Here is a 57671-nt window from a genome sequence, read left to right as displayed (position 1 = left end):
ACCTCAACCGTAAGATGACGCTACAACAAGATGAGTCTATTCCTTGGACTAAGACGCGTATTTTAACGATTGCCATATTTATTCTGACGGCAGGTAGCTGGATGCTGTCCAAAAAAATCGGTGCCGCATTTGACATTGGTAGTATGGATTCTATCATTGCACTATTAGCAGCAGCAGCTGTTGTAAGTTTTGGCTTAGTATCTTGGAAGCAAGTATCGGATAATACGGATTGGGGTGTGCTCATGCTATTTGGTGGCGGTATTGCGCTATCAAATATCCTAAAAGTATCAGGCGCATCATTAGTTTTGGGCGAAACCGTTGCTAGCGGCTTAGCCAATGCACCATTATTAGTAGTGATGATTGCGATCTCTGCATTCATTATATTTTTGACAGAGTTTGCATCCAACACGGCATCAGCTGCGCTCTTAGTCCCTGTATTTTTGGCAATTGCAGAGTATATGGGCCTGCCGCACGAAGTCTTAGTACTCATTATCGGTATTGGTGCTTCTTGTGCCTTTATGCTACCAGTAGCCACACCACCAAACGCCATTGTATTTGGTACTGGTTTGATCAAGCAAACAGAAATGATGCGTATTGGTGTCATTTTGAATATTATTGCTACCTTTCTCATTGGCTTCTGGGCATATTTCTTCTTACTATAAACCGTGTTTCTTACATTTTATCATGGAAAATGAAACCCATAAAAAAACCGATATCTATAAGATGTCGGTTTTTTTGTTTATAACAGATTTAAAAGTGCCGTTATTCTGGTTCAGACAGCCAGATCCAACCATTTTCTAACCATTCCATCATCTCATCTGGGTCAATATTGACCACATCTGTGGCACTGATGCTGTCACCATCGGCCAATCGTATCAGCAAGGCAGCACTGGCATCATCGAGGCCATCTACACGTTGCCCATTAACATAGAGGGTTACATTGCCATTATGGTGATTGTACAGTATGCGGCTGCTATAGTCCGCTTGCAATACCGCGCCTTGAGCCAGCGTCTCAAGTAACTCGTCAGTATCGACAGTTTCTTCAGGTACCAGCGCATCATATTGTCGCTTACTGACCACTTCGCTGACCGCTTGACGCATGATATCAGCACCGCGCTCTGATTGTAATAATGTCAGCAGTTGGGCGCTAATGGCATTAATACTATCGGCTTGTAGTGCTCCTGAAGCTTGCTGTGCTTGCGGCAATAGCATCGGCACAAAAAGACTGCTGTCGTTAGTGGCCACATCAGCGAGACTGTCGATCACTTGCATCAGATTAGGGCGGCGACAGCCAAAAGAAAAGGTTAAGCAGTCATCCTGAGCCACACCAAAATGAGAAAGTTTAGGCGGTACATAGAGCACGTCGCCAGCCTCTAAGACCTCATCAAAAATAATATCACCCATGTCATCAAAGATACGAATCGGCTCGCCTGCGACAAACTCGGTCTGCTCATCACAAAATTTGCCCAGCTGCCAGCGGCGCTGACCACAGCCTTGTGCCAAAAACACATCATAATCATCATAATGCTTGCCTACTGAGCCACCTTTGGGCGCGTAAGAAACCATGATGTCATCACGTTGCCACTGAGGTACAAAGTCAAATGCCTGCCACAGTTGACCCAGCTCAGGCGACCACTGCTCAAGGTTTTGTACCAGTACCGTCCATTTCTCAGGTAATTCAGCAAAGTCGGACTCGGTCAGGGGGCTTTTTTTGAGTTGCCACTGTGTTGGTGCGGCATCATCATCGCTTGTAGTATGACCAACAGCCTCTGGTTGCTCGGTGATTAGACGCGCTGAGGCATCTTCGTCTAACGCTAAGCCTAAGATATCTTCAGGATCAAACATACCGATCAACTGAGGTAGTCCTTGCTTGATCAATAATGGTTTTTTTTGCCAATACTCTGATAAAAATTGTTCAGGAGAAATGTGATCAGGTAAACAAAGTGGTAAAGTGCTCATGGAAGGACTCATAGTGTTGGATTGGTTTAAAATAATGCCTAGTGCTACTTTAGAAAAAGCATATAATCGTTTATGATTGCCAATCATATTGCGATGTTATTGGCGTATGCCATCTGTAGGATATTTATGAAAAAACTTAGTGTTATTATGCTGCTGGCCAGTACTTTTTTCTTGCAAGCGTGTGTGCATAAGATCGTCACAGTACCCGCTAAAATCGCCTATAAGACCACCAAGGGGGTAGTGAAAGGTACGGTCGCGGTGGGTAAAGCCATCATACCTGGCGATAGTGATGACGACAAAAAGGACGACTAACTGCCGATTGGCAATGAAGTGGCAGTTTTTTAAAGCGGCGCTTCTATTTCCTGAGACGGCGAAAGATACCATTTAATCTTGCGGTATCCACTTTATAAAGACTTAGCGACACATTAGCTTGTTGCTGGTAACTGGACGCGGCGTTTGTTATATAAAGACAATAAGGCCGCAATCAGCCCACCGATAAGTGCCAATGCCATATCTTTGTGCGCATCCCATATGTCGCCTTGCTGGCCATTGTAGGCTTCGGCGGCATCTGGTGATAACGTGGAGGCAATGGCCCATTCTAATAGTTCATAAAGCATGCTTGATGACATATTGATCATCAGCGCAATGACGATCATACGCTTTATCGATCGAATACCAAAAAGCGTTCTTGAGATTTCAATCATCATGGCAAATAACAATAGGCCGTAACTAAAGTGTACGAGCCTATCGTACATATTACGCTGCCAGCCAAACAAATCATTTAACCGTATACCAAATAATGACTGTATCCAGTCATCATAAGGCACATAGGAGTATAGATACCGTGCACCTACGATATGAATGATCAAAAACAGCGACGCGAGCATATAGGCGCGCGTACTAACACGCCAATAGCGGTAAGCCGCGAACATCAATGCCAAAAACAGAAGTGTGCCAAGCTGATGCAGCAAATAGCTTGACCATGCGAGCGGCTCAATACTGGCCAGCACCATTGCTGTAAATACAGCAATGGTGCTGGCAATCACGCCTTTAGACGTATTTAACATATGGCTAACGTATCAGTCAGCTGTATTACAGCTTGGCGATCCAGTCCTTGATAGTGCGCGCTTGCTCAGCGGCATTGCCTATATAAGTGGCTGGCGTCATGTCGCGCAAACGCTCTTTGTCGCTGTCGCTGACGGTGCTTAGCTCATCACTATCTACAAAAGTGAGCATCGCATCACGGGTCATGGCATTACCACGAGTTAAGGCTTTGAGCTTCTCATATGGGTTTTCAACGCGGTAGCGGCGCATGACCGTTTGGATAGGCTCGGCGAGTACTTCTTGCGCCATATCTAAGTCATCATTTAGGCGCTGTGGATTTACTTCAAGTTTGCCCACACCTTTTAGGCAGGCATCAAAAGCGATCATGCTTTGCGCCAGTCCCACACCGATATTACGTAGTACAGTCGAGTCTGACAGATCACGCTGCATACGTGAAATCGGTAGCTTTTCACCCAAATGCGCCAGCATGGCATTGGCTACGCCGAGGTTGCCTTCTGAGTTTTCAAAATCAATCGGGTTGACTTTGTGAGGCATGGTTGAAGAACCCACTTCACCTTCTTTGAGACGCTGCTTGAAATAGCCTAAGCTGATGTACTGCCAAATGTCACGGTTAAAGTCGATCAAAATGGTATTAAAACGTTTTACGGCATCAAACAGCTCTGCAATATAATCGTGCGGCTCAATCTGCGTGGTGTACGGGTTAAAGGTCAGCTCAAGGCGGTTGTTGATAAAGGCTTCAGCATGCGCTTGCCAATCAACTGCAGGATACGCAGACAGATGGGCATTGTAGTTACCCACGGCGCCATTGATTTTACCAAGCAGTTCAACTTGTTCGATTTGCTTGATTTGGCGAGCGAGGCGGTAAGCCACATTGGCCATCTCTTTACCCAAAGTGGTTGGGCTGGCGGTTTGGCCATGCGTGCGTGATAGCATTGGTTGGTCGGCGTGCGTGATGGCCAAGTCAACGATACTGTCTGTAACTTGCTGCATTTTGTCCAAAACCACGGTGCGGCTGTCTTTGAGCATCAACGCATATGATAGGTTGTTGATGTCTTCACTGGTGCAGGCAAAGTGAATGAATTCTAATGAATCGTTGAGCGCTGCTTGTCCACGGAATTTGTTTTTGATGAAGTATTCAACCGCTTTGACATCATGGTTGGTCGTGGCTTCGATATCTTTAATGGCTTGGGCATCGGCTTCGCTAAAATCATCAACGATGCTGTCTAAAAAGGCATTGGTGTCGCTGTCAAATGCTGCCAGTTCACCGATCGCATCATTATCAGCCAAGGCTTGTAACCAGCGGACTTCAACGGTCACGCGAGCTTTGATCAAACCAAATTCAGATAAGTATGGGCGCAAGCTGTCGGCTTTGCTGGCATAACGGCCATCGATTGGAGAGAGTGCGGTCAAAGCAGAAAAAGAGAGGGTCATAACTGTCCTTTACGTGAGTGAAATAAATAGGGTGAAAGAAAAAATTAGTGTTTATTTAAACGGAGGCTATGATATCAAATATGGCGGATACTATGATTGCCGCTAAGATCAATGAGCCAATAATATAAAGAATAAAGGCTGTCCATAATGTTTTGTGCTTTCGAGCTGAGTAATTGTCGCTGCCCTTTTTTGGTAAATTAAACAGCAACAATACAAGCAATAGAAGGATACAGACCCACACTAAGAGGATAATCGTTAGCATAGGCTTTTATTCCACACATTAAATCTCGCGCGGTGCATTGATTGCTGCAATCACACCGCCACCCAAACACACCTCATCAATATAAAATACCGCTGATTGACCAGGGGTTACTGCGCGCTGCGGCTCGTCAAAGACAACGCGGATTTCGCTGCCGTCTTCATTGGTTGCAAAGACGTGGCAAGCCTGATCTGGCTGGCGATAGCGCGTTTTTGCCATACAGCGCATGCCGTCACTACTAAAAATCGCAACAGGCGCGACTCTATCAACCCAGTCAAGCTTATAGGCGCGTAGCTCAGTGCTCATCATCATTGGGTGGTTATGGCCTTGGCCAACGATCAACTGATTGCTGTCCAAGTCTTTTGCCAATACAAACCAAGGTGCCTCTACACGGTCTTTGACGCCGCCAATACCGATACCGCCGCGCTGTCCCAGCGTATAATACATCAGGCCATCATGCTTACCGATAATGTGATGATCATCAGTGATGATGTCGCCTTGTTGTGCTGGCAGGTATTGCTGCAAAAAGTCTTTAAAACGGCGCTCACCAATAAAGCAAATACCCGTCGAATCTTTTTTCTTGGCCGTGGCCAAATCGTGCTCTTCTGCAATCTGACGGACAACAGGTTTTTCAAGCTCGCCAACAGGGAAGAGGGTTTTGGCGATTTTGTCGCCGCCTACCGCGTGCAAAAAGTAGCTTTGATCTTTATTATTATCAAGGCCGCGCAATAGCTGCGCCACTTCAGTGCCTTCACTATTTTGATAGTTGATACTGCGGCGCGTATAGTGACCTGTGGCGATATAATCTGCACCAAGGGTCAAGGCATAGTCCAAAAAGGCTTTAAACTTGATCTCTTTGTTGCACAAGATATCAGGATTTGGGGTACGGCCTGCTTGGTATTCGGCCAAAAAATGCTCGAACACACGATCCCAATATTCCATCGCAAAGTTTGCGGTATGCAGCTTGATGCCGATTTTGTCACAGACCGCTTGAGCATCGGCCAAATCATCCATGGCGGTGCAATACTCAGTCCCGTCATCTTCTTCCCAGTTCTTCATAAATAGCCCTTCGACGATAAAGCCGGCGCGCTGTAACAAAACGGCAGAAACAGATGAATCGACCCCACCTGACATACCCACGATCACGCGGGTGCTACTGGGGTTGTCGATATCGGCGAGAGTAAGGGCGCGCTGGGCGCTAAAATCATGAGAAACTTGCGTGGCTGATATGGCTGACATAAACTGGCTCAACAACTTATGATAAAATAAGCACCGTATTATAACAGTTTATTGAAAGCGTTGGCGAGCATTGGTAAGCATTGGCAAATGCTGCATGGCAGTGGTGATGACAAATGGTTCATATCATCTTATATAGCCGCTGCACGCTCGTTTTTCTGATCGCTGTCTATCGCAATTATTTTTTAGTCCTGTCTACTGACATTTGGAACGATTATGATAAAAATTGGTCAAGGTATTGATGTTCACGCGTTTCACAATAATGGCGCACAGCAGCAGTATGTGGTGCTGGCGGGGGTTCATATCGAGCACAGTCACAGCTTGCTTGCGCACTCAGATGGTGATGTGGTGTTACACGCGCTAGCTGATGCGCTCCTTGGCGCGTTAGCACTCGGTGATATTGGTCAGCATTTTCCCGATACGGATGCCAATAACGCAGGGCTGGATTCGCGAGTATTGCTGCGCTATGTGTATGGCAAAGTACAAGCTGCAGGCTATATGCTAGGCAACGCGGACATCACCGTAATGTGCGAGCGACCAAAGCTTGCGCCGTACAATCAGGCCATGCGTGACAATATCGCAAGCGATCTACAAACGGACATCAGCAATATCAGCGTGAAAGCGACCACCAGTGAAAAGTTGGGCTTTACGGGTCGCCAAGAAGGCATCATGGCCAATGCCGTGGTATTATTGGTACCCAATCCCGTATAATCACCGCCATATGCTTATCAGTAGGGCAATGTAAAAACGAGGCTTGTAATCAAGCATTCATTGCCCCATGTATCAGCAACGTATTTATCCATTTTTAATGATATTTTTGCTTATCAATCAACTCTGATACTTTTTCTTTATCAGGGTTATTCACTAGGAGTTTTTATGACCGATCAAGCCCCCGAAAACAACGTTGAACAATTGATCCGTGATCAAATCAAAGACAATAAAGTTATCTTATATATGAAAGGCACACCGCAGTTCCCGCAGTGCGGTTTTTCTGCCAAAGCTATTGAAGTGATGACTCAAATTGGCCGTCCATTTGCTTTTGTCAACATTTTAGAGAACCCAGAAATCCGCGCGACCTTACCAAAAGTGGGTAACTGGCCAACTTTTCCGCAGCTGTGGATTGATGGTGAGTTGATGGGTGGTTCTGACATCATTTTGCAAATGTATCAATCAGGTGAGCTTAAGCCATTAGTTGAAGCCAACAGCCCAGCTGCTTAATGCCAAATGACTGACCGATATGTGCTTGCTAACGGCCTACGATAGTAGACCGTTAGACATGCAGTGAAACCAAGCCCAAATCAGCCAAGCGTTGATTTGGGCTTTTTGCTGTCTTGTGATAGGCGGCTTGATATCACGCGGTTCAACAAAGTCTGACCGCACCCGCATTGTGTTTGTACGATTTGCCCCCATATTAGGCTTATAACCAACCCCTGTTGCGACGCGCTGCATCGTAACGCATGGTCAAAAAATAAGAGAGATTTATGAATCAACAAGATAATGCCCAAACGGCTACTGATGCTATCGACCAGCGCCGCGAGCGCCTAAAACAAGCGTCACTACCAATAATTGAGATGGCGAACAATGAATCACATAGCGCGCTAAAGTGTATTCATCAAGTCAATGTGATGGGCGGTGCCACAGGAGGCACTTATAAGGCAATAGAACAGCGCATTATGACCGATCAAGATGCCACAGGCGCGTATCATTTGGCGCTGATGGCGCAAAATACACCAGATTTGCCCATTGATGTACGTCAGTTGATAGAGCTGGTGGTGGATAAGGGTGAGAACCAGCAGCGTTTGGCGTTGCTCAAAAATCTACCTTTGCCACCAGTTGAGATGATTGAAGCAAGAATTATCGCTAGCAATGATGAGCAGGCCATCACGCAGATGCAGGCGTATTTGCAGGCCAATCCTGAAGGTTATGGCAGCCAGCACATGCTGAGCAGCGGTCAGTTTGATCAAGTGGTACCGCTTAGTCCAAATCAGTCTGTCGACGACGATTGAGCGTCAATAACAACCATTGACGTTAAAGATTTTTAAAGTCATCAAAAATTGCTATAATTATCGGTTATTCATCCAATTTCAACAGCTTAGCTGATTCCCTGAGCTGTTATCCGTTTTTTTTAATAAGATTGATACGCAGATTGAGCAGGTGGTGGTCATCATGAGTGATACCGCCGCTTGTCGTTCATGCCATACAATCGAGCGAGGCAGATATGCAATACCCAAAACATTATGACGTGATAGTGATCGGCGGCGGTCATGCCGGTACAGAGGCAGCGCTGGCAGCGGCACGCATGGGCGCGCAGACTCTGTTACTCACTCACAATATCGAAACCCTTGGACAGATGAGCTGTAACCCTGCGATTGGGGGGATTGGCAAGTCGCATTTGGTGCGTGAGATTGACGCATTGGGCGGTGCGATGGCACTGGCAACGGACAAGGCTGGGATTCAGTTTCGGGTGTTAAACAGTCGTAAAGGCGCGGCGGTTCGGGCGACTCGTGCACAGGCTGACCGTATTTTGTACAAAGCAGCGATTCGCCACACGCTAGAGAATCAGCCAAATCTGGATTTATTCCAGCAAGCTGCTGATGATATCTTGGTCGAAAATGGCCGTGCAGTAGCCGTGGTCAGCTCGACAGGGATCGTCTTTAAGACTGAAACCGTGGTACTGACCTCAGGCACGTTCTTGGGCGGCGTCATCCATATCGGTATGGAAAATTCTAATGGTGGTCGCGCGGGCGATCAGCCAGCGATCAAACTTGCCGACCGTTTGCGTGAGCTTAAGTTGCCTGTGGGTCGCCTCAAAACAGGGACACCTGCCCGTATCGATGCACGCAGCGTTGACTTTAATGTCATGGCGGTACAGCCCGGTGACACGCCGCTACCAGTGATGAGTTATATGGGTGATGTGTCGATGCACCCTGAGCAGGTCAACTGCTATATTACCCACACCAACGCCCGTACCCATGACATCATCCGTGAGAACCTTGACCGCTCACCGATGTTTTCTGGCAAAATCGAAGGCGTCGGGCCGCGTTATTGTCCCTCTATCGAAGATAAAATTCATCGTTTTGCCGACAAAGACAGTCATCAGATCTTTATTGAGCCTGAAGGTTTGACCACGCATGAGCTGTACCCCAATGGCATCTCAACCAGCTTGCCGTTTGATGTGCAGCTGGACTTTATCCATAGTATGAAAGGCTTAGAAAACGCACACATCACGCGCCCCGGTTATGCCATTGAATACGATTATTTTGATCCGCAAAGCCTCAAACCAACCCTTGAGACCAAGTCGATTGATCGTTTGTATTTTGCAGGGCAAATCAATGGTACGACAGGCTATGAAGAAGCGGGCGTACAAGGATTATTGGCGGGTACCAATGCGGCATTGGTGACCACCAACAACAGTGAGTTTGACACGTGGACGCCGCGCCGTGATCAAGCGTATTTGGGCGTATTGGTTGATGATCTCATTACCCATGGTACCAAAGAGCCGTACCGGATGTTTACCAGCCGTGCAGAATACCGTTTGCTGCTGCGTGAAGACAATGCTGATCAGCGTTTGACCGAAACGGGTCGCAAACTCGGTCTCGTTGATGATGCACGCTGGCAAGCGTATCAAGAAAAAATGGAAGGCATTGGCCGCGAGTCCGCGCGTCTAAAAGACTTGTGGGCGACGCCAACCAATGAGCTGGGCAAAAAAGTGGCCGCGCAAACGGGTGAGGTGTTGTCTAAAGAGGCGACCGCTTATGATTTGCTTAAACGTCCGCAAATTCATTTTGCTGACATTGCAGCCGTTACTGACTCTCAAGTGCCGCCTGCAGTTGGTGAGCAGATCGAGATTTCGGTCAAATATGCTGGTTATATCGATCGCCAGCAAGAAGACATTGATCAGATGAAGCGTTTGGAAAACACCGCACTGCCTGTTGATTTTGACTATAGCGTGGTGTCAGGATTGTCCAATGAGATCGTCCAAAAGCTGATGCAAGTGCGTCCAACCACGCTTGCGCAAGCAGGTCGTATTAGCGGCGTGACCCCTGCGGCCGTACAGCTCCTTGCCATGACCGTTAAAAAACAGAAAAAAGCCAAATCTGCGCTTGAATCCTAAGTGGATAAAAGACTTATTTGCGGTATTTGAGATTGACTTGGTTGAGCAAAATACGATTACGCACTGATTTTGCTCATTGATATGAGAAGCATACTCTAGTTTGTAGCCATCTGGTATGAGCAGTTACCAGATGGCTTTATTTTTGATTTTACAATCATAAGTTGTGAGATGACGGCCATTTCTGCTAGGGTGATGCTTATGTTCGCAAGATAATAAATGGCGAATAGGCAAAGTCCCACCTGATACTTTCTTATGGTTTATCTCCAATAAGCCGCATCCATACTATGATAGGGCGTTGCCATGATGATGTGCAGCGCCTCTACTTTTTTATTTGAGCGCGCCCATGACTGAAGCCATTATTTTTGCATTCACCATCGTGTTTCCCAACCTGTTTTTAATGGGTCTGGGTTTTTTTATGAAAAAACGCGGGGAGACGAGCCAAGAGTTTATCGATCTGGCGTCGAATTTTGTCTTTAATTACTGCCTGCCGTGTTTGCTGTTTTTTAGCGTGGTGGATAGTGAGGTCGATTATGCCAAACAAATCATCCTGATCACGGCAGGCGTGGTGGTGACGCTGCTGTTGTTCGCAGGCTCGGAGCTGTATGCCAAGCGCTTTATTAGCGCGCCTGCTGATCAGGGCGTGTTTGTCCAAGGTGTGTTTCGCAGCAACATGGCGATTATCGGACTGGCGACCGTGGCCAATGCGTATGGCCCTAGCGGACTAAGTATCGGCGCAGTATATATGGGCGTGGTGACGATTTTGTTCAATATTTTGGCGGTGATTACCTTAAGCCGTGTGTCCAAAAGCACTGAGGATACGTGGATCAGCCGCAGCACCATGGTCATCAAAAAAATCTTTACCAACCCGCTGATTCTCTCCCTATTGGCGGCATTTATTTACAAAGCACTGCCATTACCGCCGCTGAGTGGCGTGATTCATACTACAGGGGATTTGCTAGCGGCTGTGGCGCTACCATTGGCACTGATTTGTGCTGGCGCGAGTATCAATGTCAAATCCATGCTGCATTTATCAGGGCTGTCGATGCAGTCAAGTATTGGCCGTATCGTGGTCGCACCGCTGTTAGCGATTGCGGTCGGGTTGGCGTTTGGCCTAACAGGCGTGCATCTTGGCGTGCTGTTTTTGATGGTAGCGTCTCCTGCTGCGGCAGCCAGCTACGTGATGGCAAAAGCGATGGGCGGCAATGAAGTACTGGCAGCCAACATCTTGGCCTTTACCACGGTGGTGTCGATGTTTGGTATGGCAATCGGTGCGGCGATACTGCGAGCGATGGGCTTGATGTGAATAGGCTGACAAATTTTGATAAAAATGGTGGTTATAAAAATGATGATTAAGGTTGTGTTCTAAATCACGCCGCGTCATCATATGGTGAAACCATTATAAAAATGGTACAGCAAGATTAAACGTTATTTTTCGTAGCCTCTGGAGACGCAGTCGCAGCAAGCAAGAAAAATAACGTTTAATCGAGCGTGTGTGCTACGCGGTATCTATTTTATTTAGGTTCTACTATAGATACATCATCACGCAGCAGACAGAGATGACACGCACGGCTATATGGATAAAAAAACAATAAGGATAAGATATGCAGTGGTTAAATCAGCAGACCGTTAACACGCATTTGACGATGCCAGCCGCAATAGATGTCATTGAGCAGCTACTCAAGCGCCAAGCGGTGCATCCAGACTGGGTGAAATCGCCAGATCGCTTGGTGATACCGACTTTTAGCGCCGATGATCAGCACGCTTCTGGATCGCATTTGTCCATGCCTGCCACCTTGTATGATGGCGCGCGCGAATACGCGGTGGTCAAATTGGTAACCATCTGCCCTGACAACCCAAGTCGCAATTTGCCGACCACCACGGCCATCATTACCGTCTCTGATAATGATACGGGGGCGGTCTTAGCCATTATGGATGGCATCTGTATCACCCAAGTTCGCACTGCCGCCTTGTCTGGTATTGCCACCAAATATCTAGCCAAAAAAGACTGTCAAAGCGTTGCGGTAGTCGGCTGCGGCGGAATGGCATATGAGCAGTTAAACGCGGTGCTTACGGTACGTCCTGAAATCAATACAGTCTACCTATGGAACCGCAGCGCACAGGGCGCTGAACAGTTTAAGGCGCGATTTGCACAAGCGTATCCGCAGTGGGACATCACGATGACGGTCTGTCAGCAAATCGAGGAAGCCATTAGCGGCGCGGATATTATCAATGTGGCGACTCGCGCCCAGCAAGGTCTGTTTGGTAATGCGTCTATAAAACCTGACGTACATATCAATGCTGTCGGTGCTTATCAGCCATCGATGAAAGAGATCAGCAATGAAGTGATTGCCAATAGTCTAGTGGTGGTCGATGATGCGGCAGGCAGTCGCCATGAAGCAGGTGATTTGATTCAAGCGGATGCGGCGACGGATTGCGCTTGGACATGGGCGGATCTGGCAGGAGATTTGCAAGCGCTGGTTACAGGCAACCTGACCAAACCTGAGCCTACGGGCATGACCTTATTTAAATCTGTTGGCGCGGCGCGTTTTGATGCGGCGGTGGCGCTTGATGTGGCACAACTGGCATTAAACAATGATGTTGGTGTCAATGTCATATAATCGAGCATCGAGGCTATCATATATTTAAAATTTGCCAAGTCAAAAAAGCCCACGTTTCGATAAAACGTGGGCTTTTTAATGGGACTATAACGTGGTGGGGTTTTTATAACCCGCTATCTTCGTCACGTTGTGCTTTTTTGCGTTTGCCGCTTTTGTAGGTAAAGTAGCCACCGATAATCATCACGACGACAACCGCTAAAATATAAAAGAAAATGGTCGAACCAATAAACGGGGAAGCTTCCATGATTATTATCCTATCGTTGTTTTTTTATTATTATGCAAGCCGCCTATACTATTGTAAAGTAAACAAATTTAACTGAGGCACCAGTGCCAGTGAGCGCAGACGGGCAGTTTGGTCGTAGACATTGGCGGTGACGATGAGCTCATCTGGCTCAAATCTGGCGATAAAATCGGCCAGCTTTGGCTGTACTGTATCGACCGAACCGATAAAGGAAATGGCTAGCGCATTATCCACCATTTTCTTTTCAGCTTCGCTCCAAACACTGTTCATATTTGCCACAGGTTTTGGCATCTGGCCGCGCTCATTGCGTCGCAAGCGCACAAAACTTTGCTGCGCTGAGGTGAAGTGGTGGTGCGCGGTGTCGTCATCGTCTGCCAATAGCAAGTTGGCAGCAAGCATCACATAAGGCTTGTCCAGATAAGCGGAAGGTTTGAACTGCTCGCGGTAAGTCTCAATTGCTTGGCTGAGCATTTGCGGTGCAAAATGCGAGGCAAAGGCGTACGGTAGACCCAAATGCGCGGCAAGCGTCGCGCCAAATAATGATGAGCCCAATATCCAAATCGGCACATTCGACTGAGCACCGGGGAAGGACTGCACAGCGCTGTCTGCGGTGTCATTACCTAAAAAATACAGCAGCTCTTGCACATCTTGCGGAAAGCGTTCGGCATCTTGCATCTGGCGACGTAGCGCCTGAAACGTGGCACCATCAGTACCCGGCGCGCGGCCAAGGCCTAGGTCAATGCGGTCGCCATAAAGCGCTTGGAGCGTACCAAACTGCTCAGCGACCACCAAGGGTGCATGATTCGGTAGCATGATGCCGCCTGAGCCGATACGAATACGATTGGTCTGGCTGCCAATATGAGACAGCAACACGGAAGTAGCGGCGCTGGCAATGCCCGGCATATTGTGATGTTCCGCCATCCAGTAGCGGTTTAAACCAACTTTTTCGGCTTGCTGTGCGATTTCGACCGTTTGGGCGATACCATCAGCGGTGGTTTTGCCTTCAGGTACAGGCGCGAGGTCTAAAAAAGAAAGGGGAATGCGGTTAGTCATAAATTATCCAGTAAAGTGATTCGTTATTTACTGTTTATATGCTTCTAGCGTCCGCTGGTTTCAAGGTATGGTAAATGCCATTAATAAATGATAACAAAGGGTACAAAGATTGTGTTTAAAACGGCTTAACAGTCAGTTGGTCAGGGATATTTTAATATAAGCTAGGCCCCACGAACCAATGGCAGATACGTCTCCAAGCTTATTTGCGGGTAATTGTTGCCATAAAAAAAGCAGGCAACCGAAGTTACCTGCCTATTCATAATGGCTTATATCAAGTGGTGTTTACTGGGCTTGGTCTTTTAGCTTGTAAGCCAATACGTAGTCACCAATGGTGGTGCCAACCGAACCGTGACCACCTGCAACCAAGACGACCATCTGCTCACCTTTAGAGTTGAGATACGTCATTGGTGTGGCTTGACCACCTGCTGGAATACGCACATTCCACAGTACATCACCATTTTCTAAATCATAAGCGCGGAAGTTGTTTTCCGTCGCCGCTGACAAGAAGGCAACGTCGCCTTTGGTGATGATTGGACCACCAATACCCGGTACACCCAGCTCAAACTTCACTGGAATCGGTGACAGGTCTTGAACTGTACCGTTTTTACGCTGGTAGGCAATCTCACCTGTGGCCAGATCTGCACCAGCAACAGTACCCCAAGGTGGCTGCTGGCAAGGTACGCCAAGCGGTGATAAGAATGGGCCAAGCTCGACGGCATAGTCTGCGCCTTCGTTGGCATTCACACCTTGCTCACCTTTGTTGGTCTCAGCATCGCCCAAGGATTCTTTTGGAATGAGTTTTGAGGTAAAGGCAAGGTAGGTTGGCATACCAAACATCACGCCATGCTCAGGATCAACCGCGAGGCTGCCCCAGTTAAAGGTACCAAAATTACCCGGATAGATGATACTGCCGTTGGTTGATGGCGGCGTGTAGCGCCCGTCATAGTTGAGCTGGTTGAACTCAATACGGCACATCATCTGATCGATAAGGCTGGCGCCCCACATGTCTTTTTCAGTCAACATATCAGGCTCAAAGCTCAAGCCAGAATACGGCTGAGTGGGCGCGGCATGTTCACCAGCGATGAGGTAGCCTTGCGGTGCTTCACGCTCTTTGATGGGTACAATTGGCTCGCCAGTCGCACGGTTTAGGACATACACGTCACCTTGTTTGGTCGGGACAACCAGCGCAGGCTGTTTGCCATCGGCGGTGTCTAGATCAAGCAGTGACGGCTGCGCAGGCGTGTCCATGTCCCAAAGGTCATGATGCACAAACTGCTGTACCCAGCGTGCTTCCCCTGTTTTTAGATCCAAAGCCACCACAGAAGTGGCATATTTTTCTTCAGCAGCGTTACGATAGTTGCCAAGCTGATCGGGCGTACGGTTACCCATGGGGAAGTAGGCCAAACCAAGTTCTTCGTCGGCAGTAGCAATCGACCATGAGTTTGGTGAGCTGGTTTTGTACGTTTGGGTTGGATCATTGACGTCAAAAGGCGCAGTATTATAAGGATCACCTGAATCCCAGTTCCACATCAGCTCGCCTGTGTTGACATCATAAGCACGGATCACGCCAGAAGGTGAGTTGATGTCATAGTTATCGTTAACCGCACCTGCAACAATAATCACGCCGCCTGCCACAACTGGTGGCGACGTCGAGTAGTAATATCCCGCTTGCTGGAATGGCATATTGTGCATGAGGTCCAATGCGCCATCGTCACCAAAGCCTTCACAGCGTTGACCTGTTTTGGGGTCAATGGCGTATAGCTTGGCATCAGAGGTTGGGATAAAGATTTTGGCATCACATTGCTTGGCGGCATTCTCGAAGGTATTGCCTGCAATTTTTTGTACCATGGTATTGCTGGCGGTCGCTTGTGTGCTTGCCGCAGTCACAGCGGTTGTGTCGGCGCTGCTGGCATTGTTGTCTGCGTCATTGACGGCTGCTTGATCGGCAGTATCGACAACATTAGGCGTCGCGCCATTGGTGCCTGCTTGACCAGCATAGTAAGACACGCCGCGACACGTTTGATGCTGGCGCTGCAAGTTTTCGGCAACTTTGGGATCAAATTTCCATAAGGTCTCGCCAGTGTCCGCGTCCAATGCCAGCACCCAGTTATGCGGGGTACACATATATAGAGCATTGCCAATTTTTAACGGCGTGGCTTGATAGGTGGTTTCACCAACGTCATTGGGCCCTTTCATGTCGCCCGTTTCGATTTGCCAAGCAAGCTCAAGGTCTTTGACGTTGTCGGTGTTGATTTGGGTCAGTGGCGAGTAACGCTGGCCATAATCGGTACGGCCATAAGCACTCCATTCGCCATCAGGCGTTTGCGTGCCGTTAGATAACGGATCGCCAAGATTGGCGCCATCAGCATCGCTGTTGTCTGAACCTGATAAATCTAAAGTACCCAGTTTGTCCGTGGCATTGTTTGCCATACTGCCAAACGAGAGCAGCGCACCGACAGCAACGCTGGCAAGTAGACCCCAATAATACATGGGGGTTTTCTTGGTAGTGGTCGCTGCGGTTTGTGGGTTGCTGCTGTTGCCGTGCATCTTTTTAGATACCCACGGCAAGAGCATCAACAGGCCAAAAATAAGCGGGAAGCCAACGCGTGTCGCCAAAGCCCACCAATAAAAGCCAGATTCCCATAGTGACCAAGCAATGGTCACAAGGACAAAGACGGCATAGAGGCCATAAGCGCCCCAGTGCTTTTTAAACAATAAAAATGCAGTCGCCAGCATCGCGATGCCGGCGATAAGATAGTAAGGACTACCACCTAATGAGAGCAAATAAGCGCCACCGACAATAAGCGGCAACGCAAAGAGAGCCATAAGTACGGCTACAAACTTTTCCATGAGCGGTATCACCTTTTTGGCATGCACAAAACAAAAACAGGCCAACCAATAAGCCCATAGGGGGCTTATCGGGTCAGCTGTGCATACATAAACAATAAACAGAGCAAGGTTTTAATAAGACCTTGTATCTCATTTTATCACTTATGAACAAGTTGGGTAAAGGTGACTTGTGTCCGCAGCCTGACTGGTGCGACCGTTTATGGTCATAACCTGTTGATATGGCTTGTCATTAAGAGGTAAATTGCTCTCGGCACAAATCCATAAAGGCGCGGCCATATTGGCGAATCTCGGCGTCATCACGTACTGCCATCCAACTGGTAAAGCGGCCAAAATGATCGACAGGAATGGCGGTTAGGTTTTGATAATGGCTCGGTTCAAAAGCCATCTCAGCAATGATACCAATACCCAAGCCCAAGCCTACATAAGTGCTGATCACATCCGCATCCAGCGCGGCCAGCACGATATCAGGCTCTAGCCCTGCGGCGTTAAACGCTTTGTCAATCGCACCGCGTCCCGTAAAGCCGCCATGATAGGTGACGATGGGGTAACTGGCGAGAGTCGGCAAATCAATGTTTTCTTGTCCTGCCAGCTCATGATCGCTTGGTACGATGACGCGGTGGGTCCAGTCGTAATAACGGTAGCAGCGCAGATAGTTGTTTTGCAGGAGCGATTCGGTTGCGATACCGATATCGGCCTGCCCGCGAATCACCATTTGGGCGATGGTTTCAGGGTCTGCCTGCTGCAAAATCAGGTTGACCTTAGGAAAACGTGCTTTGAACTCTTTGACCACCTGCGGCAGCACATAACGCGCTTGCGTGTGCGTGGTAGCGATGGTCAAGGTACCTGTGTTGGGATTGTTAAAATCAAGGCTGAGGTTTTCAATCGTACGAATTTCGGCAAAGATAGATTCAATATGCGGCATCAGTGCCGTACCCATTGTGGTCAAACCTGTCAGGCGTTTGCCTTGGCGGACAAAGACTTCTGTTTTTAATTGGTTTTCAAGGGCGGCGATATGTTTAGATAAACTTGATTGGCTGGTATGGAGTACGGTTGCTGCTTGACTCAAGTTATAGCCGTTGACCACGGTGTGCCAAACGGTCTCTAATTGTTTGAGCTGAATTTGTAGATGTCGTTGGTTCACCACCACATCAATTGCCATAATGTCATCCTATTATATGAAGGTGTGTTTTGTCGCTTACAAAAGATAAGCGGCAATACGCTGCAAGGGTACAGTGTAAAACAGTGATATTATTCTGCTATATAATAAATAGTCATCAATTTATATTATTTATGAATATAGCAATGAAAACAAGTCATCTGTGGTTTTCGGTGATGGGTCAGCGTAGCATGCCCGAGTTATCAAGTATCGTGATGATAAATGATATAGAGATATATAATCGAGTACGACAAAAAAAGCCAGCATCCGATGATACTGGCTTTTTTAAGGACAATTACCGCGTGAGGTTTACGCGTGCAGTCAGGGTGACTATGAATGCGCCATATCGAAGCGATCGGCGTTCATGACTTTAGTCCACGCCGCCACAAAGTCTTGGACAAACTTCTCGGCATTGTCATCTTGAGCATACAATTCGGCATAAGCGCGCAAGATAGAGTTAGAACCAAAGACCAAGTCGACACGCGTCGCTTGCCATCTGACCTCACCTGTACGGCGGTCACGGATATCAAAAAGCTGAGCGTCTTTTTTATCCTCCACATCTTTATCCGTATCGGTGCTGACGGGATGCCATGTGTTGTCCATGTCAGTTAGGTTGACAAAGAAGTCATTGCTAAGCGCACCGGCACGCTCTGTCAGCACGCCATAAGCGGTATGGTCGTGGTTGGTATCAAGGACACGCATACCACCGAGCAGTACCACCATTTCAGGGGCGCTTAGTCCCATCAACTGAGTGCGATCAAGCAGCATTTCTTCAGGAGAGACGGCATAGTCTGCTTTTACCCAGTTGCGGTAGCCATCATGTAGAGGCTCAAGGTCGGCAAAGGCATCCGCATCGGTCATCTCGGCACTGGCGTCGCCGCGCCCGCTGGTAAAGGGCACACTGATGGTCACGCCTGCATCGGCGGCCGCTTGCTCAATGGCGGTATTGCCTGCGAGTACGATCAGATCTGCCAAGCTGACAGTTTTATCAAAATCAGCTTGGATACGGGTCAAGCCAGATAGCACACGCTGTAGCTGCTCAGGCTCATTGCCTGCCCAGTCCTTTTGCGGCGCAAGGCGAATGCGAGCACCGTTGGCCCCGCCGCGATAGTCAGAGGCGCGGAACGTGCGGGCGCTGTCCCATGCGGTAATGACCAGCTCGCGCGCGCTCAAATCACTCGCCTTGATTTGTGCTTTTAGGGCATCAATGTCTGCATCGGTCAATAGACTGTCGTTTGCTGGAATAGGGTCTTGCCAGATAAAATCTTCACTTGGTACGTCCGCACCGACATAGCGAGTTTTTGGCCCCAAGTCACGATGCGTCAGTTTAAACCATGCCTTGGCAAACACGTCATCAAAGTAATCAGGATCATTGTGGAACTTCTCAGCGATTTTGCGATACTCAGGGTCTTTGATCATCGCCATATCTGCATCTGTCATGATGGGGTTGCGGCGTACGCTGGCATCGTGTGCATCTAGGGGGCGATCTTCTTCTTTAATATTGGTGGGCTCCCACTGCCATGCGCCTGCTGGACTTTTGGTCAATGCCCAGTCGTGACCGAGTAGCAGTTTAAAGTAATCATGATCCCACTGCGTTGGGTTGGTGGTCCATGCGCCTTCGATACCACTTGAGACGGTATCACCGCCATGACCTGTACCCTTCGGATTGCGCCAGCCAAGGCCTTGTTCGGCAACAGAGGCGGCTTCTGGCTCATCCTCGAGTAAGGTCGCATCGCCATTACCGTGGCATTTGCCCACAGTATGACCACCTGCGGTAAGGGCCACAGTTTCTTCATCATTCATAGACATGCGGCCAAAAGTAGTGCGAATATCTTGCGCCGTTTTGAGCGGGTCAGGGTTGCCATCAACGCCTTCTGGGTTGACGTAGATCAAGCCCATCTGTACCGACGCCAGCGGGTTTTCAAGCGATTCACGCTCGTTGTCATCCTCGTAGCGGTTTTCGGTGGCGGCCAGCCATTCACGCTCAGCACCCCAATAGATGTCTTTTTCTGGGTGCCAGATATCCGCGCGACCGCCTGCAAAGCCCAAGGTTTTAAAGCCCATTGATTCATAAGCCATGTTGCCTGCCAAAATCATCAAATCGGCCCAAGACAATTTGTTGCCATATTTCTTTTTGATCGGCCACAGTAGACGACGTGCTTTATCCAAGTTAACGTTATCAGGCCAGCTGTTGAGCGGGGCAAAGCGCTGGTTGCCAGTATTGGAACCACCGCGGCCATCGGCGCGGCGATAGGTACCTGCTGAGTGCCACGCCATACGAATCATCAGACCGCCATAATGCCCCCAGTCGGCAGGCCACCATGATTGTGATTCGGTCATCAAGTTTTTTAAATCCATTTTGACTGCTTCCAAATCAAGCTGTGCAAAGGCAGTAGCATAGTCAAAGTCGGCACCCATGGGGTCGGTCTTGTGGTCGTGCTGATGCAAGATATCGAGGTTTAAGCTGTTTGGCCACCAGTCAGTTGCCGCCGCTGCGTTGGTGGTGTGTGCCTGATGCATCACAGGACAGCCACCCATACTGGGTCGCTGAGGTACGGGTGAGTCCTCAACGTTTTGGTTGTGAATATCAGGCCCAAGCCCGTCACCTTTATCGTAAGTGGTGTTGCTGTTTTTGGTGGTATCGTGATCGACGGGACAGCCGCTATTGGTATTGGCTGGGTTATTTGGGATGGTATCGGACATCATGTCTCTCCTAGTCGGTTATTGGTAGCTATGGTGATAGCATATATTGTTTTTGTTTATTTAAATAACTTGTTTATAAAAACGATATGTTTTAAATAACTTATCATAAAGCATATATTTGTTTATAAAATATAGCACTTTACGACAGGGTTACGTTTCGCTTTTTTAGCAAATAATTAGGGATATGGTCTTTGTTCATAGCGGCTTAGCCAAGAGAGACGCGGCGCAATAGGCTTTGGTCATAGATGGGTGGCTCAAACATAAAAATTATTTTTAGGCCGTTCATAGTGTCGTAAGTTTTGGCTACTTGTCTTTACAGTTCATTATGTTTTGGGTAGTACGTTTTGGGAATAGAGTAGCGCAGGACAAAAATATTGCGGGAATAACTGGTCAATAGAGGGGTTCTCAAGTACCATAATTCAATTTTGCAGCACATTTGGTGTTGATTGTGCGGTGCTTAGCGGCTTGGCTGGCGTGCGACTAGACTTTATTAAGCTAAACGTTCGCTGACCAAAAAGCAGGGTGCTGCTGCCTGTTTTGTACGAAAAATTAGCGAGTTGTTATGTCTGCTGTCAAATCTGTACCGCCCAAGCAACCTGTTGCCAAAAAGTCATGGGGTGAGGCCGCAAAAGCCTATCTCGATCGTCGTGCGCTCATTATGCTATTTTTGGGTTTTGCGGCTGGTATTCCTATTTTGCTTATTTTCTCCAGTTTGTCGTTATGGCTGCGTGAAGCGGGGTTTGAGCGCAGTGTGGTGACGACCTTCAGCTGGGCGGCACTTGGCTATTCTTTTAAGTTTATTTGGGCACCCTTAGTCGATGCGGTGCCACTACCGATATTGACGCGATTGCTGGGTCGCCGTCGTAGTTGGATTTTGATCGCGCAGCTGTTGATCATTTTAGCAATTTATATGATGGCCAGTGTCAATCCGACCGACGAGGTCAGCTTACAATACATGGCGATGGCGGCAGTACTACTGGGGTTTTCATCCGCGACACAAGATATTGTGGTCGATGCTTATCGTATTGAGCTTGCCCCTGCGAGCTTTCAATCAGTGCTGTCGGCGATGTATACGGCAGGCTACCGCTTGGGGATGATCTTTGCGGGTGCAGGTGCGCTATATTTGGCAGATTATTTTGGTTCTACTGAAGCGCTATATAGTTACGAAGCATGGCGCAACACCTATTGGATCATGGCTGCCGTGATGGGCATCGGCGTACTGACGACGCTAGTGATTCGTGAGCCTGTTAGTAACCAGATACGTCTGGATCGCCCCGCCTCAGATTATGCTCGCTTGGTGCTGGTATTTGTGCTCGCGGTAGTGGCGTTTGTGATGGCTTTTATATATGTGGGTGCATTGTTGCCAGAGACCGACAGCATCTTGCTTGCCTTTTTGATCGAAGTCGTTCATCTGCTCGTCAGCTTATTGTTGGCGTGTATGGTGGGTTATTCATCCGTACAAGTGGGCGTGGTCAAACGAGAAATGGCCTATACCACGTGGGTTGAGCCTGTGGTGGATTTTTTTAAGCGTTATGGCAAAAAGGCGCTACTACTACTTGCTTTGATTGGTCTATACCGTATTTCTGATATCGTGGCAGGCGTCATGTCAAATGTCTTTTATCAGGACATGGGTTTTAGTAAGACAGATATTGCTAACGCCGTGAAGCTGTTCGGCGTCATTATGGTTATCGCGGGTGGCTTCTTAGGCGGTATTTTGGCGCAAAAGATGCGTATGATGCAGGCAATGATGGTCGGTGCCATACTGGCCTGTGTGACGAATTTATTATTTGTGCTACTCACTTATCATCCGGGTAGCTTGCCGCATATGTATATGGCCGTGATTTTTGATAATCTGGCAGCAGGTCTGGCCAGTGCGGTATTTATCGCGTTCTTATCTGCCTTGACCTCGATTCGGTTTACCGCGGTACAGTATGCTATTTTTTCATCACTGATGACGCTATTGCCCAAAGTCATGGGCGGCTACTCTGGTACAGTCGTTGACAATATGGGCTATCCGTTTTTCTTTATCTTTACCTTTGCGATCGGTATACCGATCTTGATCTTAATCTATCTGGTCGATAAACATATTGTCATCGGTGATAATGATGATATTTATGGCGATGATAAGTTGGCCAAGGCCAATCCCAATTTGACCGATACCAATGAGCCGCCGCGCGCTTCAGATTGATATCACTTTAGGTAAACGCCCTAGCATTATGATCAAAACATAACCTTAGGCGCTGGCAACCCCAGCGCTTAATTGATGATCTTATAAACAACTTCTTACTATGGTAATACGATGCTATGACCACACCCACCATTCATCACATCAAACAACAACGCACGCAGCTGGCTACCATCACCGTAGGGGATACCAACACATCTGTATTACCGCTATTTTGGATTACTGATTGGTTGCTTGAGGTGTTGGACAAGCCCGCGCTGTTTTTGATCACGGATGATGATTATCAACTGACCGATGCCGAATATGCACGATTTATGGCAGGCGTGACAAAGATGCAAGCAGGTACACCGCTGGCATATCTGACTGGACGGCAAGAATTTTGGTCGCTTAGCTTTAAGGTCAATGAGCATACTTTGATACCCAGACCTGATACTGAGGTTCTGATCGAGCAAGTATTGGCATGGATTAACGCGCAGCCAGTAGCCAAGAGTGAGGCTCAAGTAAAACGCTTGCTGGATCTGGGCACAGGATCAGGCTGTATTGCGATCAGCCTGGCGCACGAATTGGCAAGATCGGCGACTAATAAGCCAGCAAATGATTGGCAAGTGGTTGCGGTTGATATGTCTACTCAGGCGTTAGAGGTAGCACGGCATAATGGTATTGCCAATCACATTCACAATATCGAGTGGCAGCACAGCAGCTGGTACGAGGCTTTAGCAGAAGATGATACTGCAACGTTTGAGGTGATCGTGTCAAACCCACCGTATATTGACGAAGCGGATGCGCATTTGATGCAATTAAAAGCAGAGCCGATCAGTGCGCTTAGTGCACCCAATCATGGTTTGGCTGATATTGAGCATATCGTGCAACAAGCCCCGCAGTATCTTAAACGCGGCGGCTTATTGGCGATAGAGCATGGTTTTGATCAAGGCGAGCAGGTACGTCAGCTGTTTGAGGCGCGCGGCTTTCAGTCAGTGCGAGTGCTACAGGATTTTGGTGGTCGTGATCGCGTGACGTTGGGTGAATATGCGTGATAACGTGTTAACAGACAGCCGTTAATAAGCACAAAATTCAGCACTAATGAGTGATGGGTGCGGAAGATAAATAATAGACAAGCGTAAGCTGTGGTGAGAAACATGACACAACTGATAGATGATGAGCTGCTGCGCTATGCGCGCCAAATTTTGCTTGATGGCTGGGATATGGATGCACAGCTGCGTCTAAAGTCGGCGCGGGTAGTGATTGTTGGGTCAGGCGGTTTGGGCTGCCCTGCATCTGAAACACTGGCACGCGCGGGGGTTGGACAGATACATCTGATAGATGATGATCTGATTGAGGGTAGTAACTTGCAGCGCCAGACGCTGTTTGTCCCTGATGATATTGGCAAGCCCAAAGCCCTGTGTGCGGCAGATCGGTTGACGCAGATTAACCCACTGATAAATGCACAAGGGACGGTTGCACGGTTGACGCAGGATAACGCCAGTCAGTTGCTGGAGCTGGCAGCCGCCAAACCTGATCTGCTGCTGGATTGTACCGACAATTTTGCCACCCGCGATATCATCAACCGTATCAGTGTGCGCCATCAGATACCGCTATTGTCCGCTTCAGCGATCGGTATGCAGGGGCAATTGGCCCTGTTTGAACCGCAGTTGCAAACGGGCTGTTATCACTGCGTGTTTGGCGCGCCCAGTGATAGAGGTAGTGACAGTGCAGAGGACGATGCACGCACCTGTGCCAATTCAGGCGTGCTGGCGAGCACCACTGCCGTGATGGGCAGTTTGCAGGCCAATGCCGCTTTGCAGTATCTCGGTTTAACCAAAAATCCACTGACAGGTAAGCTACTATTGTGGGACGGTAGCCGTATGCTGCAGCGTTTGATGGGTTACCGTAGAGATGCGAAGTGCCCCGTGTGTGGCACGTAATATCTATAGTCAGTACTGAATAAATAAGCATACAACATGAAAAGTGCGCTCAATTTGTATGCTTATTTTTAGTGCAGGCGTTGATATAAATACTTTGCCAGCTCATGTAGCCATCACGCGCTGCGCCCCTTTCTTCTTATTGATAACAGTTGTTTTTTATGAAAATGCATCGACCTCATTTGTTAAAGCATACCTTTAATGTGGTAAACCGTGTGCGCCAGACTGCCAGCATCGCTGGGCTGTCGGCACTGCGTGTTGCTAAAGGTGAAAAACCAGATGCCCGATTGCTCAAGGACACCTTTGAGCAGTTGGGTACGACTTACATCAAAATCGGTCAGTTTATTGCCAGTACGCCGTCATTGTTTCCGCGTGAATACGTTGAAGCTTTTCAAGGCTGCCTCGATCAGACCACACCACTGCCTTACAGCTATATTGAGCGCGTCTTAGAGCAAGAACTGGCTGTTGATGGGCAAACGCTCCTTGATCTGTTTGCAGATATCGACACCAAACCTTTGGCGTCAGCTTCTATCGCGCAAGTACATGCTGCTCGTCTGCATAATGGGGATGAGGTGGTACTCAAGGTACAAAAGCCAGAGGTTGAAACTATCATGCAGACCGATTTGGGCGTGCTTCATGGCGTCACTAAGTTGTTAGAGGTGCTGATGCCCTCGATGAAGTTTGCCAGTATCGCACCGATTATCGATGAGATCAGACTGCGTATGCTTGCTGAAACCGATTTTATTGCTGAGGCGCAAAATATTCGTGATTTTCAGCAGTTTTTGGCAATGTCTGGCAACACGCGGGTGGTCGCGCCCAAGGTGTATGATGCGCTGACGACCAAGCGAGTACTGACCATGAGCCGCTTGCATGGCGTTTCAATGATCGATGAGCGTGCGATGCGTCAGTATTGCACTGACCCTGCGCAAGTGATGACAGACACGCTGAATACGTGGTTTGCCAGCCTCATGCTGTGCAATAGCTTCCATGCCGACTTGCATGCAGGTAACTTGATGCTACTGACCGATGGTCGTATTGGCTTTTTGGACTTTGGTATTGTTGGTCAGCTCAAAGCAGAAAGCTGGCGCGCCTGTTTGGGGATGATGCAGTCACTGCAAGACAATGACTATCAGGCGATGGCGCAGCACATGATTGATATGGAAATGACCCACGGTCGTCATCAAGTGGATGCTGATGCGCTGGCAGCGGATTTGCAGCGCATGATGCAATCGATTATGGCGGAAGATCGCGCCTTTACCAGTGGGGTTCCGTTTAACAGCAAAGAGCAGGCGGATGAGCTCAATCAGATGATGTTAGAGATTGTCGATGTCGGCAAGCGTCATGGTATTCACTTTCCGCGTGACTTTGCGCTGCTAACCAAGCAGTTATTATACTTTGATCGCTTTATGCGTACACTAGCACCAGACATGGATATGTTTAGTGATAAGCGGGTTCAGATGTTGGGACACAGTAAGGGCGCAGCGTCTAAACTGGTGTCATAGCTGATACTTTTTAAATGGATGGCTTTGATGGGGCTATCTGGTTTCGACGCGCCCTAGGCATGATGTGATCAAATCGCGCTACGACTGAAAACCTCTCGCAGCTCAAAGCTGGTATGGACTTGTGCCACACCCTCAATGCGATTGAGCCTGTGCAATAAAAATTCTTCATAATGTGCCATGTCACGGACGCGAACTTTGATGAGATAGTCTTCAGAGCGTCCAGTGACGATACTACAGCTGATCACCTCATCAAAACTCTGTATCTTTTGTTCAAACTGCTCAAAGCGTTCGGCGGTGTGCCGATCCATACTGATAGCGATAAATATCGCCAGTGAATAGCCCAATTTTTGCGCGTCAGTCTGGGTGTGATACCCTGTGACGATTCCTACGTCTTCAAGCCGCTTGACTCGCCTCGCGCAGGGGGTGGCAGACAGGTTGACACGTTCGGCAAGCTCAGTGATGCTCATGCGTGCTTGCGTCTGCAACAAACGCAGCAACTGTTTGTCGGTGACATCAATGTCAAACGCTGTGGTCAATGTGGCCTCTTTATTTTGGCTATTGGGCATTTTAAACTCATAATTGGTGACTTTCACCAATTATAGTCAATATTGTAGTGTTTACCACTCATTTTAATCAAAAATAGATGAGATAAAGTAGAATTTCTCTACTTTATCTTTGTTATTATAATGATACAAACTTTTGTTACTCACCATACGGCTATTGCCTTATGATGAATACGTTCACCCACTTCCTGTAAGGATTGATTATGTCTGACCATAGCGCCCGCACGGCGAAAGTTGCCCCTAAAAATGCTGCTTTTGATTTTCGTAAGTATCGCCCATTTGCGTTTGCGCCGCTGCTATCAGACCGCACGTGGCCGAGCAAGATGGTTGTGCAAGCACCGATCTGGGCCAGTGTTGACCTGCGCGACGGCAACCAAGCACTGATCGATCCGATGACCATTGAACAAAAAATGCGCTTTTTTGAAACCTTGGTTGATGTGGGCTTTAAAGAAATTGAAATTGGTTTTCCATCAGCCGCTCAGGTTGAATTTGATTTTACGCGTAAGCTGATCGAAGAAAACCATGTACCTGACGATGTGACCTTGCAAGTACTGGTACAGGCACGTGAGCACTTAATCGCCCGTACCTTCGAATCGTTAAAAGGAGCCAAACGCGCCGTTGTTCACGTCTACAACTCGACCAGTCGCGTACAGCGTGACAAGGTATATGGCAAAGATTTGGCCGAGATCAAGGCCATTGCCATCACGGGAGCTGAGCTGCTTAAAAAGTATGCCGCGCAATATCCTGAAACGGAGTGGATATTTCAATACTCGCCAGAGAGCTTTAGCCAAACCGAGACAGAATACGCGGTAGAGGTGTGTGATGCGGTCTGCGAGGTGTGGCAACCACAGAACGGCCAAGGCGTGATTATCAACTTGCCTGCAACCGTTGAAGCGTCAATGCCCAATATCTTTGCCGATCAGGTTGAATACTTTTGCCGTCATCTTGCTAAGCGGGAGCATGTGATTGTCAGCTTGCATACGCACAATGACCGTGGCTGTGCTATTGCGGCCGCTGAGCTTGGCTTGCTGGCTGGTGCCGATCGTATCGAAGGAACGCTCCTTGGTAATGGTGAGCGTACGGGTAACATGGACATCATGGTGATGGCGATGAACTTGTTTAGCCAAGGCATTGATCCTGAGCTTGATTTTAGCAACATGAGCGAGATCGTACAGGTGGTCAGCGAATGCAACAATCTGCCAATACATCCGCGCCATCCTTATGTGGGTGAGTTGGTCTTTACCGCCTTTAGTGGCTCGCATCAAGACGCGATCAAAAAGTCACTCGACTATAACGAAAAGCACAAAGAAACCGACGATGTGTGGGACGTGGCTTACTTGCCGATTGATCCTGTGCATATTGGCCGTAGCTATCAGGACGTGGTACGTATTAACAGCCAGTCAGGTAAAGGCGGGGTTGCGTACATCTTACAGCGTAATTATGGCTTCAATTTGCCGCGCTGGATGCAGATTGACTTTAGCCGTGTGGTACAAAACCAAGCCGAATCAGTGGCACGCGAGCTTCAGAACGATGAAATCTTGCAAACCTTTGAAGACACTTACTTACAGCAAGATCGTTTTGAATTGCTTGACTATAGTGTCAACAACAAAGGCGGCGAGGTATACTTTAATGGCCAAGTACAGATGAATGGTGAAGACATCACCATCGCAGGTACAGGTAATGGCCCATTGTCTTCGTTTATTGATGGCTTGGCGCAGCATACGGGCAAATCACTACATATCATCAATTATGCTGAGCATGCGGTCAACCCGCAGCACAACAGCGCTGATGGCATTGACGATGACACCAGCCGCGAAAACAAGACCAATGCCAACGCAGCGGCCTACATTCAGCTGAATGTTGATGGCGATGTGTATTCAGGCATCGGCACCTGTAGCAGCACCGTATCAGCAATGCTAAAAGGCGCCTTATCAGCCTTTGCCCAAGCAACCTCATCTGCCGCTGCATAAACTGATCCGTAGTTTTTTATACCCGCTGTCAGCCATGCTTTGGAACAATTTCCAAAGCATGGCTTTTTATTGTGCTAAACACGACATTTTGTATCAAATGGTGCCAATTATATTTGGGATATCGCAACAATCTAATTATAATGGCTGACTTTAGTTTATTTTATATATTAAAAGTAGCGCGTCTGATCTGACGAATAGCATAATATTACTTGTGTTTATCAGGCTCAAGACTTACGCTAACAAACATATTACCTATAAATATTAAGATAAAGGGCACCTATGGAACCGCTTTCACTTGCATCGTTTACGCTAGCATCTGTTTTATCCACGCTACCTGCTCCCGATGAGCAGACCAGTCAAGCGGTAATCAGCACCCATATCAGTCCTGCGATTGCAGGACAGTGGGAGATAGACCTGAGCGATGCCCACCAAGCGGCGACCGCGCAACCGAACAGTAGCGAGTTGGGCAGTGAGTCAGTACCAACGGATGGCGGTATTGTTGATAACAGCGCTCGCCGCATTACCCGCAGTGCTGGTAGTAATATACCTGCAGCGGTGCAGAGCAACGCCAATGGCAGCAAGCCCATGATGCAGTGCCGTGAGATATATAACTTTAAAGCGGATAATGAGATGCGTTCTGTGAGCGGAAAAGAATGGACTTATGGCCGCTACTTGGTGACTCATCGCGATGAAGGCTTGCCGCTTATCGTCATTAAGACCATCTATGACAACAATGAAGTGGACTGCTCAGGCAACCAAGTTGACCAAAGCGATGAGACCATGATCGCTTATCTTAAGTATGATGATACCAATATGCAGTGGTGCGCCGATCCTGAAGGACAGCAGTGCTTTATGAGCTTTCACCGCATCTTGCCTTAACGTTTGTTTGAGTTAAACCTAGGGTGTTTTCCTATTGAGTCATCAACGTTTGAATCAAGGATACGCCCCAATACTATAGTAAAAGCAAAATAGAACAAGTACACTAATCAAATGGCATACTCAGAAGATTACAGACAAATGATACTAAGCAAGCTTGAGGCAGGTGATAGCTTTCGAGAACTTGCAGCAGAATATCAACTTAGTCCAGCGACTATACAACGTTGGAAGAAAAACCCTAAGCGCAAGCAACGTGTTTTTCGTCCCTTCAAAATTGACAGCCAAAAACTTATAGAAGATGTGGCTACCTATCCTGACAGCTATCATCATGAGCGTGCTATCAGGCTTAGTTGTAGTCCAAGAGGCATTGGTATGGCCTTAAAGAGACTGGGTATTTCTCAAAAAAAAGACACTTAATCATCCAAAAGCAGATATCGAATTAAGGCGCGTATTCCTTGAGCAATTGCATCAATTTGAAGACCAAGATAGACCCATCATCTACCTAGATGAGAGTGGCTTTAAGTCTTATGACAATAGACCTCACGGCTATTGCTACAGAGGTCAAAAGTGCTTTGGTGAATATAATTGGCAGTTAAAAAATCAGACCAATGCCATTGGTGCCATTCATAATAATCAGCTATTCGCGGTCGGGCTGTATGACTGTAGCATCGATAGCAATCTCTTTCACAGTTGGGTGACACAACTGTTAGTATCTGAGCTACCCAAGAATAGTGTTATTGTCATGGACAATGCCACCTGCCACAAACGGCTTGATACCAAAGTACTTCTTGACGAGGCAGGACATACTATTTTATGGCTGCCTCCATATAGTCCAGATCTAAATCCTATCGAGCAGATGTGGGCTTGGGTGAAAAGAAAACGTAAGGATTGGCAAATAGATTGTATCGATACGCTGTTCTTTTATTTTCTTTGGATCTGTGATTGTTTTACTTTGCCTTGACTATATTAAGTGAGCAGATATCAAAAAGCCGCTACCTTATCTAATCGGTAGCGGCCTTTTTTTGTGTCTTATGATAAAACAGCAGCGACTTAAGACGCAGTTTTTGCTTTATGTTTGATCAGCAGTTCTTTTTCAAGATAATGAATATTTTGCGCTTCACGCACAAAGTTGTCATCAGACAAGATCACATCGCGGTGCAATGGAATGTTGGTATTAATGCCCTCAATCACTAGCTCATCAAGTGCTTGCAAGGTTTTGGCAACCGCTTGCTGGCGCGTCTGTGCATGACAAATCAGCTTGCCAATGAGTGAATCATAGTAGGTTGGAATCTCATAGTTGGGATACAAATGAGAGTCAAAGCGTACACCCGCACCTGCAGGAACAAACAGCTGGGTCACTGTACCGGGTGACGGCACAAAAGTAGCGGCGTCTTCAGCATTAATACGACATTCAATCGCATGACCTTGGACTTGGATCTCGCTTTGGCGATACGACAAGCCATAACCAGCAGCCACTTTGAGCTGCTCAACCACCACATCAACACCAGTAACCATTTCGGTAATCGGGTGCTCGACCTGAACACGGGTATTCATTTCGATAAAGAAAAATTCGTCATTTTCAAATAAGAACTCAAACGTACCCGCGCCGCGGTATTTGACCAGTTCACAAGCCTTCACACAAGCTTTGAGAATCGGTTCACGCACGTCGTCAGGGATATCAGGAGCAGGGGCTTCTTCGAGTACTTTTTGGTGACGGCGCTGCAATGAGCAATCACGGTCGTATAAGTGAATGGCATTACCGTTACCGTCGCCGATCACTTGGATTTCGACGTGGCGTGGGTTTTGTAGGTAACGTTCCATATAAATGGTGTCATCACCAAACCAAAGCTCTGCTTCTTGCTTGGCAGCTTGTACTTGGCCGACCAGCTCATCAAAGCGCTCAACCACACGCATACCACGGCCACCGCCACCAGATGCCGCTTTAATCAGCAGTGGAAAGCCAATATTACGTGCTTGTTCTTCCGCGTTATGCAGGGTGACTGCGCCAACAGAACCTGGTACGGTCGGTACGCCTGCTTTTTTCATAGCGTTAATGGCAGAGACCTTGTTACCCATGAGGCGGATATGATCGGCATTAGGGCCGACGAAGGTTAAGCCAGCTTCTTCGACACGTTCGGCAAATTCGGCGTTTTCAGACAAAAAGCCATAACCAGGGTGGATGGCATCCGCTCCTGTGATTTCCGCCGCTGTCAAAATGGTATTGATATCCAGATAGCTTTGGTTGGCATTGGGCTTGCCAATACAAATGGCTTCATCAACAAAGCGCAAGTGCATTAGGTTTTCATCAGCGGTAGAGTATACGCCTACAGTCTCGATACCGAGCTGCTTGCAGGCGCGAACGATACGCAAGGCAATCTCACCTCGATTGGCGATGAGCAGTTTTTTTATCATGGAATCATCCTTATCAAAGCGGCATTAAGCGGTCACACCGCTCAGGTCATGCTATGTGATTGACACAACAAAGTGACCTGAGGATATGACCCATAAAAGTAGGGGCAGATCGTTAAGCTTTGTAGCGTACGACTGGCTGACCAAACTGTACCACTTCAGAGTTGTCCACTAGAATTTCGTCGATGATACCGCTTTGAGTGGCTTCAAGTGGGTTCATGATTTTCATCGCTTCGATGATACCCAAAGTGTCACCAGCTTGTACTTTTTGGCCGACTTTGACAAATGGCGGATCATTAGGGCTAGGCGCTGAATAAAACACGCCAACCATTGGTGAGTTCTCAACATTACCGGCTTTAGCAGCGGCTTTTGGCTCACCAGCTGGTGCAGGCGCAGCGCTTGCTGCAGGCGCGGCAACCATTTGGGCTGCAGGGGCGTCATAATGGCGCGTCAAGCTGATGTGCTCATCATCTGAACTGATTTCTAGATTGACCAGTTCACTTTCTTCCATGAGGGCGATTAGGGTGCGTATTTTTTCAATATCCATAGTTGTAATGAAGCCTTATGCTAAAATTGAAGAAAAAAATAGTGTAACAAAATATAGTTTGATTGGTTGCTCATGATACCTATATTCGGCGTAATGAGCAATCAATGTACAGTTGTTAACTGGAATTTTTTACATATTATCGACTCAAACCAGCAAATCACGTAACGTTGCCAGTTTGGTCTGCTTTATAAATGGTGATACCAGTTCGTTTAAGCTATCGTCGCTACTGGTAATTATGATAGTCGATGTATCCGTCCAGCGCTAGCACTGCTTGCCATTATTCATCATCATTACGGCGAGCCACTGCGGATTTTGTGGCTTAAGCCCACTGCGCTTTGAGGCGCTTTTGCTGATAGCGCAGGCGCAGCGTGAGTAAAATTGAAGCCAAAAATAACCCTGTGACCAAGGCCATCCAAAATCCTTGCGCGCCAACATCTGTAAAACGAACCAAATAAATACCCAGCGGCAGTGCCACCAACCAATAACAAAACAGCGTCAGCCACATAGGCACGGCCGTATCTTGCATACCGCGTAAAATGCCCGCGACATTGACCTGCCAGCCATCAAACAGCTGATAGGCTAAGGCGAAAATCAGTAGGTGCATGGCTTGCGCCTGTACGGCTACGTTATCCGTAAAAGCCGCTGCCAGCTGCGGTCTAAACAACCACACACCAAGCATACAAACCACGGCAATCAGAACCGTCCAGATCAGTCCTGTCCGCTGCACTTGTTGCAGGATGGCGAAGTTTTTTTCACCAAAGCGATTAGATACCATAATGGTCAATGCCATGGCAACCGACATCGGGATCATAAACAGCTGCGAGGTGACAGCCAGCGCCACTTGATGTGAAGCCACCGCCAGCTCGCCAAGCGGACTGATAACCAAGGAAGCCAAGCTGAATAAACTGGCTTCAAAAAAAATCGCCACACCAATAGGAATACCGAGTTTGAGCAGCTTGGTGATTTGCTCACGGTTAGGGCGTGTAAAGCTATAAAAAAAGCGGGTGCTGGCAAATTGATGGCGTTTGGAAAAAGTGGTATAGTTGGCCAGCAACAGTACATTGATCCACAATACCAGCGCAGTAGCCACGCCGCACCCAGCGCCGCCAAGCTCAGGCATACCGTATAAACCGTTGATAAAAATGTAGTTGAGCGGAATGTCGGCAACCAAGCCTGCAATGCTGATGATAGTTACTGGCTCAGGCCGACCCAGCGCCTCGCAATAACTGCGCAGCACCGCATAGACAGCAAGGGCAGGAAAACCAAAGGACACCCCGTGCAGGTATTGGGCGGCTTTTGGCTGAATGTTTTCAGGCACGCCCATCAAGCCCAGCACACTTGGCATTAGATTGACAATCACAAAGCCCAATAAGCCAATCACCCCAGCAGTCCATAACGACTGCTGGGTGATGTGCGGGACGTGGTGATGGTTGTTTTGTCCGACGGCTTCACCAATCAGCGGCGTGGTGGCAATCAAAATACCAGTTGCCAATAAAAACAGTGGTAGCCAAATACCAGAGCCAATCGATACGGCGGCCAAATCCAGCGCTGAGACGCGTCCTGCCATGATGGCATCGACAACCCCTAACGCTGCTTGGCAACATTGGGTAATTAAGATGGGCAGCACCAGTATACCTAGGCGCGTACTGTATTTTTTGAACTCTAAAAAAGATAACGGGGAAACCATAGTTAGCAACTTGTCATTATTCACATAGGTTATTGCCGATACACATCCATGGTCATCAACAACGCTGTAGCGAAACAGTCAAAAAAAAGCGTCGATTGGGTGCAGCACTCATCAAGGCAGCGTGCTATCGCATGTATGATAAGACGCGCCAAAAACCAGACGCCAAAATAAAAATAACCCGTCCATTCAGCGCGTGAATGGACGGGTTTTGGCTGGCTATGATGGTAAAGAGGGCAACAAATAAAGTCAACACGTTATGATGACTGGGCATCACACATGCTTAGGGTACTGGCAGCGTTTAACCGGCTATGCCGCTAGTTGTTTTATGATATATCATGATTTCATTTAGTTTCTGGTAACAGTCCCTGTTGCTCAGCCATATCCATAATAGCGTACCAATGTTTTGGCTCAAGCGGGATCACGGTCAACTGCTCGCAGCCTTTTTTTAGCAGCAGTGAGTCCTCAAGCGCGGGCATAAATTTCAATGCCGATAATGGCAAAACATCAGTAAAGGCCATCTCAAAGGTCAAATCGACCATATACCAGCGCGGCTCATCCTCAGTCGCGATGGGGTCATAATGGCGGTGCTCAGGGTGAAACTGCGACGGGTCAGGATAACCTGCCCGCGTCACCGTCATGATACCAGCCACCCCAGATGGTTTGGCGCTTGAGTGGTAAAATAAGACCTGATCGCCGACCTGCATGTCATCACGCATAAAATTGCGCGCGCGGTAATTGCGTACGCCGTCCCACGCATCAACCCCCAGCCGCTGCAAATCATGAATGCTAAAAAAACGCGGGTTCGACTTCATCAGCCAATATGCCATAAAATATAGTCCTGTTCTGGGGTGATTATTATCATAAGATAGACAGTGTGCCGAGTATATAGGCACGTGAACAGGGGTGTTTGTTATCGATTTTGTTATGACGGTATGAGCCGCCAGTCGTCGTATACTTGCTATATCCGCGCTTTTCTTTTGCCACCTGAGTCGTTATTCTAGCAGCCATTTCGCTGTTTGCTGCAGCCTATTACCGATAAGTCAATATGATGCCGATACCCGATACCACGCCTTTAACCGAAAGCTCACCGACCGCAAACCTTGATGTGGCCAGTATTCCTCTGGCGCTTTATATTCATATCCCGTGGTGCGTTAAAAAATGCCCTTATTGTGATTTTAACTCGCATGAGCTGAGCGCTGATATGTCGGTGTCCATGTATGATGCGTATGTTGATGCCCTCTTGCAGGATGCGCAGTTGCAGCAGTCACTGGCACAAGGACGCCAAGTTGGCTCGATATTTATTGGTGGCGGCACGCCATCGCTGTTGCCGATTGCACAGTATCAGCGCCTGTTTGCAGGTCTGCGCGCCTGTTTTGATTTTATGGCAGACATTGAGATCACCATGGAGGCCAACCCTGGTACGCTTGAGCACGCGCCTTTTGCAGAGTATCTGGCTGTGGGTATCAACCGCTTGTCGATAGGGGTACAAAGCTTTGCCACCGATAAGCTTACGACCCTTGGCCGCATTCACGATCGCACGCAGGCGCTGGATGCCATTCGTTCGGCGCGCGCGGCAGGCTTTACGCGCGTCAATGTGGATCTGATGCATGGTTTACCGCAGCAAACGACCGCTGAGGCGCTGCAAGATATTCAGCTGGCGCATGATACAGGTGCCACGCATATCTCTTGGTATCAGCTGACCATTGAGCCAAACACGGTATTTTATCGCAGTCAGCCGCTGTTGCCAGATGAGGACAATCTGGCCGACATTGAACAGGCAGGGCAGGCGCTGCTACAGCGTTTGGGGTATGACAATTATGAAGTGTCAGCATGGGCAGGCGCGTCGGATCGCGCGTGTCGGCACAATGTGAACTACTGGCAGTTCGGTGATTATTTGGCGATTGGTGCAGGCGCACATGGTAAGGTCAGCATTACTGAGAATGCGGTATTAGACACCGCTTTAGTCAAGGCGACGACGGCAGAGGAGAATTTATCTGCAGGTATTTACCGCTTTAGCAAATCTCGGTTGCCCAAAGATTATCTGGGCGCACCATCTGAAACGGTAAAGACTCATCCAATTGTCGCCCCCAAAATGGTCAACTGGCAACCCATCGCAGAAGATGAGTTGGTCAGTGAGTTTATGCTCAACGTGCTACGGCTACATGAAGGAGTGACATGGTCGCTGTTTAGCGCGCGCACAGGGCTGGCTTATGAGCATATTGCAGCAGAAGTACGCCGTTTGGTGCAGCAAGGCCTGCTCGTAGACAGTAGCGAGCGACTACAAGCCACTGCATTGGGTCAGCGCTATTTGAACCACATATTGCGTGAGTTTTTATAACATTAAAAAATAGAGATACTCAGACATAAAAAAAGGCTTACCAAACCGTAAGCCTTTTATCAATTAAGTACTAATATCAATCGAGTGCAAAAACAGTCTCTAAATGAGATTTAGATTTTGTTTTGAACTTCTTGTGCACTACCAGTAACGGCATTACCAGCGCTTGATACGTCTTGGCCAAGACCTTTAAACGTGTTGCAACCAGTCAATACGAACATAGCAGCCATAGATGCGATGATTAATTTTTTCATAATAGTGTCCTCAAGAGTTGGTAGATGTGTGCAAAAAGCAATAACCACAGCACATGCTGTATCAAAGCGTTATTGATTGTATGTAGGATAAAATTGCAAAATAAACATAACCATCGGTCACTATACGTGCAGTCTTGATATGCTGATGTTGCCTTGCTATCCATTACAGTCATCATAGTGAAAGATAAAATCCGTTCACAGTATCAAAATGTAAGTACTGATAATAAACTGTAACTTATAATGACAACGATAGACCATAACCTTCACAAGGCTGTGAGCTGCTGAAAAAAAATAGAATACTATCAAAGACATTGTAGACACTACATATTGGTAAGCATCTGATCAAATGCGCCAATATTGATACATTGTAAATCTGTGATGGCGATATTATCACGCAATCACCGCTACATCACCGCTAACCCTTTTTTTAATACCATTACGGAACTGCCATGACCATTCACATCGTGCTTGTCTCACCAAAAATGCCCAGCAACACAGGCAATATCATTCGTTTGTGTGCCAATACTGGCGCGCAGCTGCATCTTGTGCAGCCGCTTGGTTTTACGCTTGATGATAAAAAATTGCGCCGTGCAGGTTTGGATTATCATGAATACGCGCATTTGCAAGTACATGCAGATTGGGCAGCGGCCAAAGCAGCGCTACAGGCGGCAGGCTGTCAGGTGATTACGGCGTTGACCACCAAGCTGAGCACGCCTTTTTATGAGTATACTTTTGCCAAAACAGACCGCCAAGCGGATGAGATGGGGCATGTGGCGCTGGTCTTTGGTTCAGAGACAGCAGGACTGGCGGATGAGATTCGAGAAGATATTGGCATGGATCATTGGCTAAGACTGCCCATGCTACCAGACTCGCGCAGCCTAAACTTGTCCAACAGCGTGGCAATTTGTCTGTATGAGGTTTGGCGTCAGCAAGGTTTTGGCGGTGATGAAGGTCGCAGCGTTGGTTATGAAACCTTGGCCGTCTATGATACAAAAGAATAAGCCCACTATTTTATCAAATCGCTTTATCAAATCATCAATGCTTATTACAAAAGCGCGCCAGATGATGCAAACGCCGTCGCGCATATTTTTAAAAAATGCGCACGGCTGAATGCGGCTAATTTATAGACAGTTGGGCGGCTTGGGCAGACCTGCCAAGCGGTTGACATGGCGCGCGACCAATCCTGTGTTAAACAGTTGCTGCAATTTTTGGTTGCTGATGTCTTGTTCGGGTAGGGTTTTTTGTAGCCATTTGATCAGAGGCCGCGTGGCAGGCGCGTGATTGAATTTGTCAAAAAACGCGCGTACTTGCTGCAAAATTTGTAAGTGCTCTGCGCTGAGCGTCACCTCAAGTGTATCCGCCAGCTGCTGCGCTAGAGCAGGCGTCCAAATACGGTGGTCGCATAAATGACCATCGTCATCTAACGCAATATGTGAGGTGGTATGGTCAGGTAAAGTCATAAGGCAATCGTCACCACGTTATCAAATTGTGCTTCTTGAGTGAGCTGCACCCATGCTGCATCACTGAGTACCGCGCTTAATTTGGCACTTAAGTTAAGCTGCGCGCGGGTAGGTTCGCTCAGCTGCGCCACATCGCCTTCTAGGGCGTAAATGGCTTGTATACCCTGTATGTCGTGTTCACCCAAATGGGCATTAAGCCAAGAAATATAGGCGACGCTCTCACCGAGCAATATGATACTGTCACCTGCGCGCCATGTCACGGCGAGGGTTGCGATACTGCGATCGAGTAAATCTACGCTGCTGTGCAATTGGTATAACGTTGCCATAATGGGATCCAGTTGCTGGTATAAGATAAAAATAATCAGGCATGATTGGTGTCAAAAATATAGAAGTTGTGCGTTTAAAAGGTCAAGATTTGCGCAAATTCAGTTGCATTAATCTGCTCTGGAATCATGGTTAACTGCGCGCTCACATCTTGCGGCAGCATTCCCAGCGCCCAGCCACTAAATACATCATCAGGCAGCCATGCAGGCGGAATATCGTACAAGTCGAGCGATTGAATCATACCGTGTAAGCGTGATGCTGGCTGCATCAATAGACCAAAAACGCTGGCATCCAAAGACAACTGCACGTCATGACCAAAGGTGGCCAGTGTCAAAGCGAGGGCGCAGCCTTCATAACTGGCCATTTCAGTGGGCGTGCGCAGCTGAATGAGTAACTTCATAATATATCCTTAGCAATCTGTCGTTGAGTCTGCGCTAAAACTGTAATACACGGCGACCCTCTTGCATCATCAAGGCAAGCTCGCTCAGCCCCACCAGCTCAAAGCCAGTGGCTACGTTGTCGCCACTTAGGCCGTGCCGCGTGCTATTGTCAGTGTCGCTAACGCCGCGGCTAAGTGCCGTACTGACACAAACAGACAACGTCAGCTGGTGGTCGGCGGCCAATGTCTGCCACGCTTTGGTAACGTCCAACTGATCGGCGGACTGCCAGCGCAAGCGATTGGCAGTATGTGCTGCATCTGCATAAAAAAAGACCGACAAGGGTTGCGCGTTTGCGTTGTCTGTCTCTTTGAGCGCTGCACGAGCATAACGCAGCGCCAACTGTGCCAGAGGGTGGCTTGGGTCTTTGGTAATCAATAAAAGCGGGGCAGCGGTGGTCATAGTGGTGTATCGCAAGTGGTGGATGAATGTAAACAAGCAGTATCAGGTAACGGCTGGCAAGTATAAGCTGGCAAAAGGTCTTATGTTTGCTTGTAGAGGCTGGTCGCTATTATGGCAAAAATCCATCGGGACGCAAGTATCACAAGCATAGATATGGGACAAACATGACAAGTGGGTGGGCAATCTGACTGATATGATTGGCCTTTTGACAAACCATGTCGGCGTTAGTGGTCATATTGCCTTACAAAAGTGTCAAAAATATTCTCGTCCGCGCATGCCAGACAATGCTGGTTTGTGCTAGAGTTTTTCATGCTACCATAAAGCGTCCATTATCGGGCAATACGTCTGATAATGGCAACCGATCCTCTCGTAGCCCGCTTATATTAGGGCTGGGGTCGTTATTTATCATGACCGACTCGTACAAAGAATACCAAAAAAACCAGTCAGGTTCAGGTAGTCTGATATATCCATACTACAAGGAGTTTTTGTTATTATGTCCTCTGCCACACCCAGTCCCAACAGCTACCAGCCAACGGCGGCGCAGCTTGATGTGTTACAGACTGCCAGTGAGTTTGCTTATCAGATCTGGGAGAGCAGAACCGCGTCGTGTCAGACATTTTTGCGCAGCTACCCGCTAGAGAGCACTTTAACTCGCCAACAAATTGATGACTTGATCCAAGATTATACCTTAGATGATAACTATCAACTGGCCGATGAGGCCAATGTCATGAAAGGTCTGCGCCATTTGCGTATGCTGCTGATGATGCGCTGGATTTGGCAAGACGCGCTGGGCGTGATAGCCCTTGAGCAGTTGACTGATGAGCTGTCTGAGTTTGCTGCTGGCTGTATTTTATTTGCCAAAAATTACACTTATGAGCAGTTAGTCACGCAGTATGGCAAGCCCACGTTTATCGATGCTGCTGGCAATCGCCAGATTGATGATATGGCGATCATGGCAATGGGTAAGCTTGGTGCGCATGAGCTGAACCTATCTAGTGATATTGATCTGATCTTTGTGCATCAAGCACAAGGTGAAACGGATGGCAGTAAAGCCGCAGGCACGCGTAGTATCGACAATAAGCGCTTTATGACGCGGCTGGGTCAAGGCATCATCAAGCTATTGGATAACAGCACGGCCGACGGCTTTGTGTTTCGGGTAGACATGCGTTTGCGCCCGTGGGGTGATGGTAGCGACTTGGCCATTCATTTATCGGCGCTACAAAAATACTTTGCCAATCACGGACGGGCGTGGGAGCGCTTTGCGTGGTTAAAAGCGCGAGTGGTTGGACAAGTATCCGAGCCATTTTATGAAGCGCTGCAAGGTTTGATTAAGCCTTTTGTGTTTCGTTACTATGTGGATTACAGCGCTTTTTCAGCACTGCGCGAGATGAAATCACTGATTCAAAATCAAGTGGCACAGCGCGAGGACTTGGACAATATCAAGCTGGGCGCTGGCGGTATTCGTGATATTGAGTTTATCGTGCAGGCATTTCAGCTGATTTATGGCGGCCGCCATTCTGACTTGCAGGTCAAGTCTTGCCTAAAAGCGATGCGTATCTTAGCAAAACTGGATTATTTAGAGGACAAGACTTATGACCAGCTGCAAGCCGCGTACCGATTTTTACGTCGCTTAGAGCATGCCATTCAAGCGATTAACGATCAGCAGACTCAGCGCTTGCCGCATGATGAGCACTGGCAGCATAACTTAGCAAAAACACTTGGCTTTACTGACTGGTCAGCACTAGTGACCACGCTCAATCAACATCGCAACAATGTCAATATCCCCTTTGAGCGAATGGTGACTGAGCGCCAGATGCCTGCTCAAGAAGATACCGCTACCGTTCCTGCCAATCTTGACGAGCAAATAGCGCAGCTAGATACGGTGCTCAATGAAAAAAGCCGCGACCAATTGCAAACCTTTTGGCAGTCCAAAATGGTGGCCAACTTAAGCGACGAGGCCAGAACCCGTCTGGATGATGCTTATCCGGTTATTGTGCATGCGCTACTGGCGCATCAAGAGCACCAGCAACTGGCCAATACTACCTTACCGCGCTTGATTGCACTGCTGGAAGCCATTTGTCGCCGCTCCATTTATCTGGTGATGATTGCAGAAAACCCCAACGCGACGGTTGAGCTGATCCCTATGCTCTCAGCCAGTCCGTGGATCGCCAGTGAGCTGGCGCAGTATCCGGTACTGCTCGATACCTTTTTACAGCAGCGCTATCGCCACTTGCCGGACAAGCTTGAGCTGCACGATATTTTGCGCCAGCAGCTGCTACGTGTTGAGCCTGAAGACGAAGAAGAGATGCTCAGTGTGCTGCGACTGTTCAAAAAGAATCAAGTCTTGGCAGTGGCCGCAAGTGATGTGCTCGCTGAGCGCCCCATCATGAAAGTGTCCGACTCTTTGACCTATATCGCCGCAGTGGTATTAGAAGCCGCGCTTGAGCGTGCGTTTGCTGAAATGGTCAGGCGTTATGGCTATCCAATCGGCGATGATGGCGATCCTGTCACGGAAGCCAAATGCGGTTTTGCCATCATTGGTTATGGCAAACTTGGTGGCCTTGAGCTGTCTTATGCCTCTGACTTGGACTTGGTGTTTTTGCACAAAATTAAAGAGCAGGGCATGACCACGGGTGAAAAGTCGGTCAGTGGGATGAAGTTTGCCGCGCGTTTGGCACAAAAACTGATGACCTACCTCAACACCCAAACCCGTGATGGCCGCGCCTATGAGATTGACATGCGTTTGCGCCCCTCAGGGAATGCAGGCATGATGGTGGTGTCTTGCCATGCATTTGAGCTGTATCAGCGGGATAAAGCGTGGCCATGGGAGCATCAAGCCTTAGTCCGCGCCCGCGCCATTTGCGGTGATCGACGCGTGACCAAGCAGTTTTGCGATATTCGCCGCAATGTGTTGTCGCTGCCGCGTACCTTAGATCAGGTGCGGATGGATGTGACTACCATGCGTATCAAAATGCAAAAGCATCTGGGCAGTAGTCAGTGGGAGCAGGAAGCAGGCAAGTTTCATCTGAAGCAAGACGCGGGTGGCATCATTGATATCGAGTTTTTGGCTCAATTTGTAGTATTGGCGTATTCGAACGAGCATCCAAGCTTGACCAAATGGAGTGATAACGTGCGTATTTTTGCAGAGGTAGCAGGCCTTGGTATCTGGGAGAGGCAGGTCTGTCATGACTTGACGGACGCTTATTTGCGTATTCGCGCTGCCACGCACCAGTTGGCTTTAGCCAAGCAGTCTTTGTTGGTTGATGAAGAATTATGGACACAGACACGGGCGCTGGTACAAGCGCAGTGGCAGCACTTGATGGGCGTACCGTCTGAAAATATCGAGTAGGGCGTATGGTTTAAAGACCAGCGCGACCCTGCCACGCATGAGCCGATATGGCAAAAGGTTTTATTTGTCAGCAGCGCTGGTGCTATAATCGTTTGCTACGGCTTAGGTTTGCGACTGATATGATGATAATAAGACAGCACTTATCAGCATCAATGCTGATGGCCTGAGCCGTAACGAATACTTTATTTTGCCGTCAAACATCGTTGACCCGCTTACTGTGTCAACGATACAAGATGACGATGTTTTTTTATTCGTAAGTAATGACACCAACCACTCACCCAACAAAAAAAGTTAGACAATAGGGCTAGCATAAGGATTTAGCAATGAACATGGCAACACAAGACGGCAAGCTTTGGATGAACGGCACGATGATCGAACAGCCTGACGCCAACGTCCACGTACTCACCCACAGCTTGCACTATGGTATGGCCGTATTTGAAGGGGTGCGCGCGTATCAAACCGCTGACAACCGTACCGCGATTTTTCGCTTAAAAGACCATACCGACCGCTTGCTCGGTTCAGCACGTATTTTTCAGATGGATGTGCCTTTTGATGCAGCTGCACTCGAACAAGCACAAAAAGACGTGGTAAAGCAAAACAATCTTGCTGAAGCCTATATCCGTCCGCTCATCTGGGTTGGGGCAGAAAAACTGGGTCTATCATCACGTGACAACAGCATCAATGCGATGGTTGCCGCGTGGCACTGGGGTGCGTATTTGGGCGAAGAGGGCATCCAAAATGGTATCCGCGTCAAAACCTCATCGTATACCCATCACTTGCCAAACGTCACCATGTGTAAGGCCAAAGCCTCAAGCAACTATCCAGTATCGATCATGGCCAACCAAGAAGTGACTCGTAACGGCTATGACGAGGCCATCTTGATGGACCCGCAAGGCTATGTTTGCCAAGGGTCAGGCGAAAACTTGTTCTTGGTAAAAGATGGTGTGCTACATACACCAGACTTAGCGGGCGGAGCGCTTGACGGCATCACTCGTCGTACCATCATCCAGTTTGCTGAAGATTTGGGCATCAAAGTGGTTGAGCGCCGCATCACTCGTGATGAATTCTACCTAGCGGATGAAATCTTTATGACAGGTACGGCTGCTGAAGTCACGCCTATCCGAGAATATGACGATCGCACGATCGGTAACGGTGGCCGTGGTGAGCTGACCGAAAAACTACAAACCTTGTACTTTGACGTGGTTCATGGCCGCAATGAAAAATACATGGATTGGTTAAGTTTTATCGACTGATCAGCAGATAATAAGCGGCATAACAAAAAGCCAAGATGACGACCATCTTGGCTTTTTTTATGGTGAATTGAGTACGAGGATCAATATGATGGCCTATGTAGTGTTAAACTTTTATCACATTAGCCTTGCGCTTCTGTTATCTGCTGCAAGATGTTTTTGTAATTGTCCACGCCTTGCGCGCCACTGACCAGATAGCGCTCATTAAAAATCATCGCGGGTACACTGCTGATGCCTTGCTGTTGCCAATGCTGCTCAGCTGTGCGTACCTCGGTAGCAAAGCGTTGATCATCAAGTACCGCCAGCGCCTCATTTCGATCTAAGCCCACCGCAGAGGCCACATCGGCAAGCACCGCGTTGCTGGATAGGTTACGGCCATCGGTAAAGTGAGCGACAAACAGGGCTTGCTTGAGCGCATGCATGTGGCCTTGAGTATCAGCCCAGTGCAATAACTGATGCAGGTTAAAGGTATTGTGCATGCGAGTATCATCGGCAAAGTTAAAAACAAAGCCAAGATCGGCACCAGTTTGTGTCATGCTGGCGCGGCTGGCATCGGAGTCTTGTTTACTGACGCCGTATTTTTCAATAATATGCTCACGCAGATTTTGTCCTTCTGCTGGCATGTTTGGGTTGAGCTCAAAGGGGTGCCAATGAATCTCATGTGCGGTGTTGGTTTGCGCGAGTGCTTCGGCCAGCTGTCGATAGCCGATGATGCACCACGGACACATAACATCAGAGACAATGTCGATGCGAATGGGTTGCTGGGCAGTTTCCATAGGTTTTCCTTGTTAGTTATGATTTGAGATAGCGTCTGGGCTAATAAACTCTATATGGTGCGTCTGAGACGCTTTTAAAGTTTGGGACGGACCAAATAGCCTTGTTTCTCCTCGTTCTGATACAGTTGCGCAAAGGGGGAGATGTCACGATTCATGCTAAGCTGAGGTTCAACACGCCCTAATATGATGTTCAAAAAAACCGATCAACAAGGATGACCTATGCTTACTGACAACCAACGCCCGATTATCGTCTTTGATGTCAATGAAACTCTGCTCGACATCACCACCCTGACGCCGCTATTTACTCGCCTGTTTGATGACGAACTTATTTTAAGAGAGTGGTTTGCCCAACTGGTACTGTACTCTCAGACCATGACTTTATCTGGGCTGTATACGCCTTTTGGTGAGATTGGGGTGGGCGCTTTGCGCATGATGGCGGATATCTATGCGGTGACGCTGACTGAGGAAGATGTTAATGAGTTAAAGGCGCGTATGGGAGAAATGCCTGCGTATGAGGATGTCAAACCTGCGCTCACTACGTTAAAGGAGGCAGGCTTTCGACTGGTGACCTTAACCAACTCAGCACCCAGCGATTCGCCCACGCCACTTGAAAAAGCAGGACTGAGTGACTTTTTTGAGCACTCGTTTCATGTCGAGGCAGTACACCAGTTTAAACCCGCGCCCGAGACCTATAACCTTGTTGCCGAATCATTGTCTGTGCCGACATCGCAGTTGTGTTTGGTCGCCTGTCATCTATGGGATACGATAGGTGCGCAAGCGGCGGGCTGTGAGGGTGCGTTTCTATTGCGTCCGCACAACGCGTTATTGTCTGCCCCCAACGTTCCGAAGCCTGACTATATGGCAGAAGATTTGGTTACGCTGGCTGAGCAAATCATGGCTAACAATCAATGATGACGACAACACGATAAACCATATAAAAATATGAGGGCGTGTCATCAATTAGCCCATCACATCATGTAGCTATTTTAAGCCTCGCTATCTAAATGATGACACGCCCTAAATCAGTCACTCACATGGATGGCTTTTTTATGTCCAATAAAATGAGCGGCTTTAGCAGTAATACGCTTGCTTTTGCTCCAGTGAGGCTTGCAAATGGGCGATCAATAATTTCAGCTTTTGATCGGGTTGGCGTGACTTAGGATATACCGCAAACATACCCATACGCTTACGGGTAAAGGCTTGTAAGATTTGGGTTAAGGTCTTGTGCTGTAAGGCGTTATACACCAGTGCTTGTGGCAAAAAGGCAATGCCCAAATCACTGAGCGCGGCGTGTTTGATGGCGCTTAAATGATTGCTATGAAAGCGGCCACTGACGGGCAGCAGCAGTTCAGCACCGTCTTCATATAACGGCCACAAGTCGCTACTGGTGTTATCAAACTTGTAAATAAGACAATCATGATTTTGTAGTTGGGCGGGGTTTTGCGGCGTGCCATGTTTGTTGAGATAGTTTTGGGTGGCGCAAATCACCCACTGGCTGTCTATTAAGCGCTTGGCAATCAAGGATGAGTCTTCCAGCTCCGCCGTTCGGATGGCCAAGTCAAAGCCGTCCTCGACCAAATCAACGAGGCGGTTGGTAATATGCAGCTCTACGGTTATCTCAGGATACTGTTTGCAAAATTCAGCGATTGCTGTGCTGAGCAGTAAATCAGAAGAGACCACAGGGGCAGTAACGCGGATATGGCCTTTCATGTTTTCGCCGTAACCGGTGACGGCATTTTCGGCTTCATAAAAGGCAAGCTGGGCGAGTTTGGCTTTGTGATACAGCGTTCTGCCCGCATCGGTTAAGCTGAGTTTTCGGGTGGTTCGATACAATAATTGTGCATTTAAGTCGGCCTCTAGACGGGCGATACGCTTGCTAACCACAGAATTGGTGAGCGCCAATTTTTCCGCGACTTTGGAAAAAGCGCCTTCATCTACCACCAAAACGAACAAAACCATATCATCAGCTTTAATCATCTCTGTTCTCTAATCGGGGTCATATATTTCTGATTATAGCAAAAAAGGAAAATAATATTGTCGTTTGCCGCCATTTATCTCTGTATTGGCAAGGAGTAGAGTGTGTTAGTTCAGTCCTAATCACAATCGAGACACAAGAGGTAATCGAGTGATTATGTGGACACAAGATTCAAAGCAGGGAAGTACATACGACAACAGGGAGAGGATATTTTGAATCAGACAGTCTATGGGCTACTTGCCCTATTGCCAATCATACTCAGTGGCGTATTTCTTATTGGCCTACAATGGTCGGCCAAAAAAACCATGCCTATCATTTTGGCAGTGACCGCCGCACTCGCACTTTTCGTTTGGGACATGACGTTTAACCGCGTGTCGTCCTCTATTCTGCAAGGGACCGTGATTACGATATCAGTATTGTGGATCGTTTTCGGTGCCCTGTTCCTATTAAATACCCTAAAGCATACGGGCGCTATCGCGGTGATTCGCGCAGGCTTTATCAATGTATCGCCTGATCGCCGAGTGCAAGCCATCATCATTGCCTGGTGCTTTGGGACGTTTCTTGAGGGTGCGGCAGGCTTTGGTACCACCGCTGCGATTGCGGCGCCGCTACTGGTGGCGATTGGTTTTCCCGCCTTGGGCGCGGTGCTCATGGGCATGATGATCCAAAGCACGCCCGTATCGTTTGGTGCGGTCGGTACACCGATTGTTATTGGGGTCAATAAGGGCTTGGACACGGTGGCTATCAGCGCCCTGCTGGCGCAAGAAGGTATGCAATGGGAAGAATTTTTGCAATTGATTACCACCCAAGTGGCGCTGATTCATGGCGTGGTGGGGACGTTTATGCCGCTGCTCATGGTAATGATGCTCACCCGCTTTTTTGGCAAAAACAAAAGCTGGAAGGAAGGCTTTGAGATTTGGCCCTTTGCTATCTTTGCAGGATTGGCCTTTACCGTGCCGTATGTGTTGACAGGTATTCTGTTGGGGCCTGAGTTCCCATCGCTGATCGGCGGATTGGTCAGTGTCGCCATTGTGGTTCAAGCCGCCAAAAAAGGATTTTTGGTACCAAAGACCAACTGGGACTTTGAGCCGTCAAAAAACTGGCCAAGCGACTGGATGGGTAAGTTGGTGGTCAGCAAAGAAGATATTGCCACCCCAGCAGGCAAAACGATGTCTACGCTGATGGCTTGGTTTCCTTATCTATTGGTGGCGCTACTGTTGGTATTTTCCAGAGTCTTTGTTGGCTTTAAGGATTTGCTTATCAGTGCCACGCTAGACTTCAATACGATTTTGGGTGAGGCGGACATCAGCGCAGGTTTTAGCCCTTTATACTTACCCGGCGGGCTATTGCTGATCAGTGCCTTGGTGGCCGCGTTTGCGCAAACCAGAAGTCCCGTGCGCGCGCTGAATGATGCCCTGAGCGACTCAGCCAAAACCGTTTTGAGCGCAGGATTTGTGCTTATTTTCACCATTCCTATGGTTCGGATTTTTATCAACTCTGGGGTGAATTTATCCGATGTCGCGAGTATGCCAGTTGCCAGTGCCGAGCTGTTTGCAGGCACGTTTGGCAGCGCCTTTCCGCTGATCAGCGCAACCATTGGTGCCTTGGGCGCGTTTATCGCAGGCTCGAACACCGTGTCAAACATGATGTTCAGTCAGTTCCAGTATGAGGCCGCCATGAGCTTACATATCTCGCCTTCACTCATTATCGCTGCGCAAGCGGTCGGTGCAGCGGCAGGTAATATGATTGCCATTCACAATGTGGTAGCGGCATCAGCAACCGTCGGACTGCTTGGGGTGGAGGGTGCGACGCTGAGACGCACAATTTTGCCAACCATTTACTATGTGTTGTTTAGTGGCATCATCGTTATGGCCGTCATCTATCTCTTTGGCTTTCAAGGACCGCTAACCTTATGAGTGATCAGCAAATAGAAGAACCGACTATGTATCACTATCCGTCAATGGCCTGCGCTAAAAGCACGTTGAGCGCGGCTCAGGTATTGGCCAAATTAACCGAGGTACTAGGCGCGGCCAATATACAGGCGGATCCAGAAAAAAACGAGCACTACCGCATGGGCTGGCGCTCAGGTGGTGGTAGTGCGCTGGCGGTCTTGTTTCCGCAAACGCTGCTGGAGATTTGGCGCAGCCTTGAAGTCTGTGTTGAGGGTAACTGCATCATCATCATGCAGGCAGCAAAAACGGGGCTGACCGAAGGCTCAACGCCCAGTGGCGATGACTACGACAGACCTGTAGTGGTCATTAATACGCTGGCGATAAATAAGCTGTACTTGATTAATGATAATGAGCAAATTATTAGCCTGCCGGGGACGACCCTGCACCAGCTGCAACATGAGCTAAAAGCGGTTAACCGTGCGCCCCACTCGGTGATCGGCTCATCGACCTTGGGCGCATCGATCATCGGCGGCGTCTCTAATAATTCAGGGGGTGCATTGGTCAAACGAGGCCCTGCATATACGGAGCTGGCGCTGTTTGCCCAAATTAATGAACACGGTCAGCTGGTATTGGTGAATCACTTAGAGGTCGAGTTGGGTGAGACGCCTGAAGCGATATTGACCAACTTGCAAAACGGTCATTTTGACAAATCACAACTGCCGCAAAGTAACAAACTAGCCTCAGATAAAGAGTATATCGCTAGAGTGCAGGACGTCGATGCCAACACGCCGAGCCGTTTTAACGCTGATAAACGCAGACTCTATGAAGCCAGTGGCTGTGCAGGCAAGTTGGCCGTTTTTGCTGTGCGCCTTGACACCTACCCAACGGCGATCAAAGAGCAAACCTTTTATGTCGGTAGCAATAGCGTACACGAGCTGGCGCAGCTAAGACGGCAAATACTATCAAACTTTACAAACGTGCCTGAAGTGGGCGAATACATGCACCGTGATATCTTTGATGTGTCCGCCAAGTATGGTAAAGATACGTTTTTAAGCATCAAGCATTTAGGTACTAATGCTTTGCCCAGATTGTTTTCTATCAAAGGCGCAATTGATGCCAAACTGAGCAAGTGGTCATGGCTGCCCAATCATCTGACCGACAAGGTCATGCAAATGGCCGCCCAAGTGTTGCCGCAGCACCTGCCCAAGCGCATGCTTGAGTACCGAAACCAGTACGAGCATCACCTGATTATCAAGATGAGTGATGAAGGGATCCACGAGGCGCAAACTTTTTTAGAGGCGTTCTTTGCGGACTCAGAAACGGGCAGTTATTTTACCTGTACGCCAGCCGAATCGGAGAGTGCCTTTTTGCATCGTTTTGCCGCCGCAGGTGCCGCCATACGTTATGAGGTCATGCACGAAGAAGACGTGGGAGAGATACTGGCGCTCGATATTGCCATACCGCGCAATGAGCTGGCATGGCTAGAAAATCTGCCCGAAACCATCACTCAGCACTTAGAAAAGCAGCTGTATTATGGCCACTTTTTTTGTTATGTGTTCCATCAAGACTATATCTTAAAAAAAGGCAGTGATGCCAAGCAGGTCAAAAAAATGATGCTTGAGCTATTAAATGAGCGCGGTGCCAAATACCCTGCGGAACATAATGTTGGTCATCTGTATGAAGCCGAACCTGATTTGCAGCAGTTTTATGAGCGCTTAGATCCCACCAATACCTTTAACCCTGGTATCGGTCATATGCCAAAAACCAAACGCAACTGCTCGTGTTGCTTATAAATCAGCACAGACATGGAACTTATGCTTAATCGGTTACTCAGTATTTATGTGGCTTGTCCGATACCTAGCCTGTCAGGTTTACGATGACGCCATAATCCTTGCCATTTTAACTCCAATCAAAAAGGCTTGCCGCAGTGATGCGGCAAGCCTTTTTTGTCGGTTATGTGTTTAGCAAACCATAAGCGGATGACCAAAGAATAATGAGTCCTGCCTTCTGATCACATACCTAACATTTATCAATGATCCGTGACAAGCGTACGGATCCAATCATCGTTACCAAAAAAATATTCAAATAAAAAATGTCTGTAATTAGCTTAGATATATCTTATGTTGAACGCATCAGTCGTGATATATCCTCGCTAGGAAGATTTATTTTTGAAGTGCTGGTCTGGAAATAAGTCGATATTTTTCCAGCAGTTAGCTGATCAGAGAAATATCATTGCAGTAAGCCAACAGTCTTATATTGGTATAAACATATATAAAAGTGGATTGTTACAACATGCAGGAGTATAAAAGGCGCTCACTTTTATCGTCGTCATATTCGTGTGCTTAGTGCTTGTCATCATAAAAATATTTTGTTACTTTCATATAACGATAAACTTTTTATCGTTATATAATTTTATAAAATGGATTTTATATTAATAGATACAGTACAGGGAATGTATATGATAAGTTTATTGCCGATTCTTTTGTCGCTTGGGCTACTGATGTACTTGGCCTATCGGGGCCATAGTGTCATTTTATTAGCGCCTTTGCTTGCAATGCTGGCGGTAGTATTGAGTGGTGAGGCAAGTATGATGCTGGGCGTGTATACGCAAGTATTTATGAAAGGGTTGGGTGGATATATCATCAGCTTCTTCCCGCTGTTTTTATTGGGGGCGATATTTGGTAAGTTGATGGATGATTCAGGCTCGGCGCTGAGCATATCTGAGTCCCTTGTCAACAAACTTGGTCACAAACAGGCAGTGCTATCTATTGTCATGGCCTGCGCTATTTTGACTTATGGCGGCGTGTCGTTATTTGTGGTTGGCTTTGCGGTATATCCCATTGCCGCCGCGCTATTCCGTGAATTGAATATTCCAAAAAGATTGATTCCGGGTGCCATCGCCCTAGGTGCTTTGATCTTTAAGATGACGGCGCTGCCAGGTACACCTGCCATTCAAAATGCCATTCCGATGCCATTCCGATGCCATTTTTCAAAACCGATTCTTTTGCAGCGCCCGGCTTGGGCGTCATCGCAGGCTTAATCATGTTGGTGGGCGGTATGGTCTGGTTAAACCACCGTACCCGATCCGTATTTAACGCAGGGGAGGGCTACGGTCAGCACAATGACAAATTAGCGGCCGTCGATCATAGCGCCAAGCCGCAAATTTTTGTGGCATTGCTGCCAATCATACTGGTCATCTTGATCAACTTTATTTGCACCAAATGGCTGCTACCGAGTATGGATAACAGTTATCTGGCGAGCGAAGAATTTGGCGCTGTGCCATTGAACAAGGTGCTTGGTATTTGGGCGATTGTGGTTGCGTTGGTGATCTCATGTGGATCTATGATTTTGCTGAACTGGAAACGCTGGAAAAACTTAAAAGAATCACTGAGTGACGGGGCGCTTGGCTCGTTATTACCTATTTTTAACACCGCTTCAGAAGTAGGGTATGGCTCGGTGATTGCCACTTTGACAGGGTTTGTTATTGTAAAAGAGTTTTTATTGGGCTTGTCTCCGGGCAATCCACTCATCTCCGAAGCGGTATTTGTCAACGTGATGGCAGGGATTACGGGTTCTGCCTCAGGTGGCCTCAGTATCGCGCTCAATACCATGGGCGATCATTATCTGCAGCTGGCGTCTCAATTTGGGATCAATCCTGAGTTGATGCACCGCGTCGCCTCTATTGCCTCAGGCGGGCTTGATGCGCTTCCTCATAATGCATTCAAGATTATTCGTGTTTCATGACAATCCATCGTATAATGCTGCACTAGCATAGTTTCACCAATACGTCCTCAATAAGAAGATTCTATATGTCAAAAAAGCGTCCTTTATATATTCCTGTTGCTGGCCCTGCTCTTTTAGAGACACCTTTATTGAATAAAGGTAGCGCCTTTTCATCAGAAGAACGTCGTAGCTTCAACCTAACAGGCTTATTGCCTCATAACATTGAAACGATTGAAGAGCAATCATTGCGTGCTTACCATCAGCTAAGCTCATTCAACGACGATATGGATAAGCATATTTACTTGCGTAATATCCAAGATACCAATGAAACCTTGTTTTATCACTTGATTGAACAGCATATCGAAGAAATCATGCCGCTCATTTATACCCCAACCGTAGGCCAAGCCTGTGAGAAGTTCTCACAGATTTATCGTCGCAAACGCGGTTTATTTGTGTCATATCCTGAGCGTCACAAAATCGACGACATGCTGCAAAATGCGACCAAACAAAACGTCAAAGTAGTTGTTGTCACTGACGGTGAGCGTATCTTAGGCTTAGGCGATCAAGGTATTGGCGGTATGGGTATTCCAATTGGCAAACTGTCTTTATACACGGCTTGCGGCGGTATTAGCCCAGCGTATTGCTTGCCCATCTTATTGGATGTCGGCACCAACAATAAAAAGCTGCTGAATGACCCTATGTATATGGGCTGGAGAAACCCACGTATTTCTGGCGAAGAATACAATGAGTTTGTGGACTTGTTTATCCAAGCGGTCAAGCGCCGTTGGCCAGACGCATTGCTGCAATTTGAAGATTTTGCCCAAGAAAACGCCACCCCATTATTGAATAAATACCGTAATCAATTGTGCTGCTTTAATGATGATATTCAAGGAACGGCGGCGGTATCGGTCGGTACGTTGATTGCCGCGTGCCAAAACAAAGGCCAAAAACTGAGCCAACAAAAAATCGCATTTTTGGGCGCAGGATCGGCAGGTTGCGGTATCGCTGAGCACATCATTCGCCAAATGCAGCGTGAAGGACTCACCGAAGCGCAAGCTCGCAGCCAAGTGTTTATGGTGGATCGTTATGGTCTATTGACAGATGCCATGACTGAGTTGCAAAAATTCCAAGCGCCCTTGGTACAACAAGAATCTGCGATTGCACATTGGGATAGAAGCCAAAAACTGGGCTTGGCGCAAGTAGTGAAGCAAGCAGAAATAACCGTGTTATTTGGTGTCAGCGGACAAAAAGGCTTGTTTACCCAAGAAGTCATCGAAGGATTGTGTGCCAATACTGAAAATCCGATTGTATTACCGTTGTCAAATCCAACGTCACGCGTTGAAGCAACACCGCAAGAGGTGGTGAACTGGAGCCGTGGCAAAGCCATTATTGCCACAGGCAGCCCTTTCCCTCATACGACGTTTAACGGTCAGTCTTTTGAGGTTTCTCAGTGTAACAATAGCTATATCTTCCCCGGTATCGGCCTTGGCGTTTTGGCAGCCCGAGCGACAGGTATTAGTGACAACATGCTCATGGCAGCCAGTCAAGCCCTTGCAGATATCTCTATGGAATACGAAAAAGCCGCTGGTGCCATACTACCGCCAATCAAATTCATCAGAGAAATCAGTGACAAAATAGCTTATGCAGTCGCCATGCAAGCCGTTGAAGACAAACTGGCTCTACCTATGACGGCGGAGAGCTTACAACACCGATTAACCGAGAACTTCTGGCGTCCTGAATATCGTGACTATCGCCGTACTTCTTTTTAATATAAAAAACATATAAAAAGCCTAATGCCGCGATGAAAAGCAGCATTAGGCTTTTTTGATGGCCAACTACTGTAATGCCATAGGGTGAGGCAGGCGCCGGTAACCGCACGCTAAGAGAAAATCATAAGCCTTCAGATTGATATGGCAAGTATGAAGTGAAGCGAGCGGTATTTATTGTGCTAAGTGCACAACCTTAAATACAACTACAAAGACCTTTTGATCTCTGCAATCTTGGCGTTGATGGTATCAGCCTCTATCTGCAACATTGGGTTGTTTGGATCAAGTTTATGCGTCTGCAAAATAGAGATGATTTGTTGTTTTTCTGATGTGGTAAGCTGATTTAAAATAGTAGGATCTGCGCTCATAACGGCCATTTGCGAGGCCATACTATCCGTGATTTTATCAGGATTTTTTTGGATTACTGGCAACAGATCAGTTAAGTTCTGTTTAGTCGAAAACATGGTGTCATTGAAGAAACGGCTTTCTGCTTCATTAAGATGTTCAGATTTATTCATCATCTCTTTCGTCAAAGTAACTGCTTCATCAGGGTTCATAAAAGCATAACCTTGTAAGGCCGCATTATACAATTCAGGCGGTGTGTCACTATCACTAATTACTGAGGCCACGTATTGGCTGATCTTTTCCATCTGCACATATACGGATGAGCCGCCTATTCTTTGTACATCTGCATCAGATAACAAGTAAGACTGATTTAAGATTTGCAAGGCTTGAGTCCGCACCTTAGCGGATTCTTTGTCTGATTGTGCTAACGCTATCAAATCATCTGCATATTCAATAGGCTTTAGGGCAGCTAGAGACTGCAAGGTGGCTATTTTTTCTTCATCAGATTTGGAGTTACGCAAGATATCTAGAAGAGAAATGATCTTAGACTCACGGGTTTGAGCGCCCTGCAGTACAGATTCAATCTGACCTACAAAGACACTCATTGTATCTGATAATATCCGAACGCCAGCTGTTGAAGCATGCTCGGTATTAGACTGACTTGACCTATTTTCCTGAGTTGAACTGGTGGTCATGGTTATTGTGGCTGTATCAACAGGCGCAATAGTTTGCTGCATATGATCATTGTCCACTGGCCAGAAAAAATATAACACGCTAATCACCAGTACTAACGCAGCCAAAGCGATGAGTATAAAAATATTCTTTTTCATAATGATGCTTTATTAAAGTTTAAGTATATTCAATGGCTGCATCATTATAAGCACGATAAGCAACGAGAGGGTAGAACTACGATAAGATGACCGTTTTGCATTTAGATTGCTTAAGTTGCTTCATAAATATCGTTAACAAGGCTCAAAAAACATCACGCTTGCTTCAGTCGGTGCATGAGGCTTATGGTCAGTATTTTTAGGAACGACGACCATTTCGCCAGCATTCACTTCTATCGTTTCATCCTTTAGTATAAGCAATAACTGCCCTGACAATACATGAAATAATTTGTCTTCATGTTCATGATTGTGCCATTCATATTCGCCTTTTAGTTTGGCCAGCTTGACGGTCAACTGATTAAATTGTGCAACATCAGTCGGCTGCCAAAACGCTTTAATATCATCCAGTTCATTTTCTATGTTAGCTACCAGTAGGCTCATTATGATACTCCATTTCAGTCTGTTTATAATGTAAATGATAATTATTTACATTATAGTAACTATTTATGGATAATAATGCTATCACTAAATCTTTTCGACGTTGATACCGTTTAGATTTTATCGTTTCAATGTACCTCTGATAATTATTGTGATTAATGGGGTAGCCAGAGGTGAGGGATTAAGTAATCGTATGAGCCAGCGGCATGGTGGCATAATTGATACTAACTTGACATATTGCTTGCTATATATTGAGATGCTCTTAAATCCCAAAAAAAACATAAAAAAGGCTTGCCGCATCGCTGCGAACAAGCCTGATTCAATATGTGGTGGGCCCAGTATCAACCATATTTATTAATTAAGTAATTGATATTAAAGTATTTTTTAAAAATTAAATTTTTTATACCAACTATAAATTTAAGTAGTTATATAGTTAAATTATAACTATAAATTTCAAATTTAATTTTGTTACCTCTTGTTAACCTGACAACTTTCGTTAATGTTAAGTAGTTTAGTAATACAAATGATATAATTAACGTTGAAATATCATAGTAAACGAAAGAATAGTTATATGAAGTGGATTGAATTATTAGACAATTGGAGCCCGAACTCGTTAGGCCTAACAACTGGCTTTTTAAATATGGAGTGGTAACCCAATGAAAAGGATAAACAGTGGGCTTGGAAATCATGTGTAGAATTACTGATAAGTATTGTCCCTCAGCCATTAGAAAGAAATCATGGAGACGAATTAGCTGCTCTGAAGGATATCTACTCTTCATTTCGAACGACATGAGACATTCTAAAAACTGATGGAAGGCAGTGTAAAGAATTTACTAAAATCTCTATAATAGTACTAAATCAAGTTATGCGACCATTCACTGCAAAATGGCATAAGCACACTACCTCTCGTGAACTGTCTTCAGAGCTTCGTCAAGAGTTCAGGGCGGATTTAGATGAACTGCAAAAAATATTAATTAATTACTCAAGACTATTAGCTGAGATGGCTGGCGTGGAGGATCTAACTAGAATGGAAAAAGACTAGTGTGCATACAAAATTACTCTAGCTTGCTATATGCGTTTTAATGATAAGTTTTAAAGTCATAATTTACTAGGATTTTATCGTTTAACGCACGCATCTATATTGTTAGACGTCACATTAAGAGTGGTCTTTCCAGTTGGCAGGATCGCCATGTATACCTGATTTATAACTATCTTTTAGCCATGAAACAAAGGATTCTCGTACTTCTGGAGGTATTGCCTTATATTTCATATCACGGCCCTTATTACAAACATCCTTGAGTTCTTCTGGTATTTTAGGTGCATTTTCGCCGAAGTAATAAAACTCTCGAGAAACGAGAACATACTCTCCGTCTATATCCTTTTTCATATGGTTTTTGTTAGTAACTCCCTGATCTAACGAATGAGCCGAGTCTTCTTGAATCCATTCTTTACTATTAGCGTCTTGATGGTATATATTATCACCATACATTTTAACTAAACTACCTTCAATTATAGGCTTTTTGCTTTCAAACCTTTCATCTTCCCAATATTCATTAAACGTAAGTTTTTCCTCAATTTTCATTGCATAAATAAGATGATTAGTATTACCTAGAGATTCACTTCCTGTACCTATAACCCAGTCACCAAATGACAATTCTTTATTGCGTCTGATAGAAGACTTACAGACAGCTAATGTACAAAAGCCATGGAAAGGGTTGGGTGCTAGACCTAAGTCGTGTTCGACTTTGTAAGAAAAAATATTCATATTTAACAAT

The 57671-nt window shown here is 47.3% G+C and carries 50 protein-coding genes (1 of these 50 running past the window's edge); 26 read left to right on the top strand and 24 right to left on the bottom strand.

The window, feature by feature from the left end; all coding sequences use genetic code 11:
• Window positions 1-662 carry the end of an SLC13 family permease gene (locus ACFI32_RS03895; RefSeq protein WP_462625192.1) on the top strand. It extends 760 nt beyond the left edge of the window, so only the last 662 of its 1422 coding nucleotides appear in the window; its start codon lies beyond the left edge, outside the window; the stop codon is at window positions 660-662.
• Window positions 663-762: 100 nt separating this feature from the next.
• On the opposite strand, the gene ACFI32_RS03890 is transcribed toward ACFI32_RS03895, so the two are convergent.
• Window positions 763-1959: a JmjC domain-containing protein gene (locus ACFI32_RS03890; RefSeq protein ID WP_462625191.1), complete on the bottom strand. Its 1197-nt coding sequence runs from the start codon at window positions 1957-1959 to the stop codon at window positions 763-765.
• A 126-nt stretch (window positions 1960-2085) separates the two neighbouring features.
• On the opposite strand from ACFI32_RS03890, the gene ACFI32_RS03885 reads away from it, so the two are divergent.
• On the top strand, window positions 2086-2271 hold the full coding sequence (locus ACFI32_RS03885; RefSeq protein ID WP_462625190.1) for an NF038104 family lipoprotein: 186 nt from the start codon (window positions 2086-2088) through the stop codon (window positions 2269-2271).
• 113 nt (window positions 2272-2384) lie between these two features.
• Here the strand turns inward: ACFI32_RS03885 and ACFI32_RS03880 are convergent, their stop codons facing one another.
• The 3 genes from ACFI32_RS03880 to mnmA all read right to left on the bottom strand — a co-directional run bounded on the left by ACFI32_RS03880 (window position 2385) and on the right by mnmA (window position 5953).
• Window positions 2385-3026, bottom strand: coding sequence for a DUF2238 domain-containing protein (locus tag ACFI32_RS03880; protein ID WP_462625189.1), 642 nt, complete (start codon window positions 3024-3026; stop codon window positions 2385-2387).
• A 25-nt stretch (window positions 3027-3051) separates the two neighbouring features.
• Window positions 3052-4455 carry an adenylosuccinate lyase gene (gene purB / locus ACFI32_RS03875; RefSeq protein WP_462625188.1) on the bottom strand — a complete coding sequence of 468 codons (1404 nt, stop codon included), beginning with the start codon at window positions 4453-4455 and terminating at the stop codon, window positions 3052-3054.
• Between the two features lie 280 nt (window positions 4456-4735).
• A complete protein-coding gene (mnmA, locus tag ACFI32_RS03870) occupies window positions 4736-5953 on the bottom strand; it encodes a tRNA 2-thiouridine(34) synthase MnmA (RefSeq protein WP_462625187.1) in 1218 nt (405 codons plus the stop codon).
• A 213-nt stretch (window positions 5954-6166) separates the two neighbouring features.
• Between mnmA and ispF the strand changes: the two genes are divergently transcribed.
• The 6 genes from ispF (at window position 6167) to ACFI32_RS03840 (ending at window position 12682) form a co-directional block, all read left to right on the top strand.
• Window positions 6167-6661 carry a 2-C-methyl-D-erythritol 2,4-cyclodiphosphate synthase gene (gene ispF / locus ACFI32_RS03865; protein ID WP_462625186.1) on the top strand — a complete coding sequence of 165 codons (495 nt, stop codon included), beginning with the start codon at window positions 6167-6169 and terminating at the stop codon, window positions 6659-6661.
• Window positions 6662-6826: 165 nt separating this feature from the next.
• Window positions 6827-7168 (top strand): Grx4 family monothiol glutaredoxin, encoded by a 342-nt coding sequence (gene grxD, locus ACFI32_RS03860; RefSeq protein WP_462625185.1) that lies wholly within the window; start codon window positions 6827-6829, stop codon window positions 7166-7168.
• A 263-nt stretch (window positions 7169-7431) separates the two neighbouring features.
• Window positions 7432-7956, top strand: a complete 525-nt coding sequence (locus tag ACFI32_RS03855; protein WP_462625184.1) for a hypothetical protein — start codon at window positions 7432-7434, stop codon at window positions 7954-7956.
• A 212-nt stretch (window positions 7957-8168) separates the two neighbouring features.
• Window positions 8169-10064, top strand: a complete 1896-nt coding sequence (mnmG, locus tag ACFI32_RS03850) for a tRNA uridine-5-carboxymethylaminomethyl(34) synthesis enzyme MnmG (protein ID WP_462625183.1) — start codon at window positions 8169-8171, stop codon at window positions 10062-10064.
• 343 nt (window positions 10065-10407) lie between these two features.
• Window positions 10408-11367, top strand: coding sequence for an AEC family transporter (locus tag ACFI32_RS03845; RefSeq protein WP_462625182.1), 960 nt, complete (start codon window positions 10408-10410; stop codon window positions 11365-11367).
• Window positions 11368-11665: 298 nt separating this feature from the next.
• Window positions 11666-12682 (top strand): ornithine cyclodeaminase family protein, encoded by a 1017-nt coding sequence (locus tag ACFI32_RS03840; RefSeq protein ID WP_462625181.1) that lies wholly within the window; start codon window positions 11666-11668, stop codon window positions 12680-12682.
• A 103-nt stretch (window positions 12683-12785) separates the two neighbouring features.
• Here ACFI32_RS03840 and ACFI32_RS03835 read toward each other — a convergent pair whose 3' ends face one another.
• The 5 genes from ACFI32_RS03835 to katG form a co-directional block, all read right to left on the bottom strand.
• Window positions 12786-12926, bottom strand: coding sequence for a hypothetical protein (locus ACFI32_RS03835; RefSeq protein ID WP_462625180.1), 141 nt, complete (start codon window positions 12924-12926; stop codon window positions 12786-12788).
• Between the two features lie 48 nt (window positions 12927-12974).
• Window positions 12975-13976, bottom strand: coding sequence for an LLM class flavin-dependent oxidoreductase (locus ACFI32_RS03830; RefSeq protein WP_462625179.1), 1002 nt, complete (start codon window positions 13974-13976; stop codon window positions 12975-12977).
• Between the two features lie 282 nt (window positions 13977-14258).
• Complete coding sequence (locus ACFI32_RS03825) at window positions 14259-16826, bottom strand: membrane-bound PQQ-dependent dehydrogenase, glucose/quinate/shikimate family (protein ID WP_462625178.1); 2568 nt, start codon at window positions 16824-16826, stop codon at window positions 14259-14261.
• 229 nt (window positions 16827-17055) lie between these two features.
• Entirely contained in the window at window positions 17056-17985 is a 930-nt protein-coding gene (locus ACFI32_RS03820; protein ID WP_462625177.1) for a LysR substrate-binding domain-containing protein, read from the bottom strand.
• A gap of 327 nt (window positions 17986-18312) precedes the next feature.
• A complete protein-coding gene (gene katG / locus ACFI32_RS03815; RefSeq protein ID WP_462625309.1) occupies window positions 18313-20520 on the bottom strand; it encodes a catalase/peroxidase HPI in 2208 nt (735 codons plus the stop codon).
• A gap of 727 nt (window positions 20521-21247) precedes the next feature.
• On the opposite strand from katG, the gene ACFI32_RS03810 reads away from it, so the two are divergent.
• The 4 genes from ACFI32_RS03810 to ACFI32_RS03795 all read left to right on the top strand — a co-directional run bounded on the left by ACFI32_RS03810 (window position 21248) and on the right by ACFI32_RS03795 (window position 26291).
• Window positions 21248-22873, top strand: a complete 1626-nt coding sequence (locus ACFI32_RS03810; protein ID WP_462625176.1) for an AmpG family muropeptide MFS transporter — start codon at window positions 21248-21250, stop codon at window positions 22871-22873.
• Between the two features lie 116 nt (window positions 22874-22989).
• Window positions 22990-23904, top strand: coding sequence for a peptide chain release factor N(5)-glutamine methyltransferase (gene prmC / locus ACFI32_RS03805; protein ID WP_462625175.1), 915 nt, complete (start codon window positions 22990-22992; stop codon window positions 23902-23904).
• Window positions 23905-24006: 102 nt separating this feature from the next.
• Entirely contained in the window at window positions 24007-24792 is a 786-nt protein-coding gene (locus tag ACFI32_RS03800; protein WP_462625174.1) for a HesA/MoeB/ThiF family protein, read from the top strand.
• 158 nt (window positions 24793-24950) lie between these two features.
• Entirely contained in the window at window positions 24951-26291 is a 1341-nt protein-coding gene (locus ACFI32_RS03795; RefSeq protein ID WP_462625173.1) for an ABC1 kinase family protein, read from the top strand.
• Window positions 26292-26359: 68 nt separating this feature from the next.
• Here the strand turns inward: ACFI32_RS03795 and ACFI32_RS03790 are convergent, their stop codons facing one another.
• Entirely contained in the window at window positions 26360-26857 is a 498-nt protein-coding gene (locus ACFI32_RS03790) for an Lrp/AsnC family transcriptional regulator (RefSeq protein ID WP_462625172.1), read from the bottom strand.
• A gap of 200 nt (window positions 26858-27057) precedes the next feature.
• Between ACFI32_RS03790 and leuA the strand changes: the two genes are divergently transcribed.
• The 4 genes from leuA (at window position 27058) to ACFI32_RS03770 (ending at window position 30661) form a co-directional block, all read left to right on the top strand.
• Window positions 27058-28824 (top strand): 2-isopropylmalate synthase, encoded by a 1767-nt coding sequence (gene leuA / locus ACFI32_RS03785; protein WP_462625171.1) that lies wholly within the window; start codon window positions 27058-27060, stop codon window positions 28822-28824.
• 279 nt (window positions 28825-29103) lie between these two features.
• On the top strand, window positions 29104-29703 hold the full coding sequence (locus ACFI32_RS03780; RefSeq protein ID WP_462625170.1) for a hypothetical protein: 600 nt from the start codon (window positions 29104-29106) through the stop codon (window positions 29701-29703).
• 111 nt (window positions 29704-29814) lie between these two features.
• A complete protein-coding gene (locus ACFI32_RS03775; RefSeq protein WP_462625169.1) occupies window positions 29815-30117 on the top strand; it encodes an IS630 transposase-related protein in 303 nt (100 codons plus the stop codon).
• A gap of 16 nt (window positions 30118-30133) precedes the next feature.
• A complete protein-coding gene (locus tag ACFI32_RS03770; protein ID WP_462625308.1) occupies window positions 30134-30661 on the top strand; it encodes an IS630 family transposase in 528 nt (175 codons plus the stop codon).
• Between the two features lie 89 nt (window positions 30662-30750).
• Here the strand turns inward: ACFI32_RS03770 and accC are convergent, their stop codons facing one another.
• The 4 genes from accC to ACFI32_RS03750 form a co-directional block, all read right to left on the bottom strand.
• Complete coding sequence (gene accC / locus ACFI32_RS03765; RefSeq protein ID WP_462625168.1) at window positions 30751-32112, bottom strand: acetyl-CoA carboxylase biotin carboxylase subunit; 1362 nt, start codon at window positions 32110-32112, stop codon at window positions 30751-30753.
• Window positions 32113-32224: 112 nt separating this feature from the next.
• On the bottom strand, window positions 32225-32656 hold the full coding sequence (gene accB, locus ACFI32_RS03760; protein WP_462625167.1) for an acetyl-CoA carboxylase biotin carboxyl carrier protein: 432 nt from the start codon (window positions 32654-32656) through the stop codon (window positions 32225-32227).
• A gap of 319 nt (window positions 32657-32975) precedes the next feature.
• Entirely contained in the window at window positions 32976-34343 is a 1368-nt protein-coding gene (locus ACFI32_RS03755; protein WP_462625166.1) for an MATE family efflux transporter, read from the bottom strand.
• Window positions 34344-34684: 341 nt separating this feature from the next.
• Entirely contained in the window at window positions 34685-35170 is a 486-nt protein-coding gene (locus tag ACFI32_RS03750) for an EVE domain-containing protein (protein ID WP_462625165.1), read from the bottom strand.
• A 218-nt stretch (window positions 35171-35388) separates the two neighbouring features.
• Here ACFI32_RS03750 and hemW point away from each other — a divergent pair, with 218 nt between their 5' ends.
• A complete protein-coding gene (gene hemW / locus ACFI32_RS03745) occupies window positions 35389-36681 on the top strand; it encodes a radical SAM family heme chaperone HemW (RefSeq protein WP_462625164.1) in 1293 nt (430 codons plus the stop codon).
• A 110-nt stretch (window positions 36682-36791) separates the two neighbouring features.
• On the opposite strand, the gene ACFI32_RS03740 is transcribed toward hemW, so the two are convergent.
• Complete coding sequence (locus ACFI32_RS03740; protein WP_201503617.1) at window positions 36792-36932, bottom strand: entericidin A/B family lipoprotein; 141 nt, start codon at window positions 36930-36932, stop codon at window positions 36792-36794.
• Window positions 36933-37381: 449 nt separating this feature from the next.
• Between ACFI32_RS03740 and ACFI32_RS03735 the strand changes: the two genes are divergently transcribed.
• Window positions 37382-37933: a tRNA (cytidine(34)-2'-O)-methyltransferase gene (locus tag ACFI32_RS03735; RefSeq protein ID WP_462625163.1), complete on the top strand. Its 552-nt coding sequence runs from the start codon at window positions 37382-37384 to the stop codon at window positions 37931-37933.
• Window positions 37934-38053: 120 nt separating this feature from the next.
• Here the strand turns inward: ACFI32_RS03735 and ACFI32_RS03730 are convergent, their stop codons facing one another.
• The 4 genes from ACFI32_RS03730 to tusD form a co-directional block, all read right to left on the bottom strand.
• A complete protein-coding gene (locus tag ACFI32_RS03730) occupies window positions 38054-38392 on the bottom strand; it encodes a TusE/DsrC/DsvC family sulfur relay protein (protein WP_462625162.1) in 339 nt (112 codons plus the stop codon).
• The gene (locus tag ACFI32_RS03725) at window positions 38389-38718 is read right to left on the bottom strand and encodes a hypothetical protein (protein WP_462625161.1); all 330 of its coding nucleotides are present in this window, start codon (window positions 38716-38718) and stop codon (window positions 38389-38391) included. The genes ACFI32_RS03730 and ACFI32_RS03725 overlap by 4 nt, the downstream gene beginning before the upstream one ends.
• Window positions 38719-38792: 74 nt before the next feature.
• Window positions 38793-39116 (bottom strand): hypothetical protein, encoded by a 324-nt coding sequence (locus ACFI32_RS03720; RefSeq protein ID WP_462625160.1) that lies wholly within the window; start codon window positions 39114-39116, stop codon window positions 38793-38795.
• A 34-nt stretch (window positions 39117-39150) separates the two neighbouring features.
• On the bottom strand, window positions 39151-39555 hold the full coding sequence (gene tusD, locus ACFI32_RS03715) for a sulfurtransferase complex subunit TusD (RefSeq protein WP_462625159.1): 405 nt from the start codon (window positions 39553-39555) through the stop codon (window positions 39151-39153).
• 493 nt (window positions 39556-40048) lie between these two features.
• Between tusD and glnE the strand changes: the two genes are divergently transcribed.
• The gene (gene glnE, locus ACFI32_RS03710) at window positions 40049-42904 is read left to right on the top strand and encodes a bifunctional [glutamate--ammonia ligase]-adenylyl-L-tyrosine phosphorylase/[glutamate--ammonia-ligase] adenylyltransferase (protein WP_462625158.1); all 2856 of its coding nucleotides are present in this window, start codon (window positions 40049-40051) and stop codon (window positions 42902-42904) included.
• A gap of 323 nt (window positions 42905-43227) precedes the next feature.
• Complete coding sequence (locus ACFI32_RS03705) at window positions 43228-44157, top strand: branched-chain amino acid transaminase (protein ID WP_462625157.1); 930 nt, start codon at window positions 43228-43230, stop codon at window positions 44155-44157.
• A 119-nt stretch (window positions 44158-44276) separates the two neighbouring features.
• Here ACFI32_RS03705 and ACFI32_RS03700 read toward each other — a convergent pair whose 3' ends face one another.
• Window positions 44277-44930 carry a DsbA family oxidoreductase gene (locus ACFI32_RS03700; protein ID WP_462625156.1) on the bottom strand — a complete coding sequence of 218 codons (654 nt, stop codon included), beginning with the start codon at window positions 44928-44930 and terminating at the stop codon, window positions 44277-44279.
• Between the two features lie 219 nt (window positions 44931-45149).
• Here ACFI32_RS03700 and ACFI32_RS03695 point away from each other — a divergent pair, with 219 nt between their 5' ends.
• Entirely contained in the window at window positions 45150-45842 is a 693-nt protein-coding gene (locus ACFI32_RS03695; RefSeq protein ID WP_462625155.1) for a haloacid dehalogenase type II, read from the top strand.
• 159 nt (window positions 45843-46001) lie between these two features.
• Here the strand turns inward: ACFI32_RS03695 and ACFI32_RS03690 are convergent, their stop codons facing one another.
• Entirely contained in the window at window positions 46002-46907 is a 906-nt protein-coding gene (locus ACFI32_RS03690; RefSeq protein ID WP_462625154.1) for a LysR family transcriptional regulator, read from the bottom strand.
• A gap of 210 nt (window positions 46908-47117) precedes the next feature.
• Here ACFI32_RS03690 and ACFI32_RS03685 point away from each other — a divergent pair, with 210 nt between their 5' ends.
• The 5 genes from ACFI32_RS03685 to ACFI32_RS03665 all read left to right on the top strand — a co-directional run bounded on the left by ACFI32_RS03685 (window position 47118) and on the right by ACFI32_RS03665 (window position 54289).
• Window positions 47118-48821, top strand: a complete 1704-nt coding sequence (locus tag ACFI32_RS03685) for an L-lactate permease (protein WP_462625153.1) — start codon at window positions 47118-47120, stop codon at window positions 48819-48821.
• A 44-nt stretch (window positions 48822-48865) separates the two neighbouring features.
• Window positions 48866-50590, top strand: coding sequence for a D-lactate dehydrogenase (gene dld, locus ACFI32_RS03680; protein ID WP_462625307.1), 1725 nt, complete (start codon window positions 48866-48868; stop codon window positions 50588-50590).
• Between the two features lie 665 nt (window positions 50591-51255).
• A complete protein-coding gene (locus ACFI32_RS03675; protein ID WP_462625152.1) occupies window positions 51256-51837 on the top strand; it encodes a GntT/GntP/DsdX family permease in 582 nt (193 codons plus the stop codon).
• Window positions 51777-52541 (top strand): GntP family permease, encoded by a 765-nt coding sequence (locus ACFI32_RS03670; RefSeq protein ID WP_462625151.1) that lies wholly within the window; start codon window positions 51777-51779, stop codon window positions 52539-52541. Before ACFI32_RS03675 ends, ACFI32_RS03670 begins: the two co-directional genes overlap by 61 nt.
• Before the next feature lie 65 nt (window positions 52542-52606).
• On the top strand, window positions 52607-54289 hold the full coding sequence (locus ACFI32_RS03665) for an NAD-dependent malic enzyme (protein WP_462625150.1): 1683 nt from the start codon (window positions 52607-52609) through the stop codon (window positions 54287-54289).
• Between the two features lie 203 nt (window positions 54290-54492).
• Here the strand turns inward: ACFI32_RS03665 and ACFI32_RS03660 are convergent, their stop codons facing one another.
• The 3 genes from ACFI32_RS03660 to ACFI32_RS03650 form a co-directional block, all read right to left on the bottom strand.
• Window positions 54493-55461 (bottom strand): hypothetical protein, encoded by a 969-nt coding sequence (locus ACFI32_RS03660; protein WP_462625149.1) that lies wholly within the window; start codon window positions 55459-55461, stop codon window positions 54493-54495.
• Between the two features lie 132 nt (window positions 55462-55593).
• Window positions 55594-55899 carry a cupin domain-containing protein gene (locus ACFI32_RS03655; protein WP_462625148.1) on the bottom strand — a complete coding sequence of 102 codons (306 nt, stop codon included), beginning with the start codon at window positions 55897-55899 and terminating at the stop codon, window positions 55594-55596.
• Window positions 55900-57052: 1153 nt separating this feature from the next.
• On the bottom strand, window positions 57053-57671 hold a 619-nt coding region (locus ACFI32_RS03650), incomplete at its 5' end, for an Nmad2 family putative nucleotide modification protein (protein ID WP_462625147.1).

This window comes from Psychrobacter sp. PSi21 (assembly GCF_054960615.1).
This window is presented reverse-complemented; position numbering and strand designations above follow the sequence as displayed.

What these genes read in the sequence shown, in the direction of transcription:
- ACFI32_RS03890 (WP_462625191.1), bottom strand. Translation starts at nt 1,959, where the DNA reads ATGAGCACTTTACCACTTTGTTTACCTGATCACATTTCTCCTGAACAA.
- ACFI32_RS03885 (WP_462625190.1), top strand. Translation starts at nt 2,086, where the DNA reads ATGAAAAAACTTAGTGTTATTATGCTGCTGGCCAGTACTTTTTTCTTG.
- ACFI32_RS03880 (WP_462625189.1), bottom strand. Translation starts at nt 3,026, where the DNA reads ATGTTAAATACGTCTAAAGGCGTGATTGCCAGCACCATTGCTGTATTT.
- purB (WP_462625188.1), bottom strand. Translation starts at nt 4,455, where the DNA reads ATGACCCTCTCTTTTTCTGCTTTGACCGCACTCTCTCCAATCGATGGC.
- mnmA (WP_462625187.1), bottom strand. Translation starts at nt 5,953, where the DNA reads ATGTCAGCCATATCAGCCACGCAAGTTTCTCATGATTTTAGCGCCCAG.
- ispF (WP_462625186.1), top strand. Translation starts at nt 6,167, where the DNA reads ATGATAAAAATTGGTCAAGGTATTGATGTTCACGCGTTTCACAATAAT.
- grxD (WP_462625185.1), top strand. Translation starts at nt 6,827, where the DNA reads ATGACCGATCAAGCCCCCGAAAACAACGTTGAACAATTGATCCGTGAT.
- ACFI32_RS03855 (WP_462625184.1), top strand. Translation starts at nt 7,432, where the DNA reads ATGAATCAACAAGATAATGCCCAAACGGCTACTGATGCTATCGACCAG.
- mnmG (WP_462625183.1), top strand. Translation starts at nt 8,169, where the DNA reads ATGCAATACCCAAAACATTATGACGTGATAGTGATCGGCGGCGGTCAT.
- ACFI32_RS03845 (WP_462625182.1), top strand. Translation starts at nt 10,408, where the DNA reads ATGACTGAAGCCATTATTTTTGCATTCACCATCGTGTTTCCCAACCTG.
- ACFI32_RS03840 (WP_462625181.1), top strand. Translation starts at nt 11,666, where the DNA reads ATGCAGTGGTTAAATCAGCAGACCGTTAACACGCATTTGACGATGCCA.
- ACFI32_RS03835 (WP_462625180.1), bottom strand. Translation starts at nt 12,926, where the DNA reads ATGGAAGCTTCCCCGTTTATTGGTTCGACCATTTTCTTTTATATTTTA.
- ACFI32_RS03830 (WP_462625179.1), bottom strand. Translation starts at nt 13,976, where the DNA reads ATGACTAACCGCATTCCCCTTTCTTTTTTAGACCTCGCGCCTGTACCT.
- ACFI32_RS03825 (WP_462625178.1), bottom strand. Translation starts at nt 16,826, where the DNA reads ATGGAAAAGTTTGTAGCCGTACTTATGGCTCTCTTTGCGTTGCCGCTT.
- ACFI32_RS03820 (WP_462625177.1), bottom strand. Translation starts at nt 17,985, where the DNA reads ATGGCAATTGATGTGGTGGTGAACCAACGACATCTACAAATTCAGCTC.
- katG (WP_462625309.1), bottom strand. Translation starts at nt 20,520, where the DNA reads ATGGGTGGCTGTCCTGTGATGCATCAGGCACACACCACCAACGCAGCG.
- ACFI32_RS03810 (WP_462625176.1), top strand. Translation starts at nt 21,248, where the DNA reads ATGTCTGCTGTCAAATCTGTACCGCCCAAGCAACCTGTTGCCAAAAAG.
- prmC (WP_462625175.1), top strand. Translation starts at nt 22,990, where the DNA reads ATGACCACACCCACCATTCATCACATCAAACAACAACGCACGCAGCTG.
- ACFI32_RS03800 (WP_462625174.1), top strand. Translation starts at nt 24,007, where the DNA reads ATGACACAACTGATAGATGATGAGCTGCTGCGCTATGCGCGCCAAATT.
- ACFI32_RS03795 (WP_462625173.1), top strand. Translation starts at nt 24,951, where the DNA reads ATGAAAATGCATCGACCTCATTTGTTAAAGCATACCTTTAATGTGGTA.
- ACFI32_RS03790 (WP_462625172.1), bottom strand. Translation starts at nt 26,857, where the DNA reads ATGCCCAATAGCCAAAATAAAGAGGCCACATTGACCACAGCGTTTGAC.
- leuA (WP_462625171.1), top strand. Translation starts at nt 27,058, where the DNA reads ATGTCTGACCATAGCGCCCGCACGGCGAAAGTTGCCCCTAAAAATGCT.
- ACFI32_RS03780 (WP_462625170.1), top strand. Translation starts at nt 29,104, where the DNA reads ATGGAACCGCTTTCACTTGCATCGTTTACGCTAGCATCTGTTTTATCC.
- ACFI32_RS03775 (WP_462625169.1), top strand. Translation starts at nt 29,815, where the DNA reads ATGGCATACTCAGAAGATTACAGACAAATGATACTAAGCAAGCTTGAG.
- accC (WP_462625168.1), bottom strand. Translation starts at nt 32,112, where the DNA reads ATGATAAAAAAACTGCTCATCGCCAATCGAGGTGAGATTGCCTTGCGT.
- accB (WP_462625167.1), bottom strand. Translation starts at nt 32,656, where the DNA reads ATGGATATTGAAAAAATACGCACCCTAATCGCCCTCATGGAAGAAAGT.
- ACFI32_RS03755 (WP_462625166.1), bottom strand. Translation starts at nt 34,343, where the DNA reads ATGGTTTCCCCGTTATCTTTTTTAGAGTTCAAAAAATACAGTACGCGC.
- ACFI32_RS03750 (WP_462625165.1), bottom strand. Translation starts at nt 35,170, where the DNA reads ATGGCATATTGGCTGATGAAGTCGAACCCGCGTTTTTTTAGCATTCAT.
- hemW (WP_462625164.1), top strand. Translation starts at nt 35,389, where the DNA reads ATGATGCCGATACCCGATACCACGCCTTTAACCGAAAGCTCACCGACC.
- ACFI32_RS03740 (WP_201503617.1), bottom strand. Translation starts at nt 36,932, where the DNA reads ATGAAAAAATTAATCATCGCATCTATGGCTGCTATGTTCGTATTGACT.
- ACFI32_RS03735 (WP_462625163.1), top strand. Translation starts at nt 37,382, where the DNA reads ATGACCATTCACATCGTGCTTGTCTCACCAAAAATGCCCAGCAACACA.
- ACFI32_RS03730 (WP_462625162.1), bottom strand. Translation starts at nt 38,392, where the DNA reads ATGACTTTACCTGACCATACCACCTCACATATTGCGTTAGATGACGAT.
- ACFI32_RS03725 (WP_462625161.1), bottom strand. Translation starts at nt 38,718, where the DNA reads ATGGCAACGTTATACCAATTGCACAGCAGCGTAGATTTACTCGATCGC.
- ACFI32_RS03720 (WP_462625160.1), bottom strand. Translation starts at nt 39,116, where the DNA reads ATGAAGTTACTCATTCAGCTGCGCACGCCCACTGAAATGGCCAGTTAT.
- tusD (WP_462625159.1), bottom strand. Translation starts at nt 39,555, where the DNA reads ATGACCACCGCTGCCCCGCTTTTATTGATTACCAAAGACCCAAGCCAC.
- glnE (WP_462625158.1), top strand. Translation starts at nt 40,049, where the DNA reads ATGTCCTCTGCCACACCCAGTCCCAACAGCTACCAGCCAACGGCGGCG.
- ACFI32_RS03705 (WP_462625157.1), top strand. Translation starts at nt 43,228, where the DNA reads ATGAACATGGCAACACAAGACGGCAAGCTTTGGATGAACGGCACGATG.
- ACFI32_RS03700 (WP_462625156.1), bottom strand. Translation starts at nt 44,930, where the DNA reads ATGGAAACTGCCCAGCAACCCATTCGCATCGACATTGTCTCTGATGTT.
- ACFI32_RS03695 (WP_462625155.1), top strand. Translation starts at nt 45,150, where the DNA reads ATGCTTACTGACAACCAACGCCCGATTATCGTCTTTGATGTCAATGAA.
- ACFI32_RS03690 (WP_462625154.1), bottom strand. Translation starts at nt 46,907, where the DNA reads ATGATTAAAGCTGATGATATGGTTTTGTTCGTTTTGGTGGTAGATGAA.
- dld (WP_462625307.1), top strand. Translation starts at nt 48,866, where the DNA reads ATGGCCTGCGCTAAAAGCACGTTGAGCGCGGCTCAGGTATTGGCCAAA.
- ACFI32_RS03675 (WP_462625152.1), top strand. Translation starts at nt 51,256, where the DNA reads ATGATAAGTTTATTGCCGATTCTTTTGTCGCTTGGGCTACTGATGTAC.
- ACFI32_RS03670 (WP_462625151.1), top strand. Translation starts at nt 51,777, where the DNA reads ATGCCATTTTTCAAAACCGATTCTTTTGCAGCGCCCGGCTTGGGCGTC.
- ACFI32_RS03665 (WP_462625150.1), top strand. Translation starts at nt 52,607, where the DNA reads ATGTCAAAAAAGCGTCCTTTATATATTCCTGTTGCTGGCCCTGCTCTT.
- ACFI32_RS03660 (WP_462625149.1), bottom strand. Translation starts at nt 55,461, where the DNA reads ATGAAAAAGAATATTTTTATACTCATCGCTTTGGCTGCGTTAGTACTG.
- ACFI32_RS03655 (WP_462625148.1), bottom strand. Translation starts at nt 55,899, where the DNA reads ATGAGCCTACTGGTAGCTAACATAGAAAATGAACTGGATGATATTAAA.